The organism is Streptomyces sp. NPDC045470 (assembly GCF_040646595.1).
In the GTDB taxonomy this organism is placed as follows: Bacteria; Actinomycetota; Actinomycetes; order Streptomycetales; family Streptomycetaceae; genus Streptomyces.
Map to the genome: position 1 here is coordinate 1 of NZ_JBEZAN010000027.1, position 54691 is coordinate 54691.

At 71.0% G+C, this 54691-nt stretch carries 61 protein-coding genes (1 of these 61 cut by a window edge); 25 read left to right on the forward strand and 36 right to left on the reverse strand.

Annotated features, from left to right (window positions below; all coding sequences use genetic code 11):
• Positions 1-222: 222 nt before the first annotated feature.
• The 10 genes from AB0A97_RS37925 to AB0A97_RS37970 all read right to left on the reverse strand — a co-directional run bounded on the left by AB0A97_RS37925 (position 223) and on the right by AB0A97_RS37970 (position 8995).
• On the reverse strand, positions 223-549 hold the full coding sequence (locus AB0A97_RS37925) for a hypothetical protein (RefSeq protein ID WP_361159432.1): 327 nt from the start codon (positions 547-549) through the stop codon (positions 223-225).
• A gap of 99 nt (positions 550-648) precedes the next feature.
• Complete coding sequence (locus tag AB0A97_RS37930) at positions 649-1146, reverse strand: DUF6420 family protein (protein WP_361159435.1); 498 nt, start codon at positions 1144-1146, stop codon at positions 649-651.
• Positions 1146-1310 carry a hypothetical protein gene (locus AB0A97_RS37935; protein ID WP_361159438.1) on the reverse strand — a complete coding sequence of 55 codons (165 nt, stop codon included), beginning with the start codon at positions 1308-1310 and terminating at the stop codon, positions 1146-1148. Before AB0A97_RS37935 ends, AB0A97_RS37930 begins: the two co-directional genes overlap by 1 nt.
• Before the next feature lie 1323 nt (positions 1311-2633).
• Positions 2634-2921 carry a hypothetical protein gene (locus AB0A97_RS37940; RefSeq protein ID WP_361159441.1) on the reverse strand — a complete coding sequence of 96 codons (288 nt, stop codon included), beginning with the start codon at positions 2919-2921 and terminating at the stop codon, positions 2634-2636.
• A gap of 288 nt (positions 2922-3209) precedes the next feature.
• Positions 3210-4061: a helix-turn-helix transcriptional regulator gene (locus tag AB0A97_RS37945; RefSeq protein WP_361159444.1), complete on the reverse strand. Its 852-nt coding sequence runs from the start codon at positions 4059-4061 to the stop codon at positions 3210-3212.
• An 8-nt stretch (positions 4062-4069) separates the two neighbouring features.
• Complete coding sequence (locus tag AB0A97_RS37950; protein ID WP_361159446.1) at positions 4070-4327, reverse strand: hypothetical protein; 258 nt, start codon at positions 4325-4327, stop codon at positions 4070-4072.
• Positions 4328-5541: 1214 nt separating this feature from the next.
• Positions 5542-6801 (reverse strand): hypothetical protein, encoded by a 1260-nt coding sequence (locus AB0A97_RS37955; protein WP_361159665.1) that lies wholly within the window; start codon positions 6799-6801, stop codon positions 5542-5544.
• Between the two features lie 209 nt (positions 6802-7010).
• Complete coding sequence (locus AB0A97_RS37960) at positions 7011-7367, reverse strand: hypothetical protein (protein WP_361159449.1); 357 nt, start codon at positions 7365-7367, stop codon at positions 7011-7013.
• Positions 7364-8353 carry an AAA family ATPase gene (locus tag AB0A97_RS37965; RefSeq protein WP_361159451.1) on the reverse strand — a complete coding sequence of 330 codons (990 nt, stop codon included), beginning with the start codon at positions 8351-8353 and terminating at the stop codon, positions 7364-7366. Before AB0A97_RS37965 ends, AB0A97_RS37960 begins: the two co-directional genes overlap by 4 nt.
• A gap of 198 nt (positions 8354-8551) precedes the next feature.
• Positions 8552-8995 carry a hypothetical protein gene (locus tag AB0A97_RS37970; protein WP_361159454.1) on the reverse strand — a complete coding sequence of 148 codons (444 nt, stop codon included), beginning with the start codon at positions 8993-8995 and terminating at the stop codon, positions 8552-8554.
• 686 nt (positions 8996-9681) lie between these two features.
• Between AB0A97_RS37970 and AB0A97_RS37975 the strand changes: the two genes are divergently transcribed.
• Both AB0A97_RS37975 and AB0A97_RS37980 read left to right on the forward strand, forming a co-directional pair.
• Positions 9682-10452 carry a ParA family protein gene (locus tag AB0A97_RS37975; protein WP_361159456.1) on the forward strand — a complete coding sequence of 257 codons (771 nt, stop codon included), beginning with the start codon at positions 9682-9684 and terminating at the stop codon, positions 10450-10452.
• Entirely contained in the window at positions 10452-11342 is an 891-nt protein-coding gene (locus AB0A97_RS37980; RefSeq protein WP_361159459.1) for a hypothetical protein, read from the forward strand. Before AB0A97_RS37975 ends, AB0A97_RS37980 begins: the two co-directional genes overlap by 1 nt.
• Positions 11343-11493: 151 nt before the next feature.
• On the opposite strand, the gene AB0A97_RS37985 is transcribed toward AB0A97_RS37980, so the two are convergent.
• Both AB0A97_RS37985 and AB0A97_RS37990 read right to left on the reverse strand, forming a co-directional pair.
• Positions 11494-12222, reverse strand: coding sequence for a helix-turn-helix transcriptional regulator (locus tag AB0A97_RS37985; protein ID WP_361159462.1), 729 nt, complete (start codon positions 12220-12222; stop codon positions 11494-11496).
• 42 nt (positions 12223-12264) lie between these two features.
• The gene (locus AB0A97_RS37990; protein ID WP_361159465.1) at positions 12265-12540 is read right to left on the reverse strand and encodes a hypothetical protein; all 276 of its coding nucleotides are present in this window, start codon (positions 12538-12540) and stop codon (positions 12265-12267) included.
• 1208 nt (positions 12541-13748) lie between these two features.
• Here AB0A97_RS37990 and AB0A97_RS37995 point away from each other — a divergent pair.
• Positions 13749-15293, forward strand: coding sequence for a hypothetical protein (locus AB0A97_RS37995; protein WP_361159468.1), 1545 nt, complete (start codon positions 13749-13751; stop codon positions 15291-15293).
• 492 nt (positions 15294-15785) lie between these two features.
• The gene (locus AB0A97_RS38000; RefSeq protein WP_361159471.1) at positions 15786-17027 is read left to right on the forward strand and encodes a hypothetical protein; all 1242 of its coding nucleotides are present in this window, start codon (positions 15786-15788) and stop codon (positions 17025-17027) included.
• A gap of 155 nt (positions 17028-17182) precedes the next feature.
• Here AB0A97_RS38000 and AB0A97_RS38005 read toward each other — a convergent pair whose 3' ends face one another.
• Positions 17183-17677, reverse strand: a complete 495-nt coding sequence (locus AB0A97_RS38005; RefSeq protein ID WP_361159473.1) for a hypothetical protein — start codon at positions 17675-17677, stop codon at positions 17183-17185.
• 70 nt (positions 17678-17747) lie between these two features.
• Here AB0A97_RS38005 and AB0A97_RS38010 point away from each other — a divergent pair, with 70 nt between their 5' ends.
• Complete coding sequence (locus AB0A97_RS38010) at positions 17748-18299, forward strand: hypothetical protein (RefSeq protein WP_361159475.1); 552 nt, start codon at positions 17748-17750, stop codon at positions 18297-18299.
• Between the two features lie 234 nt (positions 18300-18533).
• On the opposite strand, the gene AB0A97_RS38015 is transcribed toward AB0A97_RS38010, so the two are convergent.
• Positions 18534-18743, reverse strand: a complete 210-nt coding sequence (locus tag AB0A97_RS38015; protein WP_361159478.1) for a hypothetical protein — start codon at positions 18741-18743, stop codon at positions 18534-18536.
• Between the two features lie 997 nt (positions 18744-19740).
• Between AB0A97_RS38015 and AB0A97_RS38020 the strand changes: the two genes are divergently transcribed.
• Both AB0A97_RS38020 and AB0A97_RS38025 read left to right on the forward strand, forming a co-directional pair.
• Complete coding sequence (locus AB0A97_RS38020) at positions 19741-20217, forward strand: sigma-70 family RNA polymerase sigma factor (RefSeq protein WP_361159481.1); 477 nt, start codon at positions 19741-19743, stop codon at positions 20215-20217.
• Entirely contained in the window at positions 20214-20891 is a 678-nt protein-coding gene (locus tag AB0A97_RS38025; protein WP_361159483.1) for a hypothetical protein, read from the forward strand. Before AB0A97_RS38020 ends, AB0A97_RS38025 begins: the two co-directional genes overlap by 4 nt.
• A gap of 43 nt (positions 20892-20934) precedes the next feature.
• Here AB0A97_RS38025 and AB0A97_RS38030 read toward each other — a convergent pair whose 3' ends face one another.
• From AB0A97_RS38030 to AB0A97_RS38040, 3 genes are all read right to left on the reverse strand, one after another.
• Positions 20935-22071, reverse strand: coding sequence for an endonuclease domain-containing protein (locus tag AB0A97_RS38030; protein ID WP_361159485.1), 1137 nt, complete (start codon positions 22069-22071; stop codon positions 20935-20937).
• Positions 22068-22907 carry a hypothetical protein gene (locus AB0A97_RS38035; RefSeq protein WP_361159487.1) on the reverse strand — a complete coding sequence of 280 codons (840 nt, stop codon included), beginning with the start codon at positions 22905-22907 and terminating at the stop codon, positions 22068-22070. Before AB0A97_RS38035 ends, AB0A97_RS38030 begins: the two co-directional genes overlap by 4 nt.
• Positions 22908-23179: 272 nt before the next feature.
• Positions 23180-23557: a hypothetical protein gene (locus AB0A97_RS38040; protein WP_361159489.1), complete on the reverse strand. Its 378-nt coding sequence runs from the start codon at positions 23555-23557 to the stop codon at positions 23180-23182.
• 120 nt (positions 23558-23677) lie between these two features.
• Between AB0A97_RS38040 and AB0A97_RS38045 the strand changes: the two genes are divergently transcribed.
• The 5 genes from AB0A97_RS38045 (at position 23678) to AB0A97_RS38065 (ending at position 27313) form a co-directional block, all read left to right on the forward strand.
• Positions 23678-24517: a helix-turn-helix transcriptional regulator gene (locus AB0A97_RS38045; protein WP_361159491.1), complete on the forward strand. Its 840-nt coding sequence runs from the start codon at positions 23678-23680 to the stop codon at positions 24515-24517.
• Positions 24514-25608 carry a tyrosine-type recombinase/integrase gene (locus AB0A97_RS38050; RefSeq protein ID WP_361159493.1) on the forward strand — a complete coding sequence of 365 codons (1095 nt, stop codon included), beginning with the start codon at positions 24514-24516 and terminating at the stop codon, positions 25606-25608. The genes AB0A97_RS38045 and AB0A97_RS38050 overlap by 4 nt, the downstream gene beginning before the upstream one ends.
• 399 nt (positions 25609-26007) lie before the next feature.
• Positions 26008-26343, forward strand: coding sequence for a hypothetical protein (locus AB0A97_RS38055; protein ID WP_361159496.1), 336 nt, complete (start codon positions 26008-26010; stop codon positions 26341-26343).
• Positions 26340-26834, forward strand: a complete 495-nt coding sequence (locus tag AB0A97_RS38060) for a hypothetical protein (RefSeq protein WP_361159498.1) — start codon at positions 26340-26342, stop codon at positions 26832-26834. Before AB0A97_RS38055 ends, AB0A97_RS38060 begins: the two co-directional genes overlap by 4 nt.
• A 293-nt stretch (positions 26835-27127) precedes the next feature.
• Positions 27128-27313 (forward strand): hypothetical protein, encoded by a 186-nt coding sequence (locus AB0A97_RS38065; protein WP_361159501.1) that lies wholly within the window; start codon positions 27128-27130, stop codon positions 27311-27313.
• Between the two features lie 43 nt (positions 27314-27356).
• On the opposite strand, the gene AB0A97_RS38070 is transcribed toward AB0A97_RS38065, so the two are convergent.
• Positions 27357-27683, reverse strand: coding sequence for a hypothetical protein (locus AB0A97_RS38070; protein ID WP_361159504.1), 327 nt, complete (start codon positions 27681-27683; stop codon positions 27357-27359).
• A 450-nt stretch (positions 27684-28133) separates the two neighbouring features.
• Between AB0A97_RS38070 and AB0A97_RS38075 the strand changes: the two genes are divergently transcribed.
• The 5 genes from AB0A97_RS38075 to AB0A97_RS38095 all read left to right on the forward strand — a co-directional run bounded on the left by AB0A97_RS38075 (position 28134) and on the right by AB0A97_RS38095 (position 32680).
• On the forward strand, positions 28134-28541 hold the full coding sequence (locus AB0A97_RS38075; RefSeq protein WP_361159507.1) for a hypothetical protein: 408 nt from the start codon (positions 28134-28136) through the stop codon (positions 28539-28541).
• Between the two features lie 41 nt (positions 28542-28582).
• Positions 28583-29923 (forward strand): VanZ family protein, encoded by a 1341-nt coding sequence (locus AB0A97_RS38080; RefSeq protein WP_361159509.1) that lies wholly within the window; start codon positions 28583-28585, stop codon positions 29921-29923.
• 422 nt (positions 29924-30345) lie between these two features.
• Positions 30346-31863, forward strand: a complete 1518-nt coding sequence (locus AB0A97_RS38085) for a UvrD-helicase domain-containing protein (RefSeq protein WP_361159511.1) — start codon at positions 30346-30348, stop codon at positions 31861-31863.
• A 167-nt stretch (positions 31864-32030) separates the two neighbouring features.
• Positions 32031-32321 carry a hypothetical protein gene (locus AB0A97_RS38090; RefSeq protein WP_361159514.1) on the forward strand — a complete coding sequence of 97 codons (291 nt, stop codon included), beginning with the start codon at positions 32031-32033 and terminating at the stop codon, positions 32319-32321.
• Positions 32318-32680, forward strand: a complete 363-nt coding sequence (locus AB0A97_RS38095; protein WP_361159517.1) for a hypothetical protein — start codon at positions 32318-32320, stop codon at positions 32678-32680. The genes AB0A97_RS38090 and AB0A97_RS38095 overlap by 4 nt, the downstream gene beginning before the upstream one ends.
• Before the next feature lie 28 nt (positions 32681-32708).
• Here AB0A97_RS38095 and AB0A97_RS38100 read toward each other — a convergent pair whose 3' ends face one another.
• Both AB0A97_RS38100 and AB0A97_RS38105 read right to left on the reverse strand, forming a co-directional pair.
• A complete protein-coding gene (locus AB0A97_RS38100; RefSeq protein WP_361159519.1) occupies positions 32709-33890 on the reverse strand; it encodes a DUF6083 domain-containing protein in 1182 nt (393 codons plus the stop codon).
• A gap of 231 nt (positions 33891-34121) precedes the next feature.
• Positions 34122-34814 (reverse strand): hypothetical protein, encoded by a 693-nt coding sequence (locus AB0A97_RS38105; protein ID WP_361159522.1) that lies wholly within the window; start codon positions 34812-34814, stop codon positions 34122-34124.
• 445 nt (positions 34815-35259) lie between these two features.
• Here AB0A97_RS38105 and AB0A97_RS38110 point away from each other — a divergent pair, with 445 nt between their 5' ends.
• A complete protein-coding gene (locus tag AB0A97_RS38110) occupies positions 35260-35772 on the forward strand; it encodes a 2'-5' RNA ligase family protein (RefSeq protein ID WP_361159525.1) in 513 nt (170 codons plus the stop codon).
• A 76-nt stretch (positions 35773-35848) separates the two neighbouring features.
• On the opposite strand, the gene AB0A97_RS38115 is transcribed toward AB0A97_RS38110, so the two are convergent.
• From AB0A97_RS38115 to AB0A97_RS38130, 4 genes are all read right to left on the reverse strand, one after another.
• Complete coding sequence (locus AB0A97_RS38115; protein WP_361159528.1) at positions 35849-36538, reverse strand: sigma-70 family RNA polymerase sigma factor; 690 nt, start codon at positions 36536-36538, stop codon at positions 35849-35851.
• Positions 36539-36695: 157 nt separating this feature from the next.
• Positions 36696-37547 carry a helix-turn-helix domain-containing protein gene (locus AB0A97_RS38120; RefSeq protein WP_361159531.1) on the reverse strand — a complete coding sequence of 284 codons (852 nt, stop codon included), beginning with the start codon at positions 37545-37547 and terminating at the stop codon, positions 36696-36698.
• Complete coding sequence (locus tag AB0A97_RS38125) at positions 37544-37804, reverse strand: hypothetical protein (protein WP_361159534.1); 261 nt, start codon at positions 37802-37804, stop codon at positions 37544-37546. Before AB0A97_RS38125 ends, AB0A97_RS38120 begins: the two co-directional genes overlap by 4 nt.
• A 922-nt stretch (positions 37805-38726) precedes the next feature.
• Complete coding sequence (locus tag AB0A97_RS38130) at positions 38727-38963, reverse strand: hypothetical protein (RefSeq protein WP_361159537.1); 237 nt, start codon at positions 38961-38963, stop codon at positions 38727-38729.
• Between the two features lie 394 nt (positions 38964-39357).
• On the opposite strand from AB0A97_RS38130, the gene AB0A97_RS38135 reads away from it, so the two are divergent.
• Entirely contained in the window at positions 39358-39573 is a 216-nt protein-coding gene (locus AB0A97_RS38135) for a hypothetical protein (protein WP_361159540.1), read from the forward strand.
• A 7-nt stretch (positions 39574-39580) separates the two neighbouring features.
• Here the strand turns inward: AB0A97_RS38135 and AB0A97_RS38140 are convergent, their stop codons facing one another.
• Entirely contained in the window at positions 39581-39865 is a 285-nt protein-coding gene (locus AB0A97_RS38140) for a hypothetical protein (RefSeq protein WP_361159543.1), read from the reverse strand.
• A 223-nt stretch (positions 39866-40088) separates the two neighbouring features.
• On the opposite strand from AB0A97_RS38140, the gene AB0A97_RS38145 reads away from it, so the two are divergent.
• From AB0A97_RS38145 to AB0A97_RS38155, 3 genes are all read left to right on the forward strand, one after another.
• Positions 40089-40217: a hypothetical protein gene (locus AB0A97_RS38145; RefSeq protein ID WP_361159546.1), complete on the forward strand. Its 129-nt coding sequence runs from the start codon at positions 40089-40091 to the stop codon at positions 40215-40217.
• Positions 40204-40395 carry a hypothetical protein gene (locus AB0A97_RS38150; RefSeq protein WP_361159549.1) on the forward strand — a complete coding sequence of 64 codons (192 nt, stop codon included), beginning with the start codon at positions 40204-40206 and terminating at the stop codon, positions 40393-40395. Before AB0A97_RS38145 ends, AB0A97_RS38150 begins: the two co-directional genes overlap by 14 nt.
• A gap of 260 nt (positions 40396-40655) precedes the next feature.
• Positions 40656-41048, forward strand: a complete 393-nt coding sequence (locus tag AB0A97_RS38155) for a hypothetical protein (RefSeq protein ID WP_361159551.1) — start codon at positions 40656-40658, stop codon at positions 41046-41048.
• Positions 41049-41077: 29 nt separating this feature from the next.
• Here AB0A97_RS38155 and AB0A97_RS38160 read toward each other — a convergent pair whose 3' ends face one another.
• Together AB0A97_RS38160 and AB0A97_RS38165 are read right to left on the reverse strand one after the other, a co-directional pair.
• The gene (locus AB0A97_RS38160; RefSeq protein WP_361159554.1) at positions 41078-41458 is read right to left on the reverse strand and encodes a DUF6415 family natural product biosynthesis protein; all 381 of its coding nucleotides are present in this window, start codon (positions 41456-41458) and stop codon (positions 41078-41080) included.
• The gene (locus AB0A97_RS38165) at positions 41458-41682 is read right to left on the reverse strand and encodes a hypothetical protein (RefSeq protein WP_361159556.1); all 225 of its coding nucleotides are present in this window, start codon (positions 41680-41682) and stop codon (positions 41458-41460) included. The genes AB0A97_RS38160 and AB0A97_RS38165 overlap by 1 nt, the downstream gene beginning before the upstream one ends.
• A gap of 259 nt (positions 41683-41941) precedes the next feature.
• Here AB0A97_RS38165 and AB0A97_RS38170 point away from each other — a divergent pair, with 259 nt between their 5' ends.
• From AB0A97_RS38170 to AB0A97_RS38180, 3 genes are all read left to right on the forward strand, one after another.
• The gene (locus AB0A97_RS38170; protein ID WP_361159559.1) at positions 41942-43429 is read left to right on the forward strand and encodes an XRE family transcriptional regulator; all 1488 of its coding nucleotides are present in this window, start codon (positions 41942-41944) and stop codon (positions 43427-43429) included.
• A 13-nt stretch (positions 43430-43442) separates the two neighbouring features.
• The gene (locus tag AB0A97_RS38175) at positions 43443-44135 is read left to right on the forward strand and encodes a 2'-5' RNA ligase family protein (protein ID WP_361159562.1); all 693 of its coding nucleotides are present in this window, start codon (positions 43443-43445) and stop codon (positions 44133-44135) included.
• A gap of 175 nt (positions 44136-44310) precedes the next feature.
• Positions 44311-44817, forward strand: a complete 507-nt coding sequence (locus AB0A97_RS38180; protein WP_361159565.1) for a hypothetical protein — start codon at positions 44311-44313, stop codon at positions 44815-44817.
• 124 nt (positions 44818-44941) lie between these two features.
• On the opposite strand, the gene mobF is transcribed toward AB0A97_RS38180, so the two are convergent.
• From mobF to AB0A97_RS38225, 9 genes are all read right to left on the reverse strand, one after another.
• Positions 44942-49174 (reverse strand): MobF family relaxase, encoded by a 4233-nt coding sequence (gene mobF / locus AB0A97_RS38185; protein ID WP_361159567.1) that lies wholly within the window; start codon positions 49172-49174, stop codon positions 44942-44944.
• Positions 49175-50234: 1060 nt separating this feature from the next.
• Positions 50235-50525 (reverse strand): hypothetical protein, encoded by a 291-nt coding sequence (locus AB0A97_RS38190; protein ID WP_361159569.1) that lies wholly within the window; start codon positions 50523-50525, stop codon positions 50235-50237.
• Positions 50522-50809, reverse strand: coding sequence for a hypothetical protein (locus AB0A97_RS38195; protein ID WP_361159572.1), 288 nt, complete (start codon positions 50807-50809; stop codon positions 50522-50524). Before AB0A97_RS38195 ends, AB0A97_RS38190 begins: the two co-directional genes overlap by 4 nt.
• 49 nt (positions 50810-50858) lie before the next feature.
• Entirely contained in the window at positions 50859-51212 is a 354-nt protein-coding gene (locus tag AB0A97_RS38200; protein WP_361159575.1) for a hypothetical protein, read from the reverse strand.
• 2 nt (positions 51213-51214) lie between these two features.
• Positions 51215-51826, reverse strand: a complete 612-nt coding sequence (locus AB0A97_RS38205) for a hypothetical protein (RefSeq protein WP_361159578.1) — start codon at positions 51824-51826, stop codon at positions 51215-51217.
• A gap of 233 nt (positions 51827-52059) precedes the next feature.
• Positions 52060-52461, reverse strand: coding sequence for a hypothetical protein (locus tag AB0A97_RS38210; RefSeq protein WP_361159581.1), 402 nt, complete (start codon positions 52459-52461; stop codon positions 52060-52062).
• A gap of 162 nt (positions 52462-52623) precedes the next feature.
• Positions 52624-53484: a nucleoside 2-deoxyribosyltransferase domain-containing protein gene (locus AB0A97_RS38215; protein ID WP_361159583.1), complete on the reverse strand. Its 861-nt coding sequence runs from the start codon at positions 53482-53484 to the stop codon at positions 52624-52626.
• Between the two features lie 504 nt (positions 53485-53988).
• Entirely contained in the window at positions 53989-54447 is a 459-nt protein-coding gene (locus AB0A97_RS38220; protein WP_361159586.1) for a hypothetical protein, read from the reverse strand.
• 92 nt (positions 54448-54539) lie between these two features.
• Positions 54540-54691 carry the 3' end of a hypothetical protein gene (locus tag AB0A97_RS38225; protein WP_361159589.1) on the reverse strand. The gene runs 346 nt beyond the window's last position, so only the last 152 of its 498 coding nucleotides appear in the window; the start codon falls outside the window, past its right edge; it ends in the stop codon at positions 54540-54542.

Genomic DNA, 54691 nt, shown 5'->3' on the forward strand with positions numbered 1-54691 from the left:
GCCCTCGCCGAGCGGCCGGCCGCACCACCAGCAGCACGGGCCCTCGGGACCACTGTCACCCATGAGCGGACCGTACGGCCGCCCTCGTGCGACGAACAGGGGAGCGGCAGGGCCTCCCGCCGCCCGGCCCGTGCCGTCCGAGCATTCGGCCAGGCCGCCGGGTTGGGCCTATTGGGTCCAACAGGGCTGACCGGGCGCGGGCCGGCCCCGTAACGGGCGGGGCTATTCGTAGAACTTGGCGATCACAATGATCCGCACCCGCCGCCCCTTGCCCGGGACACCGGTCTCGGTGATGGCCCGCAACACCGTCTGTCCGTCCCTGGACAGGTCCTCGATCTCGGCCTTCAGGTGCTCGGCCCACAGACGGAAGTCCTCACGGAAGTGGTCCTGCTTGCGGATCTCCGCCATCAGGACGCCGCCGTACGTCACGGTCCAGCTCACCGCGGGCAGGTTGCACTGGATGCCGTCGTGCAGCGCATCGAGCAGAGCCCGAGCGGCTTCGTCCTGCTGCCGGTGAGTGGTGGCGGACTCCACCATCGTGTCGGTCATGATCAGCTCTTCCGGTCCGGAAATGGGTGCCGCTCCCCTAACGAGCCGGGCCCCTGCGGCGTAGCGCCACCCTGGTCAGACCTGTTGGGTCCAATGCCCCTAACCGGCGTCGGCCTGCCCCTTCGTTCCGCTTGCCGTCCGTACGGGACCGGCCAGCGCCTCAGCCTCCTGCAGGAGCCGGTCCACGGGGCTGTAGTCGCCGAGTTCGACGGCGAGCGCGGCCCGCACGAAGACCGTGAGACCGATGCTGCCGGCGCGCAACTGGAAGGACCGGAACACTGCCCCGGCGTCGGCGGCGCGGTGTCGGCACCCGGCGTGCAGGCAGTGCCCCTCGGCGGCCAGGCCCAGCCGCCGGAAGACGGCGTTCTTCTCCTCGGTGAGCTGGGCCGGACAGCCGAGGTGGTCCAGGGTGATCTGGCGGTGCGCGCCAGCCTCCCGGACGGTGAGCCGCCCTCCCCCGGGCGTGACGTAGCGGCCGACGGCCGCGTCGGCGTACGGGTGCAGCAGCGGCAGGCGGGCCTCAGTGGCGTGCAGAGCGGGCAGGCCGTCGTACTCGGTGTACGGGCCGGCGAGGCCACGGTGCTCGTCGGTCGTCATCAGGTGCTCGTCTCCCTCTCGTGGTCGACGGCGGGCTCGCGCTCCTGGTCCTCGTCGTCCTGGTGGTCCTCGGCGGGCCGGACACCGAAGGGGCCGAGCAGCTCTGCACGGCTGACGCCGAGCTGAGCGGCGCCGCCCTTGAGTCGGTGGTGGGTTCGGATCACGGGCACGGTCTCCTGCGGTCGGCGGACGGTCCGGGCCCATGATGGCCCCGCCGGGGACCGTACGGGCGGAATCCGGCTCGCGCGCGCACGCGATGGGCGGTCTCATAGGTTCCACGGATGTTCCTTTTCGCAGGTCAGCGCGGTGCAGCCCGGTCTCACGGCGGGCCGCTACAGCGGCTGCCGATCTCGGCTCCGTCTCGTCCCGGCGTCGGGCCACACAGGACGCCCTGGCCGCTGTCGAGCGCCTGGCAGCGGGCGAGGAGCTGGCGGTGCACGGCGGGGACGGCGGTTACGCGCAGGGTGTAAGCCCTGGCCGCGCCGTCCGGTCATCCCCTGGTCGAGGGCGGCGCGCTCGGCGAGCACCAGGTCGGCCCGCGTCTGGCCCTTGCCCGATGAAGGCTTGCCCGACGCTACCGCTGTACGGCAGACTGCTGGCCGTCTCTGGCATGTCCGGATACAGACTGTCGAAAAGAATTCGGAGCAACGGGAACTCGGATGACTCGCCTAAAGAAAAGGCTGAGCTCTCTGCATTTTATTATGCAGTAGTATACTGAGGCTGCCCCGAATCCTCGGGATTTCGACTCGCGCGAATAGCCCTACTAGGGCTCACCAGGATAATCACCCGCCACAAAATATCCTGCCCCTTGAGAGTCGACCCCGATTGGCGGTCCCGGCTCCCGGTGACCCCTTAACCCCTCCTGCGTCAAGTCCGCTCGGGACTCGCTGCAGCATCTCCTGCCTCCGGCAGACACACCTCACCCCTCGCCCCCGGCCACAGCCGGCGCACCAGGACGGGGGGGGCGCTGTGCTGCTCCCTGCCGGAAAGGCACAACCGTGCGCATGAACCTGCCCACCATCCCGTCTTCCCTTGCCACAGGAGCCGGAGCCCTGCTCAGCGGGGCACCGTGGTGGGCGGTCCTGCTTGGTGCCGCAGTGATCATCATGACCCCTCCCATCCTGGCCCAGGCCCGAGCCTGGGCCCAGGACAGAAGCGGCCGAAAACTCCAGGAAGAATTCATAGCTGTAGTAAGAGAACTTCCTGACGCAGAAAAGAAAGTCCAAGCCATCATTGAATACCGAAAGGCGGACGCGCCAGGAACAGCAGAGTCCGGGACACAAGAGCCACCGTCAGAGCCTCAAAATTCCCCAGCAGCTCCTCAGGGGCCCTGAGGGCATGACTGCTCACCCACGGCGTACGGAGGGAGGGCCGCCCCTTTGCTTGGTCTTCTTACCTTGTTTTGTTTGCAGTCGGTTCCCCGCACCCATCGCTGGGCCTGATAGGGGTAATAGGGGCAACTGGCGCTCTGGCCGGGTGGCCGATGCCTAGCCGAGCAGGTCAGTAGTGGCAGCTAGCCGGTCGCACACCTGGCATACGCGACGTACGTGGCCACCGGGCGGATACCACGTATCGAAGGGATCAGCCGGAATGTCGAGAGGCACCCTGCGCAGGTCCTTGGTGTCCAGGCCGCACAGCGTCTCGTCCCCCGGTGCACCGTCGGCGGCGTCGGGCTCGGCGGCGTGCACCGTGCCGATTTGGTCGCCGGGCCTGGGGCCACCGAACGTCTGGACGGCCACGGTGTCGACTTCGTACAGCGCGAAGTAGCCGTTCATGCTCCGACGCTAGTCCGGTGGGACCACCGCCGCTCGGCGAAACCGTCGCGCTCGGACACCACCACCTTGGCCCGGCGCCGGCCGCCGAGCTTGGTTACAAGATTCCGCTGAGGCCCGCTGCGGGTCTGTTCGACGGGGCGGGGGCCGACGCGGGCTCGACCGGGAGATCGGAAGGTGGCGCATCTCAGTGCTATCCCGGCCGCCTTCCATAGTGCCGGGCGCGCCGCCGGCCCACCCGCCCGCCACGATGTCCGGGCCGTGCACCTCTCGGCGGCGATACCTTGACCGTCATCCAAGCGGCTCCTGATCACGCGCCAGCACCGAGTGGTAGCGACGGCAGGCCGGGCATCTGGACGTCCCCTCGATCACCTCGGAGAAAACGAAGCGGCTGAGCTTTCCGCACGGCCGGCACCGGGCGGCCCAGGGCGCCCCCGGCCCGGGAAAGGGGTCGACCGCCACGAGACCGGCTTCCAGCATCAGCGTCTCGGGCCTTCTCAGCAGGATCGTACGGTGCTCATCAATCGAGGTCAGTGCCCCAGGACGCCACGGCACCGGTTCTTTGGAGCGGATCGCCCGGTGCCACGCCCGGGCCCATGCCGGGAAGTCTTCCTCCGGGACTGCACAGCCGGTCAGGTAGGCGTAGAGCTGGTTGAGCGAGGTCACGGCCTGCTTCCGCTCCCGCAGGCGCCAGGCGGACATCCGGGAGAGCGGGGCGTACTCGCGCTCCTGGGCCCGCACCTCCGCCCGCGCCTCCATCGTCCTCAGCGACGGCTCACCGTTTTCCTCCCAGACCCGCCGCAACGCGGCCGCCAGGTCAGCGTTGGTGAGGATGAGGCTGACGCGGGGCGCCTCCGTAAGACGGGTGTGCCCCGGACGCCCCGCCTGCCGCCACATCCTCTCCACGGTGTCGAGGTCCATGTGGCAGGCCATGGCTATGTCCCGTGTCAGCGGCCAGGGCACCCGCACCTGGCCGGCCTCCGCCCGGTGAATCGTCGTGACCGAACGGCCGACCTTCACCGCGAGCTCCGGGCGGGAGAGGCCCACCCGGAGGCGGGCCTGGCGCAGTGCGTCCGCGAGCTGGCCGACCCGGCGGTCCAGGGTCTTGATCGGCGCCAGCGGGCGCCCCCGTCGGCGTGCCACCGCCCTGCCTACTCCTGGCCGCAGGAGACCAGCACCCGCCGCGCGCTGCGGAGCACCGCGCGGCGAAGGAGGCGTCCCCGCGCGAGGCGGACCACGGCCACGGCGAGCAGGACGGCACTGGCGAGCACAGCCGTCGTCTCGGACAGCGGTGTGCCCCGCAGGGTCATCAGGACCGCCATCATGATGACGACGATGATGATGGCCGTCTCCTCCCAATCGATACGCGGCCGGGCGGTACCGCATTCGGCGGCCGAGTTCTGAGACATGCGATCGTCACTCCCTTAATGCCAAGGCGCCGCCGTGCAGGCAGGCGCATTCCGAAGGCTGGCTCCAACCAGAAGAGGCCGCAGGCGGTTGGCTCCGCCGTGCCGCGGCGGACAGAATCGTGCCAGTGCTCAGCGCATCCCCGTGCCGCATTCGGACCGTTAGTTCACGTCTGTCACGTCGGCTGGCAAGAGGGCGACTTGGCAAGTTCCAAATGCGTTGGCCACAGCTGAAGGTGTGAGCGACAGAGGGCTGGTTCCTGACCAGCCGCAACGCCCGGAGCACCAACCGGAGCGGGCCGTTCCGGCGGTCGCCGGGCCCGGACATATTTCATCTTGGCCCACTTCGGTTGCCCCTGCCGGTGCCGCGCTGCGACCATCCAGCAACGCACTCGCGAGTGCGTTGCCCTGACGTGCCGCTGGCTCCAACCACCGCGACGACCAGGGACCGCGTGGGGCGTGTTGGCTCACCCCCATGCCGAAGGGCCGGACTCCTCGGGGTCCGGCCCTTACTTGTATCGGCAGGTTCGGCAGCAGCGCCTGCTCCCAGCCGACGGGAGTATCGAGGCCCGGCCGACGCCGCAGTCCTGCAGAGTGGTGCCGGTGGGCCAGTACACGGGCCCGGCCTGGCCGTCGACGCCGTGGTTGCCGCGTACCCTCATAGCCCGTCGTCCCACCGATGCCGACAGCTTCAGAACATCGCGTCCCAAAGCCGCGGGACACGGAGCGGCTCCAATTGGAGCCTGCATGCTCAACGCATCAACGATGGCGGTTCCCGCCCCGGGTCCGCTCCTGCCGCCAGGCCGAGCCCCCGCGCTTTCTCACCGAAATGGCCGTGCGCTCGGCCCTGCGTCGGTAGGTTGGGCGGTCAGAGCGCACTTCCCATAAGGAGGTCCGTGCACCATGTTGCACGCTCTGGCTCAGGTGGTTCCAACATTGCTGGGCTTGCTCAGCCTTGTGGCGCTCGGTTCCGACCCAGCTGCCCCTTGCGGGTCTGAGTCGGACAGCCGGGCGGAGACCCTCGGTGAACACTGCCGGGCCGTGGCCAACCACTGCCGGATGATCGCACGCTTGATCATCCGGAGGACGGGCGGCGGCACCTGAGCCAGAGCCACACAGAAAACCGAGGCCGGACTGCTCACAGTCCGGCCTCGGCCGGGTTCAAGAACCCTGTGCAGGCTCCCCCGGTAAGAGGCACATCCCGTCCGCCGGACGGCTCACAGCGGGGTGAGGCGTCCGGCGCGGTCGACAGCGCGCAGCAGTTCCGGCTCCCATCCGGCGCGCGGGAGGTCCAGGGCGAGCAGGCCGGCGTCGGCGAGCGCGGCGAGCTGTACCTGGTGTTCGATGCCCATGCGCCACGCCTCGCGCAGAACGTGACGGGCCTCGTCGCGGGCGGCCCGGCCGGTGGTCGCGGTGGCGCGGGCGTCGGGCAGCGCGGCCAGCCGGCGTCCAGCCTGTTCCAGGCGCTCCATGTACGCGGCTGCCTTCTCGGCGTCCGGGCGGGGCGGTACGAGGTAGAGCTCGGGGGCGGCGACGCCGCGGCGCAGCTGCTCCATCCGCTCGGGCAGCGGCGTCCAGCCGGGCTCGCCCGCCAGCTCGGTGTTCACCTTGTCGACCGCCGCGGCGTGGGCCCGGCCGGCGCCGCGGGGCTGCAGGGCGGCTCCGGGGGGCCGGCTGAGGGAGCCGGTCTTCTCGTCGCCGCCGTGGTTGGTGCGTACGGACACCCACAGCCAGTCCGCGCCGCCGGTGACGCTGATCATCAGCAGGCGGCGGACCAGCAGCCACCGCTGCAGGGCGGCGCGGGTGGCGCGGCGCAGCGGATAGACCTCGACGGAGGCCGGGGCGGTGCGGCTGGCGTTCTGCGGCCGGCGCACGATGCGGATCTCGGTCAGGGTGGGGGAGAGGTCCTCCAGGCGGACGGCGCACAGCTCACCGACGCGGGCTCCGGTGTCCAGGACGACGCTGCTCATGGCCAGCATCCGCACCCAGCGCGGGAAGCCCTGGGTGAGCAGGCCCCCCTCGACGGCCCATTTCGTCTGACGTCCGATGTAGTCGGCGACGGTCTGCAGACTGGCGCGCAGCCGCTCGCGGCGGGCGACGTCGACGGGCTCCTTGCGGGGCAATTGCTTGAGCACCCGCAGGTGATGGACCTCCAGGCCCAGCTCGCGCTGGAGCAGCACCATGACGCCGGAGCGCACCATGGCCGTCGCCTCGGCCGTCGGGCGGACGGCGCCGCGGTCGCGCAGTTCGCCGGCGAGCGCCAGGCGCTCGTACGTCCGCAGCGAAGGCAGGTCGAGGACGTCGGCCAGGTCGTCGGTGACCGTCAGCGGATGATCGGGGTGGTGCAGCGCACGGACGAGTTCGCGGGCGTGCGCGCGGATCTGGCGCCGACGGGCCTCGGACGGCGCCTGCTCGCATACGGCGTCGACCGCCTCCTTGAGCTCGGGCACCTCATCGAGCACGTCGCGTCGTGTCATCACGCCCCGCACGGTAGCCATTGTCCGGACGGTCGCACGGCCCGGACCCTGCGATTGGGCCTGTTAGCCCTAACACTCCTGGCAGCCTTCGGCCTGTTCGGGGGCCCGCTGTACACATCCCACGCGGTCTTTGGATTCGCGCCGTCGGCCAGCCCACGCCGCGGCGGCTTCCGGCCGGGCTGCTGCCGGGCCGCGCGCGTTCCTGGCCGTCAGCCGACGGGCGGGCCTGTCTTCAACTTCGCGTGCGGCCGGGGCGGGTAGGGGCGGCCGCCGTTGTGCTGTTCCTCCGCCTCTTCGACGGCGGCTTCGATCGCGGCCTCGACGAACGCGGACAACGAGAGCGGTGGCATCTGCACATCCGGGTCGCGCTGGAGCCCGACGATCGTGTTGCGCAACCGGTCCAGCAGCTCGTTGTTCACGTAGGCGGGCACCTTGGTCTTCCCGCCGGCGGCCTGCTGGCTGCCGATCAGCTTGCCGAGGATGCTGCTGCCGGCGGTGGCCTGCGCGCCGCCGCCGGACTGGCCGCTGGTGCCGTCGGCACCGCCGCCGAAGGGCTTGGGGCTCATGCTGCTGTTCCCTTCACGGGCAGGAGGAGACGGGCCAGCTGGTCGTAATCGCTGCTCGTCGTGGCCTTGGCATCGAGGGCGCGCACCGGCAGTCCGTAGTCGGCGGCCGCAGCGACCTGGACGTTACGGCGAGCCGGGGCAATGATCGCCTCGGGAAAGTCCCGGCGCAGTGAGGCACCGACGAGCCCGGCGTAATTGCTCTTGTCCCACGACGTCATCACTGCCGCGTCGACGACCAAGGCGGGGTTGGCATCGTCCTGCACCGTCCGGATCGTTTCCCGCAGATCGTTCAGCGCCTTCCGGTCGAGCGCGCCGACCTTGAGCGGCACGATGACCCGGTCCGCCGCCACCAACCCGTTGATGGACAGCTTCCCCAAGGAGGGGGGCGCGTCGATGACGGTGATGTCCACCGGCGCCTTGGACTTGCGGATCGCGACGCGCAGGCTGCCGTCCCGGCCAGCCTTCGGGTCGTACTCCACGGTGCTCAGGTGCGGACCGCTCGGCACGACGTACAGGTTCTGCACGGTCGTCTCGTACGTCGCCTCGTCCAGCGGCTGCCTGCCGAAGAGAACGTCGGTGAGGCTGTAGCGCTCATGCTCGGCGATGCCGTCGAAGCTGGGCAGCATCCACTCACCCGAAAGGGACGCGTCTTGGGGGTCGGCGTCGATGACGCGGACCGTGTACCCCATCGCTACCCAGGCTGCGGCCAGTTCCAGCGCGGTGGTCGTCTTGCCCGCGCCGCCCTTCTGGTTCACGCACACGTACGTGCGGTGCCGGCCGACGAAGGGGGCAGGCACATCGCCGAGCGCGGGCGGGACGAAGAGCTGGGCACGCAGATCGCTGTTGTAGTCGAGCGTGGCGAGCGCGGCCTCGACGACCTCCTTGTCCCGTCCCAGCACGTCGATCAGGTCGTCGATGCGCCACGTGCGGACGACGTCCAGCCGCTCGGCGGTCGCGGGCAAAGGGCTTAGGACGGTGATGGCCATGCGCTGCTCCTAGCCTGCTGGGCCTTCGTGGCCCTCGTGCTGGAAAGTGCAGCACCGACGGTATCGGACCTGTTGGGCCCAACACCTGCGTCGAGCGCTCTCGTCGTGAAACGAATGACCTGACAGCTGCCATGCCCCGTCGTGGCGCGGCCCGCATCTGCCCGCACTCAGCCAAGCCTGAGAAGGTTGTGTCCCGGCCTAGAAGGGCGGTTCGTCGTGGCCTGCCGCAGGGGAAGGCGGCCGGCCCCAGCCGGAGGGCGGGGCGGGGGAGAGGGGCGGAGCGTCCAGCGCCTCGTTCCACCGGTTCCGCAGGTTCTGCCGATGCGTGACCGGCTCCTCGGCGAAACCACCTGCCCAGCGTGGATGGTTCGGATCGATGCCGGCTCGTGCGCACAGCACTGTCAGAACGGCGTCGACCACTGCCCAGCTCACCGGGATGGTCTTGCCCCGCAACATCTTGCGGATGGTCTCTCGGCTGGCCGTGAAGGCGTCGAACTCGGGATCTTCGGCGATGTCGTCGGCGATGCTCCGCAACGTGGGACGCCCAGCTTCCCTGTAGTAGGCGAACAACTCCTCGACGAATTGCCGTTGCGGGCTCTCTGGCAACTCCCACTCGCTCGGCATTCGCAAGACCTGCGCCATCGCACCCTCCCCTGGTCTCTGACCACAAGAGTCTATCGATGACAACTCTTGGCCCGCAGAAACCTGGCTGTGACCAGCTTGGGCAATCAAAGAAATGGCGCTGACCAGCGCAAACCCGGGTGACCAACAGGTCGAATGAGCCCACAGACTGGAACGAGAAAGCCGGACTCACCCAGCGCCTCGCGGGGTTCGGCTGCGGCGACGGCCGCTGCCCCAGAGAGGGCGGCGGCCCCCTGTTGGCGCAGGGAGCCGCCTCATCGAACCGACCGACAGCTCCACACCGGGGAGGAACCATCAGCATCACATTTGACCCTACGGGCCATCCGAAGGAACCGTCGCACCCAGGCCGCCGGGGCTTAGCGGGGCCCCGGGCCTCCTGCCTTCGCGCGCACCGACGTGACCGCCTTCTGCGGTCCCTCGCCCGTACCGCCGGCCACGGCTTCGTGCGCGGGATGACGACGGCTGCGGGCGGCGCACTAGTCACCAGCATCCTCTGGTGGCTCCGTCACCGGTGAGACGGGAGTGTCCTGTCCCACGGGGCGGGACACCCGCCTGGGCCGCTCCCTGAGCGGCCCAGGCTCCGGAGCCTGGCGGCGGCACGGTGGTCACGAGCACCGCTTTCACTCTGGCAACATTTGTTCCGTCCGAGTACCCAACTAGGGGAAGCCCACGGAGGAGAGTGCCCTATGGCCCCCGATAAGCACGCCGCGGCCGAGGCCGGCCGCCGCCGCGCCAAAGTCATCACCTTCTTCCAGCAGAAGGGCGGCGCCGGGAAGTCCACCGACGCCGTCAACGTCGCCGCCGTGATGGGCGAGAACAACCCGCCTCCCACCCCGGAGGGACCGTGCCCGGTCGTCGCGGCCGGCATCGACCTGCAGGGCTCACTGGAGAAGTGGGCGCGCAAGGTTCCCGAGGACCGGCTCCCGTTCGACTACGTCGTCACCCGCGGCAAGGTGGGCGAGCTCACCCAGCTCGCCGCAGATCCCGACGTGCTGCGGATCGTCGTCGACACCCCCGGCTTCGCCGACATCGATCCGGACGCCGAGATCGACGCCGTCGATCCGCTCGGCACCGGCCCGGCCGCCGAGGCGATGCGCGAGGTCCTGGAGCTCACCGACCTCGCCCTGGTGCCGATCGTGCCCGTGGAGACCCTCACCCACGACCCGGCGGAGTACACCGTCGAGCGGCTGCTGCGGCCCCGGGGCATCCCGTTCCGCATGGTCATCAACAACTGGGACTCCGGCACGGACCGCACCAAGGCGGACCTGCGGGAGATGCAGGAGTGGTGCGAGAAGCGGGGCTACCCGTACATGTCCCAGCCCGTCCGCCGCTACAAGCTGCACGCGCAGGCGCCGGAGCGCGGGCTGACGGTCATCCAGTACCCGGAGAGCGGGACCGCGCTGCGGGCCCGCGAAGATTTCTACAAGCTCGCCCTGGGCGTGGAAGGACTGATCTGATGGGCCGGCAGCGGGGCGCCTCCGCGCAGGAGCGGTTCGAGTACAAGAGCGCCGTGGACATGGCCAAGGCGCTCAAGCCGCTGCGCCGGCCGCTGTCCGAGCAGCCGACGACCCTGACCTCGGACGAGCAGGGGCTGCTGGCCCAGTGCAAGGCCGCGGTCGACACCCTGCAGTGGGCGTTCTGGCTGGCGGGCAAGGCGCTGGAGAACATCCGGGAGGGCCGGCTCTACCGGGCCGAGGCCGAGTCCTTCGACGAGTTCGTCTGGAAGCACTGGCGGATGCGCAAGGCGTACGCCAACAAGCTGATCCGGACCTGGAAGATCGCCGAAGCCGTCTTCGAGCAGCTCTCGGGCGAGGTGGCTCCAATTGGAGCCACCTCGCGGCAGGCGCCCCCGCTGGGGGCCAAGGCCGAGAAAGCGCTGCGGGCCCTGAACCAGGCCCAGGTGTGGGAGCTGGTGCCGGTCGCCGACGCCTGGGACGTCGACGCGGCGGTGCTGGTGTACCGGACCCTGGTCGAGGTCGACGGGGTCGAGGTGACCGCGAAGGTCCTCAAGGGAGCGGTCGAAGCCCTGCCGGAGGGTGGCTTCGACGCGAAACAGGTCGTCAGCCACGTGCGGGCATACCTGGAATCCCTCGACGAGAACGAACGGGAGGACGACGAACCGGTCGACTTCGCCGCCCAGGCGGAAAAGGCCGTGCCGTCGCGCTGGGTGCGGCGCCTGGCCAAGAAGGACGCCGCGGCCGCCCACCGCTACCTCGACGAACTGCAGGCGCACATCGACAAGGTGCGGGCCGAGCTGACGCCCCGTGGGCCGGCGGCCGCGGCCGTACCCGAGGCACGCAACAGCGAGAACGCTGCGAGCGCGGGCTCTGCGGAGGCCGCAGCCTGACGCACCCGAACGCGGAACGCGGCCCCGTCCTCGCGTGGGACGGGGCCGCGTCCTGTCGCAGGCGTCTCACCTCTCACGCCGTCGACGCGGGCCAGACGGTGCGGGCAGCACTCCCGGAGATCGGCCGCACCGGCATCCGGCAGGTCCTCGGTCAGGCAGCGGTTCCCGTACGGGAGGCGCCGGTACGTGACCACACCACGCAGGGCTCCTCCCGCCTCACCCGCACTTCGCCGCGGAGTGGGCTGCCGAGCGATGCGGCCGGAGCGAAGACGTCCAGCCATTCGATGAACAACCGCTCGGCGGCCGTCGGGTGAGTCGAGCGAAGGACCCGGTAGCGGTCGAAGCGGGGGTTGTCGCGGACTCTGAGCCAGGCAGCGAACCATGGAAGAAACGCCAGGTCGTTAATGCCGCACGCACCCAGAAACGCAAGGTACTGCCGGATGTCCGTCGGCAGGGCCCGGCCATTGACGATGGCATGGGCGGAGCTGCGCGGAAGCAGCCCTTCGCGGGCGCGGGCTTCCATCATGCGCAGCGGGGGACGTCCTGCTTGCCGGTAGGCGTCGCGCAGGGCGCCGCTAAGGTCGGCGGGATCGCGGGCGAACTGCGGTGCGGGCCTCACCGTGGTCCGGCGGCCTTCCCAGAAGCGTTCGGCCAGGACCCGCTCGGCACGGTGGTGGAGGTCGGCGGTTTCGTCGGCCGGACCTTCACAGGCCACCGCGTAGGCGAGGGCGGTGTGGTACGCGGGCAGGGTCTTACCGGCGGCGGCCCGCTTGAGGGTCGCCGCCGAGTAGTTGGTGATCTCAGCGAGTGCGGCGTACGTCAGTCCCACTGCAGCGCGCAGGACCCGCAGGTACGCGGCGAGATCGCCGAGCTCGGGCACGGTGTAGTCGACCGGGGCTTCGGGGCGGCCCATGGCGCGGCCTCAGCGGTCGGTGCCGGGGGCCAGGATGGCGTTGAGCAGCCGCTGCAGCAGCCTCCGGCCGCCGCGCCGCCCGCCGCGGGTGTTCGCGGCCAGCAGGACAGCCACGCCGACGCCGCCGGCGGCCGCGAGAAGCAAGGTGACGTCGCGCACCGTCATGCTGGCGGCGAGGTGAAGGATGACGGCTGCGGCGAGGAACGCCACGATGACGAGGGCGTGCGCCATGCCGAAGCGGGGCGCCGCGGGGGCCGAGGGCAAAGCATCGTCGAATGTGCGCATAAGGGTCTCCCCTGGTCTGGCCAGGCGGCGACCGTGGCCTGGGTCGCCGCCTGGCTGCTGCTGACTCCAACGAACCCTGACCGCCAGGCGCATGGCGTCGCCTGCAGCGCGGTCGGAGGATCGTGCGGGACGAGGTCGTCGGGGGTGTTGGCGTCACCCGTGCCTACACCTGCGGCCCGCGTGCATAAGCGTCCCAGGAGCGGCCCGCCGTAGGGAGCCCGCCAAGGATTGGCTCACGTCCCGTCTCAGTTACCAAAGTTGGGACGTATCGAGATCCTGTCGCCTACAGATCATCCTGACCTGCGGTGATGCGGGGCCGAGAAAAGTTGGCTCGACTTCCGTCCAGACCTGTCGCCTGGAAGATTACGGAAGCCCTCCCCATCATTGAGCCCACGGCGCGAACTCAGCTCAGAGTCGGGCCACCCCGGTATTGCTGCTGACTCCAACCAAAGCGGTGAAGGGGAAACGGCGGTCGCGATGGCGCGTGACCGCCACCAGGTGAGGCATCGGTGACCGCCAGCACGGCCCGGCGGTCACCGAGTCTCCCGTCTCACGCTTCTTGCGTCCACCTCAAGCGTGGCCACCGGGCATGTTGTCGCCCGGCTGCCTTGGGCTTGTTATCAGCGAGTGCGCTCTGGCCGCGAAGGCGAAGCGCATGCTGCGGGGCTGGTCGTGCCGCCGGGCGGAGGCCGCGCGGGCCCCGTCGGCGGCGCGGATCCAATCAGATCCGATGGTGATTGCCGACAGCGTCACACCTGCCTCACCAGCCACTCTTTGGCCGTCTTTTGGTAGCCGCTGCCTTCGGGTGACACCTGGCGCGTTCTCGGGACTGGTGACGACTCCGGACGACGCGGGCGAGCTGCTGGTGGTCGCGAAGTGAGTTTCCAGTGCCGGGCCTGCCGCTACGGCCGGCGCATGGAGTCACTCAAGCTCACCCGGCCCGCTGCCCCTCGCCGTCACCAGCGGCCCCGCGGACAGGTCCGCGGGGCCGCTCTGGTTTTCTGGCGCCCTGTCACCGGCGGGCGCTACCGTTCTCGTACGGCTAGACGCGTACTGCCGTCCACCGCCGTCCCGGCGCCCACGCCGCCCGGGACACCGTCGGTCAAGGTCTCTCGGGGCCCGCGAGGTCAGCACTGCTCTGTCCTGGATCGGCCCCGACGTACACACGGCCGGCGGGAGCGTGGGAGTCCGCTGGGTCTGGAGTACGCATGTCGCCGAAGAAGCAGAGCACCGCGGCCCGCAAGGCCCGCGCCGCCGCCCGCGAGGGCGCGAAGTACACCGAGGCGCTGCGCAGCGCCTCCCCCGACCCCGCCGCCCCGGACTGGGACGACCTGATGGTCTCCGCGCTGTCCGCCGTCGTCGCCGAGCGCGGCGTCGTACCGGTGACGGTGCTCTGGGATGAGGACGCCCGGCACTCGATGGTCCAGCGTGAGGGCGGCGTGCGGTGGGGCGTCGCCGAGCCGGCCGCCGACGGCGTCGTCATCCGCGAGGTACGAGGCGACGTCGGGGTAGTGGCCAAGGGCACGCGGGTGCCCGTGCCGCACCGCCTGGACGACGGCCGGGTGGAGGTCGCCGCCCTGTGGCCGCTCGTCTGGTGCTCGAACGACCAGCCGTTCTGGCGCTACGCCCACAACGGCTGGTCGGTGGAGAAGCCCGGCGACTTCCCCCACGCCCTCGATCCGGTGTGCCCCAGCCCGGACCTGCCGTACGAGGTGCGGGTCTACAACGTGCCGGACGGCATCGTGGGCGAGGACCACACCGGCACCGCACCGAGCTGGTGGACGCGGGCCTGGAGCGACCGCCTCGACAAGGCCGTCCTCCTGGCCGACACGGCGGTCGCCCACCGGCTGGGCGCCCCCGCCCGCCCGGCGGGCGGGGACTGCGGCGACCTGCGCGCCGAGGTCTGGCAGCACTCCACCACCGACCTGGGCACCCTGCCCGCCCGCGTCCACCGGGCCGACGCCGATCCGGACCGGCCCGAGGTGCCGCGCCTGCCGTTCGACACCTGGCCGAAGGGGCGTCCGGCCTCGACCGAGCCGACGCCGGAGCCGACCTGGTTCCAGGGCGAGAAGCACCCGCCGATCTACGACCTGCGGGTCTGGTCCGAGACAGGCGGCTGGATGATGCTCGGCTGGATCGTCGGCGGCCGCGGCTCGGCAGGCATCGCCGCCACCCTGCTGCGCGTCGGCACCGGCGGCCCGTTCCCGTTCGCCGAGACGTGGGGGCCGCGCCACCCGGACGCCTGGAACTACGACTGGACGCAGGAGGGCCGCGAGCTGATGGACCGCCACCCCGACGAGCCGTACGCCGAGAGCACCCTCCGCTACGACGAGAAGCGCCGCCAGGAGACGGCCGACCTGGCCATCGCGCTCGCCGCGCGCAGCGGCGGCGCGCTCACCACCGAGCAGGCCGGCGCCCGCATCGAGGCCGGCGGGCAGAAGTACCGCGACTTCCTGCGCGTCGGGCAGATCTGCGTCATGGACGCCCTCAACGCGAAGCGCCTGGCCGCCGAGGGAGACGAACGGCTGCGGATGCGCAAGGCACTGGACGCCTTGGAGAAGCACCACCAGGTCGACGACTGGGTCATCGGCCTCACCCTCACCCACATGGCCACCAACCGCCGCGACGCGTCCTTCACGGACGGCGCGCGGCGGTGGCGGGACCGGGCCCTGAAGGAGTACCTATCACCCGGCGAGGACATCGACGGGATCGACGGTCTGACTCCTGCGGTACCGGTCCGGCCCGCTACCTGACCGGTCTCCTCCTTCCCTCCGGCGGGCCCACGGCGGTGCGCCGGAGGGCATGTCCCCGGTGTTCTGCAGCGCGGACGGCGCCCCGCCAAGGCGATACCGGTTCGCGCTGCAGGGCATCGGGGCCAGCGGGGGCCTGGGGGCCGGCGAAGGCCACCAGCGGCCACCGGCGCGGCAGTCCCAGCAGATACGGGCGGTACCGGGCGACGACGCCAGTCCGTCCGTCGGTCGTCTTCGCAAGTGTCCGGGCGTTTCCCGGCCCGCTGCCGGGCAACGCCACTACGCTGCTTCGCAGCGGCAGAGTTCCCGGCCCGCCCGGGGGCTGCGCACCTGCCCGTGCCCGTTCCGCCGCCGTGCCACGCCACGGCGAGCCGCCGGGGCCAAGGTTCGCGGAATCGTGCGGAACCCCCCAGCACTGGCATGTCCTTTCCGCGGCCGACGGCCGCCTTCCTCCTGCTGGCGGGGTGCGTGGACCCCGCCAAGACAGGACTTGTGATGACACGCGACCGCGCTCGCAAGCAAAAGGCCCGGGCCGTTCAGGACCAGAATCCCAGCCGCGCGTACACCGACGCCGCCCGCGAACTGGAGATGCCCAAAGCCTCCCAGCACCCGCCGGCCGAGGTGCCCGCCACCGTCGCGGTGATGATGGCCCGCCAGTTGCACGCGGCATGGATGCACCTGATCGCCTTCGAGAACCTCGCCAAGGAGTACGGCAAGGTGATCCCGGAATGGCCCAAGCTCGGGGAGACGCCGCGCAACCCGGTCCACAAGGCCGCCGACCAGGCAACGTCGCTGCTGTACGAGCTGCGCGAGTGGGCCGGGCGGACCGCGCACGCCTCCGGCGCCGTCGAGGCGGTACCGAACGGCTTCGGCGGGGCGGGCGACACGTCTGCGGAGCGCCGTGCGGAGACGGCCCTGTTCCCGCCCGGGGAGTGGTGCCGGGTGGCGGGCCAGACGATGCCCCAGCCCGGAGAGGAGCGCCCGGACCCGGCGCAGGCCCCGCTGGAGCGCCCGGTGACGGCGAACCTGCTGGGGCCGGTGCCGGAAAAGCGGTTCAGTGCCCGCGCCTCCGGGCGCGACCTCCAGCCCGCGTTCCCGGCCGTCGACAAGACGCCTGCGGCCGCCGTGTGGCAGGCGGAGCGGACCCTGTACAACGCCGTCTGCCAGCACTGGGAGGCCCCCGGGGACACGCCCGCCGACCTCGCGGCCTCCCTCGACGGCCTGGAGGACCTCGCCGACACCTTCACCAGTGCCTGCACCCACACGCTGGGCGAGGTGCGGCGCCGCATCGACGAAAGGCTCCTGGTCGGCGTCGACGAGGCGGCCTTCGACCAGGCCGCCGACACCGTGCGGGCGCAGCTGGGCATCGAGGAGGGGTACGTCCCCAAGCTCGCGTACGCGCTGTCCCAAGCGCGTACGGCGATGACCGGCGCCGCGGCCGCGCTGCCCGGCGCGCTCGGCCAGGTGCCGGTCGCGCTCACCCGCACCGGCCGGGCGCTGGACGGCAAGCCCCTGGCCCACGTCCGCGACCAGCTGGGCAGCGAACGGCATCTGCAGCGCCTGCGGTCCAAGACCCGGATGCCGGAGTACGACAAGGCGGACGCGATCCGGCGGGTACTTCACTGGATGCACGCCGCCGACGCCAACACGTACGACCACGCCCGGCACCTGGCCGACGAACAGCAGCCCACACGCTCCGGCTTGCCGATCAGCGAGCCGTCACCGAGGAAGCGCTGACCGCCGCCTACGGAAAACGCATCTCATCCCCGGTTGGACCCGTTGGACCCAATACCTCCAACCGGGGCCCGATCAACGACCTGTGCAGTACGGGGGACGCGGGCGAGCAGGCTGCGTCCGCATCCCCGCGCCCCTAAGACCAAGGGCCGGACGGGTCAGTCCCCCAGGGACCGGGCCGAGACCCACCGCGAACCCCGACGGAGACGCGCGATCTGGCGGTCGGTCTCGTCATCGTCGTAGCTGGCGACGGCGGACCACAGGGGCGCGACACCCGGCATCCGCAGGCTGTAGACGACGACCTCGGTGTCCCCGTCGTCGGGAAGGGGCCAGGCCGGGAGGACACCCAGACGCAAGCTGCGCAGGTACAGCTCCGGGTCCATCCCAGGGCGCTCGCGCAGCGCGGCCCGCAGCCCGCCGGCGTGGGTGACGACGGCTGCGAGGCCGACTCGGTGCATGAGCGCGATGGCGGCGGGGTCGCCGCACTTCGGGCTGCGCTGCCGGGACCGCCAGTCGCTGCTCCACTGGTGAGCGATCAGGTACCCGTGGCGGATGAGCCGTTCCGCGTCGCCGGGCTGGCGGTCGCCCGCCACGATGGCGCGGGTGAGGTCGATGGTGTCGTGGATGAGCTGGTCGCTGATCTCGGTGCTCATGCTTCAGTCTCCTCATCACGATTGCCTCCCCTCGACTCGCTGAGGAGGTCGGCTGCCGTACGGTCCGGGCATGGAGTCCTACGAACCCGGCGACGGTTCCAGCACCCGCCCGCCACCGGATGCATGGGAGCTGCGCCGGCGGGCCGCGTACGACGCGGTGGACGCGGCGCGATGGACGCGGATGGGGTCGATCAAGCCGCCGACCCCGGCCGAGCGCCGGATAGCCGGCGACCTGGCCCGCGCCGTCGATGCCATGCAGGCGGCCTGGTATGCCACGGACGCCCGGCTGCCCCCGCTCGCCCACCGGATGCAGATGCTGACTCACGTCGGCCAGCTCGTGCGCGCCCTGACCGAGACGGCCCCCGCCGCCGAGGTGGACGCGGACCTACGCCAGGCCCTGGACCGGGTCACCGAGATGTGCACTCCGCTCGAAACTGCGCTGGAACACCTGGAGACCTACCTCCAGCAGCACGGTCGCCGAGACGAGCTGGACGCTGCCGAGCAGCGAGTACACCCGATCCTGGGCGAGCCGGACGACATGTGGAACATCGTCCAGAGGATGGAGTCAGTGCTCTCGGTGATGCGCCGGGGAGTGATCGCCCGGATCGTCGCCCACCCATAGACCCGCCGTGCGCACAACTGCCCGATTATGAGCGTTTTGAGCTCCCTCTACGCGTACGCGCGCGAAGGAGGAGCAGCCTGACCCCGGAACGGACAAACCCGGGCGTAAGAACCAGTTGTTGCGCAACTTGCGCAGGTCCACGCGCACGCGCGCGTAAGGAAGCGGCCAAGCCGAAGGGGCAGCCACCATGGATGACTGCCCCGAGCTCGCGCAGTGTTCGGATCAGGAGCGCGGCTAACGGCGAATGTGAATGCTGATGCGGATGCCGCCGGCGGCGCTCAGGGCGCCTCCGATGACTCCGACGGTCGCCGCTTCCTGGGTGTGCCCGGTCAGCGCCAGGACGACGACAGCCACGACGGACACCAAAACGGTGATCGTCGTGAGCCAACCGAGTGCGCGCCTGGGGCGATGTCCGAGGCTTGGGGTACCTTCGGTCTGGGTCAAGGGTTCTCCTCTCTACACAGCGGGCGGGCCCGACGACAGACGAAGGGGAGGCCCGGGGGCGCGGCAGCCGCCAAGCAAAGACCGCGCAGCCCCAGGTCTCCCTTCTCGTCGTGTGAAGGGCGTCTTGCGACGCACAACAGGCTACGGCCCCCGACTGACAACCCGCGTTCCTCGACACCACACTCACTGGGCGGACGACCGGCCAGGGGTGCGACGCTGACCAGGGCCGACGGTGACGGACGCGCCAAGCGCCTCACGGCAAACAGGTTTCGGCGAACACGTCGCTCGCGATGCGCATACGAACGCCCGCGTGGAGGAATACCGGCCCGACCTGGTGTTTGGCGTGGTCCAGCGCCACCATCACCCTCGCCGAAATTGTCGAGGCAGGTGAACTTGATGCGGCCCTCGAACTCCTTCATCTCGGCGGCGAGCTGTGCGCACCGTCGCCCGCGAACGGCGGATTCCCCAGGAAGCGGCTGCGGTCCGCGCCGCCGCGGAGCCCCTGACCGCAGGCCGAGTGACACACGCCACATCCCTCAGATGTCACGTACGGACCCACCCGCTGCACTTACTGACATCCGCGGCGCATTCGCACCGCGCGGCAGCGAGGAGGATGTCTTGCCGGAGACGGCTATCGGCTGTGGGAGCCTCGGGCTCCTGTTGGTCGCGCAACTGCTGTACCGGTGGATCAGCAGCCGCACCCAGGTCCAGCTGGTCCGCCTGCGTCAGCAGGGCACCAGTGAGCGTGTCCGCGCGTTGCCAGCGGGGAGCGTACTCACCGAACGGCGGGCCGGGGAAGAACTGAGGATCGAGCTGGGTGCAAGCGAAGGTGGGGGCCATGGCTGACCGTGAGCCTCCTGCTCGCCCGCTGGGCACAGCGCAACGGACCATGCGCGAGGCGTCGCGTACGGTTCCACCCCCGCGGGCAGAGGTGGCCTCCCGTCCGGAAGGAGGCTTCTCGGCATCGGACCCGAGCGGACATGGCACCGTCACGTGCGTGGACTTCGCCCTCTACTACGAGCAGCACCTGACCCGGTTGATCCGGCACCTGATGCGGCAGGGCGCCAGCGTCCACGAGGCGGCGGAGGCGGTCCAGGCCGCCTTCACAGAGGCGCTGCCGTGTTGGGAGCAGATCACGCATCCGGCAGCATGGCTGCGTCGCGTCGCCTTCCGCCTGTATCTGCGTCAGCCGGTCCGCCGCGAGGAGCTCACCGGTGAGCCACCGGATTCACCGGGAGGGGTATGTCCGTTGCAGGCCGTGGAACTTCAAGAAGAAGAACAGCGGGTCTACGCAGCGCTGAGTGCGCTGCCACCGGCTCAGCGTCAGGTGCTGGCCTGGAGCCTGGACGGCTTCACGGACAGCGAGATCGCCGCTGAGCTGGGCATGACCGACGAGGCTGTACGAAAGAACCGGAGCCGGGCCAGGGCACGGCTCAAGACTCTTCTGGGGCTGACCGACGGAGGTGGACGGTGAGCTACTCCGACAGCGACAACGCGCTCGATGCGCTGCTTCAGGCGGCGGACGATGCCGTCCTGTCCCGGCTGGACGATGCCGTGGTCTTCGATGGCGGGCGCGCGATCCTCTCTGCGCTCGATCCCGACGAACCGTCGGACACCGAAGGGTTGGTTCTTGATTCCTGGCCGCGCAGCCCGAGGACGTCTGGGAACGCCGACGTTCGATCAGCGGAACTCGCCGCCACCACCCTGCAGGTCTTGGCCAAGGCGGCAAAGTGGACCGTGCGGAGCGAACCCACCCCTCAGGTGGCACGGGTTTTGGAGAAGCTGACCGAACTGAAGATCGGCCTGTCCACCTTGACTCGCCGAGTGAGTCCGATGCTCATTGACGCCACCGTGCAAGGGGCCGTGGCGCGCGCCCGGGCCTTCACCGATGCCCTGCTGTGGGCATGCGCGGAACGAGCGTCGGACCGGACCACTGCGCTTATGACGCTTTCCGCAGTGCGCAACGAACTGCGGTTTGCTGAAGGTGCTGTGCAACGTCGCGCTAAGGACCGCGATGTCCGACACCCTACGGATTTCACCGCCGAGGCCGCCAATCTCCACGAGTTGCTGACTCGGGCGGAACCGCTGGTGGCGAAGTTGTTTGCCGACGACGACGACCGACACCACGCGTCCACTCCGCTCCGGTGAGGCCAGGTACCGGCCATCGCCGCATTAACACGCCGCCTCGGGGCTAGGTGAGGCCGGCGGAGGCGTTGTCGTCCCAGCCGTCGGTCCTGGGCGGGGCGGGCGTCGCGGGCCGACCGGTGAGCGGATCGCGGTAGCGGATCGTCAGGCCGAGGATCGCCGTGGGCGGGCGCTGGCGGTACAGGGCGTAGACACTGCCCGGACCGACAGCGGTGCCCTCGCGGGTGTTGCAGGAGTTGCAGAGCCAGCCGCGGACAAGGCCCGTGGCGTGGTCGTGGTCGAGGACGAGGCGGTGCCCGGTCTGCCCGCAGACGGCGCAGCGGTCGGCCTGCCACGTCGTCAGGGCCGCGCGGTCGGCATCCAGGGCGCCCGCTGCCTCCTGCAGGAGTTCCAGGACCTTCTCGTTGTAGCCGGTGGTGTCGATGCCGTCCCAGAACCGGCGGGCAACGTCGCCCTCGTTGGGCCGCACGGGGGGCCAGGACCAGCAGGCGGGCATGCCAGTGCGGATACGGCTGGGGCCTTCGACGGTGTCGGCGTCGGCTGCCGCGGCGGCGGGCGCCTCCATGCTGGTCTTCGGCGGGGCCTGGTGCGGGACGGGTCGCAACTGCGGCGGCCGGCCGCCGGAGGGGGCCTGCTCGGCGGCGAGCAGGGCGCGGGCCATGTCGTACTCGCTGACGGTCCGCCGTCCGGTGGCCGGGTGCGTCCGGGTGCCGGCCGCGAGCAGCTGTCCGATGTGCTCCTCGTCCTCGGGGGCGCCGGCCCGGTCCGGGGAGGCGGTGGTGCGGCACAGTTCCTCGATGTGCCGCAGCAGGGCGTAGTGCTCGTGGGTCTCGTCGGGGTCCTGGCGCCCGAGGCGGGGCAGCCGCACGCCCAGGGCGCGGTCGCCGGCGGCGCCGTCGGCAACGGCCGCGGCGAGGGTGCCCTCCCGGCGGGAGGCGACCGCCCGGGCGGCCCAGGCCCGGCGGGAGTGGGACCGCGCGCACTCGATCGTCCGGTCGCGCATCTCGGCGTAGCGGTGCCCGGCGAGCGCGGCGGTGAGGTGGGCCCGCATCTGCTCGGCCAGGGGGCCGTCCGTCCAGCTCAGGATCCAGTGGGCCCCGGTGTCATGGACCAGTTCCACGCGCACGCCGGTGGTCTCGGCGAGGTGCGCGGCGAGGCGGGCGGCCTGGCGGCTGCGGCTCACTGCCCGCCCTCTTCAACTGTCCGGGGGCCGGGGGCTTCCACGGCGTCCCAGGGGGTACCGTGGCCGGGGGTGTTGCGCAGGGCGGTGGCGCGGGCGCGGTCCTTGGCGATCCACTGGTGGGCCTCGGGCGGGGCGTCGCCCTCGCGGACCAGGCGTTCGTGCAGCGCCGCCCGGCGCTCGGCGAGGTCGGCCTGCGCCTGGGGGCCGGGCACCAGCTGGTCCTCGTAGAGGCGGAAGGAGCTGCGGTCGGCGAGCAGCAGCATGGCGGTGGTCGAGTGCCGGGGCAGGCCGCCGGTGACCGGGTGCTCCTGGTCGGACCAGATGTCGGTGGGGTGGGTGCGCGCGCGCAGCCATGTCTCCAGCTCGCGGGCGGTCTCCTCGGCGGTGCCGCCGCTGCACTCGGGGGCGGCGGCATAGCGCACGCCGTGCGGGATGCGCTCGTCGTCGGGAGTGCCGTCGGGGCGCAGCCGCTCGGGCTGGTCGAACGGCGCGCGCCAGCGCTCGACGTCGGCGGCGAACTTCTTGTGGGCGGACTGCTTGGCGATGCCCAGGGCCGCGCCGATCTCCTCCCAGCTGGTGCCGCGCTCGCGTTCGTAGACGACGGCCCGCCGTAGGACGCTCTCGGCGCCGGCGACCAGGGCGGCGGCCTCCTCGACGTAGCTGCCGCCGCCGGCGATGGACGATCCGTCGTACCCGGTGGTGACCCCGTGCAGGGCGAGATCGGCGACCTGCCGGTAGGCGTCGGAGAGCATCAGGCGGGCGAGCGCCTCTTCGGTGTAGGGGTGCGGCGGGTCCTGCCCGGCCGCGGCGGTCGGTGGTGCGTCCGTCTCCGTCATGATGTCAGCCTAGAGCTGACGAACTTCCATTGTCAGCCGGAAGCTGACAACGGGCAGCGCGGTCGACCGAGTTCCCCCGGACGGGTGGCGGAACGGAAGGCACAGGATAATCACGGTTATCCTGTCGGTATGCTGACGCCGGATCAGGATGTCCCGCCATCGGGTGAATCGCCCGGCATGCCGGAGGGGAAGGTGGCGCCTGTGCCGTGCGGCGTGCCGCGCGCCGCCACGTCCACGGCCGGGCACCGCCGACGCGTCCGGCGGTCGGGCGGTCAGCCCACCAGGTTGGCCACGACGCCGAAGACGGCCGTCGCCATGCTGAAAGCGCCGGCGCAGATGCACCACCGCCGGCCGCGGCTGACGGCGCTGCCGTCGGTGAGCCCGTACGCCACGACGGCGACGGCGACCGCGCACAGCACACCGATCACGGTCGCGCCGATCCGCGCCGGGCTGGGCCCGCCCCTCAAAAGTTCCAAAGCGCTGCACAGCACCCCCAGGTCGACGACCGCGGCCGCCGCGCTCAGGCCAGCCCAGCCCAGGGCCGCTTCCGCCGGGAGCCCGTCGGCGACGGCCAGCCGGTGCCCGACGAAAGCAGCAATGAAGGCAGCGACCAGGATGAACGCCAGCACCTGGACCTGGAGCAGAGACATCGGTTCCCCTTCGCGGACACACCTGCGGGGGCAGCGAGTCCCCAGCTCCTCACGCTGTCCCAGATTCTACGCAACAATGCAACAACGGGACAGTGAAGACAGTGAAGGAGGCCAGCGCTGATGGCACGCCCCGAAACCCCCCTGCCCATAGACGCCTCTCGGCCGCTGCTAGAACTCGCCCAGGGCCTGCGGGACTTGAGGGCCGCCTCGAACCTCAGCTACCAGGCCATGAGCGAGACCGTGTCCCTCAGCGCCGCCTCCCTCTCCCGCACCGCGTCCGGCCAGCAGATCCCCACGCCAGAGGCGCTGACCGCGTTCCTGACGGCCTGCGCGGTCCCCCCGGACGACATCGACCACTGGCAGAAGCTGCGGGACGACGCGGTCCGGGCCGCGTTGGAGCCCAGGCCCTGGACCCGCGGAGCGCGGATCACGCATCTGGCCAGGTCGGGTCTCCTCCGGGAACTGCATCGCGCCGCGGGCAGCCCGTCACTGCGTTCCCTGCACGAGGAACTCGGCGTCAGCAAGAGCACCCTTCACCGCGTGCTGACGGCCCACGTCGACATCCACGGCAAGCCCCCGCCGCCTCCGCACCAGATTCTTGCCGTCGCCGACATCCTGCTGCGCCACCTGCCGCACAGCCAGTACACGAGAGGCGGCCCGTTCGCGGACGTGTACCAGCTCGTCCGCCCCTACAGGACGGCCCAGCGCGCGTCCGGCAGGAACCAGGACAGCCGACGGCGGACCCGGCTGCCCGACGGGCCGTCCCATAAGCCGGCTCCGGCCGACGACGGGGACGCGGGCCTACTCGGCCTGGCCCGCCGGACAGCGGCGGTCCAGCGGCGGATCGCCGCCGGCGAACTCACGGCCGACGACGACGTCGTACGGCTGCTCGCCGAGGTCCAGCAGGTGCTGGAGTCCAGGGCGAAACCCGCCCCCGGCCAGGACGGAGCCACAGCGTGACCGCGGCAGAGCTGTCCCCCACCACCCGGGGCGGGCTCCCCGCGGTCCGGCGCGATCCGCGCGACCTGTGGCCCGAGCACGCCCGCAGGCTCCACGACCACCTCGCCGGGCTGTACGGGGAGGGCGACGCGCTGCCCACCCTCGCCGCGGCCTGGATCGCGCACCAGCGCTCGGTCCACACCCAACGCGCGTACGCGCGCGGCTTCCGCATCTTCGAGGAGTTCGCCCGCGAGCACGGCACCCACCCGATGGCGGTGAAGTACGCGCTGGCCGACACCTTCCGGCTGCACCTGGAGACCGCCCCGACCTGGGTCCGGGTCAAGGGCGGCCGGCGCGGCGAGATGACCCGCACCGGCCAGCCGTACTCCGACGCCTCGCGCGCCAACGCCCTGTCGGCGGCGTCCTCCTTCTTCGCCTACCTGGACAAGGTCAGCGACGAAGGGGTCAAGAACCCGTTCGACGCGGTGCAGCGGCCGGTGCTCGACCCGCTGTACTCGCCCACCCCCGGCTACACCGAGCAGGAGTGGACGACGCTGCTGGTCACCGCCCGCGACCACCACCGGGCGGCGGCGTACCGCAAGCGCGCCTACGCCCTGCTGCTCGTGCTGTACACCTGCTGCCTGCGCATCGACTCCCTGCTCAACGCCCGGGTCGAGGATCTCGGCTACGACCGGGGCCACCGGGTGCTGCACCTGGAGAAGGTCAAGGGCGGCGGCCGGAAGAAGAAGCCGATCCCGCCGGCGGCCTGGGACGCGCTGCAGGACTACCTCGGCGACCGCACGGAGGGCTGGCTGTTCTGCACCGCCAGCGGCGGCCGGCTCGACGAACCCGCGGCGTGGCGGCTGCTGCAGGCCCTCGCCAAGCGCGCCGGGCTGCCGCTGCGCGGCCCGCACGGCACCAAGGGCGACGCCATCACCCACGCCCTGGCCCGGCCCGACGCCCGTATCGACAAGGTCCAGCAGTGGGCCGACCACAAGGACTCCCGCACCACCCAGCGCTACAACAAACGCCGCAGCCTCCTGGAGGACAGCCCCGGCTACGGCCTCGCCGCCGACCTCGTCGGCGCCCTGGAACACGGGGACGGTCGGTGACCGGCGTGCGGCTCACTCTGCTGCAGTCGGAGTCGGTATCGCCCAACTACGACCGGGCGCAGCAGGACCGGGGCGGGCGCCGCGGGGTAGTGGCTCTACCCCCGGAGCCGCTCTCCCGCGCGGCGCGTTACGAAACCTATTGTCTGCGTACGCTGCGGAGTAGCCACGAAGGACCTGCAGAAATAGGCGAGTTGACGCGGTTATCGAATTGTGCCAAGCTCGCTCCAGAGCGGCACCCGTGTGCCCCTAGATGAGCAACAAAAAACTCCCGGCCCTGCAGGGCCGGGAGTTTTTTGTTGCTCATCTTCCCTGCGCCCTGACCCCCGGTCGGGGCTTTTCTGCGTTCCGGAGGTTCTTGTGCCCGACCGGCCGTCACCCGGCTCCCTCGTCAGTTCTGCGATGCCTGCGCCCTTCTGGGGCCTGGGCCTGGCCTGCGTGGTGCTCACGGCAGTGGCTCTGCTCGTTGCTCTGGCCCTGGTGATCACACGCCTGGCTGTTCGTAAGGCCCGGCCCGAAGATCTTCCGGAGGCGCTGCTGGCCCTCGGGCACGTCTTCGTGAGCCTGTCGTCCTTCCTGCCCTGGGGCAGGAAGGACACCACCGACCCTCCCGCGCCGGCGCCCGCACCGGAGATTATGGAGGTCACCGTCCGGCCGCCCACGATCGACATCACGGCCGCCCGGACGGTCCTGATACAGCGCCCCCTGGCCCCCACCGCAGAAGAGGAGCGGCGGTGAAGCGACGCCGGACCTACCGCGACACCACCCCGGAACGGGCCAGCCTGAGCAACTTCGGCACGGTCTTGAACACGATCACTGACCGCCGCGAGATCGCCGTCGCCGTGCTCATCGTGGAAGTGGGTCTGTCCCTCCCTGAGGCCGCCCGGCGTCTGCGGCTGACCGAACCAGATGCCCAGCGCCTGTTCAGCGCGGCGTTTGCCCGACTGCGGCACCCCTCTCGCTCACAGCTCATCGCAGGCGAACTGGACGGCGACTTTGTGACGCGGTCGGCGGAGCTGCGCCGATGGGTCGAGTCCGCGGCGGAGACGCTGCTCGTCGTTTGCCCGTCCTGCCTCCGTCGGTTCCTGCCGGAGAGCATCCTCCTGGTCACGGGGGGACGCCCACAGCGCTACTGCTCCAACGCCTGCAGGCAGAGGGCCTACCGACGGCGCAGGAAGGAGCCCTCGGCGCGCATGGAATCGGGGGGAACGCCCAAGTCTTCCGGATAACGAGAGCTTATCCGACGCCATGCCGTCGGCGGGCACGGAATTGCCGCACTGCAGGGCCTTCCGCCCTTACCCGGAGGAAACACCAAACCTCCCCGGATGCCGACGGCTGACGGCACACTGGCCACCGGAGCAGACGATCGCGCGCAGGTCCGGGTCGAGCAGGCCGGGCGGCGTCCGCGACGTACCGTTCCTGCTCTTCATCCCCAGGGGTCCGGGGGCACCACAGGTACACGTCGACACCGCGGACGGAGCGCGGCACGCCAGGGCCTCCGCCGTGGCGTGCCCGCATCCGGATGACCGACCTCATGCACGCCGCGCTGCCCGAGTTCCTCGGCAGCCTCGGCGCCGCCCTCACCGTGGCCCTCGGCGCCTGGAGCGCCCGCGCCCTGCGCGCCCGCCGGTCCCGCCCGGGCGCCGCCCCGCCCGCGTCCCGTCCCGAGGAGCACGGAGGCGCGGGAGACGGCCAGCAGTCCGCCTAGCCAGTTCTCCGCACACCGGGGCCGCCCGTCGGTGACGCCTGCATCAATGCGCCTCAAGCTGGGGCAAGTTCATGGTGAAGCAGAGCCGGGACAAACCGGTGACCATGTCCTGCAGCGCCATGATGCGCTCGCGCACGGATACCGGCAGGCGAGCCCGCTCCCACAGCGCGACACTGGTGTCCCGGCGCTCCCACGGGGCCTCCAACGGCGGCACCGGTCTGCCCCCAGGGCCACTGAGGCGCTGGGGGCAGACCCGAAAGGGCGGCGCCGGATGGCCGGCGAGCTCGCCGGCACCCACGTGGTGGTCCCGGACCGTACAGATCGCGGTGTCCAGATGGGTCAGGCGGACCGCCCGCTGGATCCACGTCACCTCGTACGCCGACGGACAGCCCGTGCCCGCGGAGAGCACATCGGCCGGCCGCCTCGATGACGGAGGAGCAGTTCCGGGCACGCCCGAGCCCTGCTCGCGCAGCCGGACAGCACCATCACCTCGATCGCGAAGCTGCTCGGTGTCTCCGGACCACGACCTACACCACAGGGCCAGCCGTGGAACCGCGGTGCTCTCTATACCCGCGCCCGCACGCCTGGTCCTGCATAAGTTTCGTAGCGCCATCGGGCGGCGGTATGCCCTGCGTGGGCAACGTGCCTAGATCGTTCTGAGGAGAGGAAAAGAGGTGGATGCCGTGATCGGCTTGGGATAAATTCAAATCGAACGCTCGTCCGAAGGCGGCGAGTGACGGAGCAGGGGTTTCCGGTCATCATTAGGGCTGGCCGAAAGCCGCCTTCCTGCGCCGACCGCACATTTCAAGGGGGTTGAAACGTGAACATTATCCCGCAGAAGGTAGCGCGGATCGTTGCCGTCGGGGGGGTTGCGCTCGCGGCTATGGGCTCCACGGTTGCGTACGCTGGCACGACATCCACGCTTCTGTCGAACGGGACGCTCAGCTTCACCGCGATCAATGGGCGTTACCTCGGCACGACCGGTACCAAATTCTTCTCTTCGGCCAGCTACCACAAGACGGGCGGAAGCGCGGTTTCGGTCACGCTCGGCCTCGACACCCAGACGGCAGAATACAACTCCCCCGCCAAGACGGTGAAGGCGGGGCAGACGGTGAGTCACAACTTCGGCGGAAAGTCGGTCAGCACCGTGCCGCAGTGCTACGCCATCGGCTTCATGAGGTCGGGCGGGAAGCTGTACGAGACGCCTTCCGTCAGGGACCTTTGCTGATCCAGCGCTACCCAGTTCCCGCTCTCTGAAAGACGTATTCGGTGATTGAAGCATCGGTCGGTGCGCTGCCCGGCCTCATTCCGGCCTTCTTGATTGCCGCCGCTCTCCTGGGCATGCCTGCATTCTTGATAGCCAAACTCAAGAGGAGGCCTGTCGGCCTGCCGCTGCTGCTGGCCACGTTCCTGGCCGGCGTGATCGCCGTGACGATGATGCCGGGAGTCGCCGGGACCGGGCAGGCTAAATCGTGTGACACCGGCCTGCCCGGTCTCGACTTCCTGACATCGGAGTCGGCCCAGCTGAACATCCTGTTGTTCGTTCCAGTGAGCTTCCTCGCCGTGCTCTTGTTCCGCCGCCCGGTCCTGGTGCTGGCAGCGACACTAACGCTGACCTGCGGGATCGAGCTGGTGCAGGGCTGGACGGAACTGGGACGTTCGTGCAGCTACGACGACATCAAGGCCAATGCCCTCGGCGGGGCCCTCGGACTCCTCCTCGGCTGCCTGTACCTGTGGGGCCGCCAGCGCCGGCTTCCCTTCACCCGCAAAGACGCACTATGGGGAGTCGGTGCGGTAGTCGCGGTAACGGCTTTCGGCGCAGTGCTTTTTCAGTCCACTCTCACGCGCGTCAACTACGAAGAACTGCATGCCCGAGCGAAAGCTGATTTCGGTGACCCTGTCGAGAAGCAGGAGTGGCTGGCCAAGACCGTCAAGGAACTCTACGGATCCCACGCCGAAGTCGGGGAGACGGAAATCGCGAAACTCGCCCACGACCGCTGGCGTATGCGGGCTACAACAGACCGCGGCGCCTTCGTAGCCACCTGGCCGGATCGCAAACTGGTGGAGATGACCACGGAGGGCAAGCCCGACGAAGGCGGCAATCTTACCGCGGCGGACATGCAGAAGGCGGCCGAGCGCTTCGCCCGTAAATGGTTCCCGGGTGAAATAACAGGCGCCGACATCGAGTTCCGCCCTGTCGTGAAAAAGCATGAAGGGGGTATGCGCCTCCTGAGCTACCGCCGCTACAGCCGTGATGTCATGATGCCAATGCGATTGGACATCATCGTCACTCCGGCCGGGCGGGTCGTCAGCCTGACTGCCCGAAGCATTACAGACCCTGACTTGCCCGATGTCACCGTCGGCAAGACGGCCGCGAAGCGGCAGGCCGAACATGTTGCTCCAGGAACGCAGGCCAAACCGGTATCCCTCATGGCCCAACGCGTCAACGGGGTTTGGCGGCCTGTGTGGCTGATCGGCCTCAGGCCGAAGAACGACCCGAATAATGTGGACAAGGAAACCAGCGTCTTCCTCGACGCCGTGACCGGAGAACAGGTTACGCCCGAAAAACTTGACGAGGACGATTCCTCCCCCAGCCCGAGCTCGTCCTGACGATCTGTGCCCTGCGTTTTCCTTCCGCCGAAGGAGACGGTGTTTCCGGGGGCGTGAAGCGGTCCTGTTCCATGCCGGACAGGGCCGCGTTCCGTTGGGCCTGACACTGGATTCGCAGTCGGTCAAGGGAGGGGAGGCGGTGGGCCAGGGGCTGCCCGCGGCGACCGATCGGCGGCGCCGTCGAAGGCCGCCGGTCGCCGGTGCGTCCGGACCTCGCCGGACGCACCCACCTCATCGGCGTTGGAGTTGTTCGAGTCAATCAACGCAAAATGACTCTATATATCACCTAATCTCGCACTCTTGTCTCTCTGTGCGATTTCGTCGTCACGAATTGTCAGTGGAACCTGGCACGCTCCGGTCAGCCCGGCGTCTGCCGTGGCTGCGGCTGATGCCGCCAGGTCACCCCTGAAGGAGATAGGGCATTGACGACTCTGGAGCCGACGAAGGAGCAAGCGGCAGCGAGCCGCGAATTTGCCGCCGGCCGGAACCTCGTGCTGCAGGCCGGCGCAGGCACCGGCAAGACCACCACGCTGGAGTTGATGGCGGCGGCGGACACGGGCCGGCGCGGCGTCTACATCGCCTTCAACCGGGCCGTGAAGGAGCAGGCCGCCCGCAAGTTCCCGCCGCGGGTCAAGTGCAGCACCGGCCATGGCCTGGCCTTCGGCACCGTCGGTTTCCGCTACAAGCACCGTTTCGGAGGCGCCCGCGTGCCTGCCTGGAAGACCGCCGAACTGCTCGGGCTGCGGCACACCCTGACCGTAGGGCAGATGCTCTTCGAAGCGCGGAACCTGGCCTACATCACCAAGGAGACCGTGCTGCGGTTCTGCCAGTCCGCCGACCGGCACCTGGCTGAGCACCACGTCCCCCGGCAGCGCGGAGCAGAGGACCCGCAGGTGCACAGGGTCTTGGCCGGTGCCGTGCTGCCGTACGCCGAGCGCGCCTGGCAGGACGTGCGCGACCCGCGCGGGGACAAGCTGCGCGTCGACCACGATCACTACCTGAAGGTCTGGCAGCTCAGCGACCCCTACATCCCCGGTGACTACATCCTCCTGGACGAGGCCCAGGACACCAACCCGGCCCTGGAGTACGTCCTGATGCTGCAGCGCGGCCACGCTCAGCTCGTCCTGGTCGGCGACTCCGCTCAGCAGATCTACTCGTGGCGCGGCGCTCGCGACATCATGACCGGCTTCGACGGCACCCAGCTCACGCTCACCCAGTCCTTCCGCTTCGGCCACGCCCTCGCCGAAGAGGCCAACCAGTGGCTCGCCTTCACCGGTTCCCCTCTTCGGCTGACGGGGCACCAGAACACCACCACCCGCATCGCGCCGGCCGACAAGCCGGAAGCCGTCTTGTGCCGTACGAACGGCGGAGCGATGGCCGAGGTGCTGCACCAGATGGACTCCGGACGCCAGGTGGCGATGGCTGGCGGCGGCGCCACGCTGCGCAGCCTGGCGATCGCCGCCCGCGACCTGAAGGCGGGCCGGGGCACACGCCACCCCGAACTGTTCCTGTTCAAGTCCTGGGGCGAACTCCAGGACTACGCCGAGAATGATCCGGCCGGCGCCGACCTCCTGCCCTGGGTGGACCTCATCGACGACCTCGGGACCGAGGCCGTGCTGGAGGCGGTCGACCGGCTGGGATCCGAGAGTGCCTGCGAGGTGACGGTCTCCACGGTGCACAAGGCCAAGGGCCGCGAGTGGTCCTCCGTACGGATCGGCGAGGACTTCACCGAGCCCGAGCCCGATGCCCTCGGTCGCCCCGGGCCCATCCCCCGCGGCGAAGCGCGCCTGGCCTACGTCGCTGTCACCCGGGCTCGCCACCACCTCGACAACGGCGCCCTGTCCTGGTTCAAGTCCCACCCGCAGACGCCGCCCGCCCCGAAGACGCCGGAGCGGTCCAGCCCGTGGGACAGCCTCGACGAGCCTCCGCCCAGCGGCTGACATACGTCGCCCGCTGGCCCAGTAGGTGCCGGACCGCCGGCCGCTTCGATCCGACCGGCCAGCCCTGGCGCCCGTCTCCACGACGGCCCCGTACGACGCCAGTGACGGACGAACGCGGCATTTCGTTATGTCAGGGCGGATTGTCGATACAAGGGACGGGACCCGATTTGATCTCTCAGGCCGATCTCTCCGTGATGCGCGCCCAGCTCGCGACCATCAACGACCTGGCCTTCGACCTGAACACCGCTGCGACGGGGCCCCAGGTCGCCGAGCTGCACGCCGCGCTTCGCTCGGCAGTAGAGACCACAGGGGCGCTGCTGCGTCCCGGCGCCGCGCGGGCCGGCTGCCGTCGCCACCCCCACGGCCCGATCGACCCGGTCGCCCCGGCGGGGTGGGGGCCGTGCCTGCTGTGCAATACGGCCCGGCGCCGGGCGGGGCACGCATCGCAGCCACGGTGATCTCGCAGCAACCCGGCTGGGGCATCAGGCCGGGGCACGCGGATGTCGAGAACTATTCCATGAGCCGTTCCCGCTACCGCCCCGACCCCGCGTCCGCCTGGCCGAAGTTTGCCCATCCCCACGAGCGGGGGCATCGCGCGCATGACTGCCAGTTCTGCGGCTCTCCGCGCCTGTTCGTGGTCGGCTGGGTGCGGAAATGCGCCTCGTGCGGTTACGAGCAGCAGCCATCCGGACAGTGCCTGGACTGCCGTACGCAACTCAACGAGCGCAGCCGGGAGCTGCAGCTGGGGCTGTGCCACTCGTGTCAGCGCAAGGGGGAGGACGACGATCCTGCGGCCGAGCGCCGGGACTGGCGCTGACCGGATCAGCCGAGCGCCAGACGCCGGGTCAAGACGGTGGCGTGCGGTCGGGGGCGTGAGGCTCGTCCCGTCCGGACAGCAGTGCACGGGCCTTCTGCGCTACCTCGGCGGGGGCCTCCCCGGCAGGTGGGGTGCCGACGGCGCCCTTCTCGCGGGCCTGCAGCCGACGGTGGATCCGGCTACGGCGCTGGTGCTTACGCTCGCACTCCCAGCACAGCCAGCCCGGCTCCACCGTGCGTACCGTGCCGTTGCGGCAGGATTCGCCGGCGCACTGTGTGGTGGGGTGGGCGTCAGCTAGACGCGCCAGCAAGGGATGAGCTGGCCCCACCGGTTCCCACTCCCACCGGGGCCGCTCGTGCAGGACGAATTCCGGGTGGCGCCAGACGTCGAAGCGCACCCATTGCGGAGCGATCGCATCCGGCGTCGAGGTCTGCCCCGGGGCGTGCTGGGGGCAGCGCTGCTTCATCCATCGCTTGATCTCCTCCGGCCCCAGGACGTGCAGCTGGTACACCCACATCAGCCCCCCGCCGAGGGTCCGTCCGGCGCGCCCTTGCTGGGCGGGGACTTCCGCTTGTTCCCAGCTGCCCTCCCGAAGATCGGCGTCGAACACCGTGTTCCGGCAGCGTTGTCCGGTGGAATTGGCCCGCGCTACGCACTGGATCTCGTCGATCGCGTCCGGGCCCAGCCACAGCCAGCTGGCATAACGCATGATGTGCCGGACGCATCCAGCGTCAACCTGCTGCTCGGCGACGTCGGCCTCCACCGCAGCCTCCCGCGGCTGCGGCGTGAACTCCCCCGCGTCGATCCACTTGCGGGTGCGTCTCCCGTGGGCCGTACGCGCGGCCTCCAGCTCGGGATCGTCGTCATCGTGCTCGACCCCGGGGCAGACCGCGGGGTGCGGCACCCGGCACAGAGCCTGTCCGCTGTCCCCGAGGTAGGCGAGCCCGCCGTTGACGCTCCAGCGCAGGCGCGCGGGGATGGCAGTCGACCGGAACTGGTGCGGCATCAGGGGGATGCGGCCGCCGTCGAAACGGTCGAAGAACTCGATGAGGTGATTGCAGTGGCGGCAGCGGGTGACGCTGTCGGCTCGCAGGGCCGTGGACGGACTCGTCCGGTGCACCCGCAGCGTACTGCGCCGCCGCCGGACCTCAGACTGCGCATCGGGGTCCTTGCGGGATCCGTCCCAGTGGTAGCCAGCAGACTGCTCCATGGACGACTACGTAGCGCGAAATTCCCCTCGATCCGGCCTTTCGTCCCCCGACCGTAGGCGTGTCGTCAGACCACGTGGGGCCAGTGCCACAAACTGCGGTGACCGACGCTGCAGTCCTACGGATAGGGCGTCCGAAGGCTGAAGGACCTCGCGGAGGTGATGGTGGGCTCAGCGGTTGGGGAACCTTGGCGTCGGATCGCACGTCTGCACGCTCCGTGAACGGCGTCACCGTCAGAACAGGGCGTCCTGGTCCGGTTCCTCGCGGGGCACCGAACCGACATCCTCGCCCCTCCACTTCGCCTCCAGGTGCTTGCGCCAGCCCGTCGGCGGAGGCCAGGGAACATCCCACTCCGCGAGCTGCTTTCTCGACCAGCCACCGTTGGGGGTCCGCGCGGCGGCCACCTCGTCAGGGGAGGGCACGTAGTTGACCATGAGGTGATGCTGCCCCAGCACGCAAGGAGATGCCAGAGCACGCAGGACACCGGACAGAGGGCGGGTGCCCTCGGGCCAGACGCTCTCTCCTAATGACGTACCGCGTCGTGCCGGGTGCCCGCCACGCGGCAGCAGCCCAATGTCCTGAGCAACGCCGTCGATCCAGCGGCCGTCCGGGCCGGGACGACCCTGCAGCTGGCGCAGGACCGATTCGGTGCCCACGCACACGACCGCGCACCCGGCCTGCTGGTAGGCCTGCAGGATCGTGCTGAGCGCGCTCCGGGGCTTGAGCGTGAGCTCGACGGCGACCAGGCGCCCGGTGAGCGCCACCAGGACCAGGTCCGGCCAGTGCACCGCGCGGGCGGCGGCCATCACGCCGAGCAGCTCGCCGCGCTCAGCGCCTGCGGGTACCCCGGGTACCCGCAGGTCCGCCAGGAGCTCTGCGGCCCGGCCGGGCGCCTGGGCGGTGCGCACCTCGCGTTCGGTGAGCACGGTGTACCCGTCAGCGAGCGGCTCGCCACATGCCCGTCGGCGCCATCATCCAACACGGATCTTTTGGAGCAAGCACGGAGGAAACGGCGAAGCATTCCCCCGTCCCGCAGCGACCGGACACACTGAAGCCTGGGATAGGCCGCGTGGTGGGCTGGAGAGTGGAAAAAGGGGCCCGGGCCACGCGGCTGAAGACCGTCCTCACCAACCGCACCCAGAGGCCCGGGTGCATTCACACCTCGGACCGCGAACGGAGCACGGCGCGCCAGGGCCTCCGCTGTGGCGTGCCCGCTTCGAATGTCCGACCTCCTGCACGCCGCGCTGCCCGAATTTCTCGGCAGCCTCGGCGCCGCTCTGATCCTGGCCGTCGGCGCCTGGAGCACCCGTGCCGTGCGCACCCGCCGGGAACGCCCGAGCGCCGCCTCGCCAGCGCCGCGCTCCGGAGCAGATGAGGACGCGGGAGGCGAGGGACAGTCCGCCTGACGTTCACCTTGAGCATCAGGTCCGGCAGGTCCCCCGCCAGCACCGCCCCGCCCAGGGGCTCGGCTTCGCCGACGCCGTCCCCGGCGACGAGGTCCGGGCCGTCCTCGCCGCGGCCGCCGACCGGCTCGCCGCGCTGCCGCCGTTCGTCCTGGCCCTGGACCGCCCCGAGATCACCCCCGAGGCCGTCCGGTGGGAAGCCGCCCCCGCCGGCCCTCCGACGGCCGTACGGACGGCGCTGCACGACGCCATCCGCACCGTCTGCGGCACCGTCGACGAGGCCGACACCGGCTTCGCCCCGCACATCTCCATCGCCTACAACAACGCCGCCGGCCCCGCCGCCCTCGACGCCGTGGACGCCGCGCCCGCCACCGCGCGCATCGACCGCGTCGAGCTGATCGTGCTCCACCGCGACCGGCGCATGTACGAGTGGGACACCCACACCCGACTCCCGCTCGGCCAGCAGACGCCACCTGGCTGAAGCTGCACCGGTTGCCCCCATTGGGCCCAATAGGTCTTACCGGCCCCTGGACAGCCCTCCACGCCCCTGCGCCTTGTCAGTCAATGATCAACTGGCGGATGAGCTCCAAGAGCACTGCGAGGAAGCGCAGGTAGTCGAAGGCCGGACGCATCGTGTCCAGGCCGCGGCGAGCGCTCTGCGTCACCGTTCCCTTGGAAACGCCGTAGTCAGCCGCCACCGACTCTGCGGTCTCGCCGAGCGCTTTGTGGTCATAGAGGTACTGACGCGTCTTCTCCGGGAGCTTGTCGAGCTCCTCCTCCAGGAGGATCCGGTCGACCAAGGCGTCGATCGGATCCTGCGCGTCCTCCTCGGTCTCCAACAGGTCAGTGGGAATCTCCTTAGGATCGAGGGGGAAGCGCCTCCTGGCCATCCGCTTGGCCATGGCGTACATCGCGCGCTCCGGCGTCTTCAGCGTCTCGCGCTGCCTCCACAAGGCCTCCATGGCCTCCGCCATGACCTCGTCCACGGCCGCCTCACGCTGGCTGGACGGAAGGTAGCTGAGCTTCCTACACGTGTAGTTCCGCAGGCGTCGGCCGTACAGGAGATGAAACCGTTCGAGCGGATCCCGGTAGACCCAGCAGGGTTGGCACCACCAGCTGCGCTCGGTGTACAGCCCGGTCGGCGACTCCGTACGGGTGTCACCGATCGGGTCGTTCGGGAACACCACCGCCTGCCGGTGCGACTCGTCAGAGCAGCCCAGGCAGTCAGGCGACTGGTACTCGTCCACGTGCAGCCCCTCGGAACGGGGCCGATCCTTCGACGATCGGCCGATTCACCATGCTCGTGCACGACGGACAGCCTTTGGACGACAGCGAGTTCCGACTTTTCTACCCGCTCACCATTCCTGTACCTCACCCCAAGTACAGATCGCCGCCTTCTGGACTTCAGCGATCGTCAGGTGGGCCCTGTTCGCTGGCCGCCACCGCATGGAAGTGGAGGCAGACCGGACAGCTGGCCCCTTCCAGCACCCGGGCGAACGTATAACGGCTGAGCTTCCCGCACGGCCGGCACCGAGCAGCCCAGGGCACATGCATCCCGGGGAAGGGGTCGGCCGTCGCAAGACCGGCCTCCAGCATGAGCGCCGCCGCCCTTCTCGGCGTGTTCTCGCCCGGGGCGCCCAGCGGCGCCGGAGGCGACCGGCGCTTCAGCGCCGGTTCCTCGTGACGTCCTGCCCGGTGCCACGCCTGGGCCCACGCAGGGAATTCGCTCTGCGGGACTCCGCAGGCAGCCAGGTAGGCGTAGAGCTGCCCGAGCGAGGAAGTCGTCTGCTTCCGCTCCCGAATTCGCCAGGCGGCCATCCGCGAGAGCGGAGCGTACTGTCTGGCGAGCGTCTCCGCCCTCGCCTCCATGCACCGCAGCGAGGGAGCGCCGTTTCCTTCCCAGGCCCGCCGCAGGGCAGCCGCCAGGTCGGCGGGGGTACGGATCAGGTTCACGCGCGGGGCTTCCGTGAGGCGAGGGCGTCCCGGCCGGCCCGCGTTACGCCACAGGCGTTCCGCCAGGTCGATGTCCACGCCGCACACTGCGGCGAGACGTCGGGTCACCGGCCATGTCGGTCGCACCCGGCCGGCTTCCGCCCGTTGCACCGTTGCCACTGAGCTGCCGGCCTTCTCCGCGAGTCGCAACCGTGACAGACCGCGCCGCAAGCGAGCCCGGCGCAGTTCCTGCGCAAGCCGACCGATGGGATCGGTGTACCGGTCGGCGCCGTCGAGCGCCGACGGGCCGTAACTGCGGATCACGTTTGACCGGAGGTCAGCAGCATCCGCCCCGCACAGCGAAGTGCGGCGCTTTCCCAGAAGCGTCCTTGCCTGAGCCGGACCACGGCAACGGCGAACAGGCCAGCGCCAGCGAGCACCGTGGAAGCCTCGGGCAACGGTGTGCCGCGCTGGGGCACGAGCCCGGCCAGTACAAGGATCACCACGATGACAGCCGCCCCCGGTAAACCGAAGAAGGGACGGGCGGTGCCGCACGCGGCGACAGGGTGATGGACAGTCACTGTGACTCCCTGAGTTCGCTCCGGCGCGTTCGCGCGGCCGGAGGCGTACATGAACTGGCTCCCCTTGGATGCCGCAGGCGGTTGGCTCCGCCGGGCTGCGGCGGAGCAAATCGTGCCAGTGCTCAGCGTGTCTCTGCGCCCACCACGTTCACGGCTGTCCCGCCGGTCCCGAGAGGTGGTTAGCCGGACACGTGCCAGATGCGTTGGCCACAGCCGAAGACTGGTGTGCGACCGGCTGTCACCTGACCTGCCGCGATGCCCTTGACACCAACCGGATCAGGATGTTCCGCAAAAGGCCAGAGCCTTTTTCGCCCAGCCTTGACCCACTTCGTTTTGCCGGACCGGTGCCGTACTTGCGACCATCCAGCAACGCACTCGCGAGTGCGTTGCCCTGACGTACCGCTGGCTCCCATCACCGCGACGACCAGGGACCTGTGAGGCGTGTTGGCTCACCCTCACGAAGAAGGCCGGCCCCTCGGGATTCCGGCCTTTCTTCGTATCGGCAGGAGCGGTGCCCTCCCTAACAGAGACGGAAACGTCACGCCGAGCCGCGGTGACGCTCCGCCTGGGCGACGACGCCCGGGTCGGCGGCGGCGAAGCGGGCCCGCCGCGCGGCAGCAGCCCGACGTCCTGAGCGACGCCGTCGATCCAGCGGCCGTCCGGGCCGGGGCCGCCCTGCAGCCGGCGCAGGACCGGTTCGGTGCCCACGTACACGACCGCGCGCCCGGCCTGATGGTAGGCCCGCAAGATCGCCCGCAGCGCGCTCGCGGTCTTCGGCGTGAGCGCGACCTCGACGGCGAGCAGGCGCCCGTCGGCGCGCACCAGGACCAGGTCCGGCCAGTGCACGGCGCGGGCGCCGGCCACTGTGCCGAGCAGCTCGCCACGCCGGGCAGCGGTGGGTACCCGCAGGTCCGCCAGGAGCTCAGCGGCCCGGCGCGGCTTCGGCGGTGCGCACCTCCCGCTCGGTGAGCACGGTGTGCCCGTCGGCCTCCAGGGAGAGCCCGACGTCCGCGAGGGCCAGGCGGTGCAGCAGCCGCTCACCCGGTGGGCGCGGAGCAGCCAGGCCGACCCCGTCGATCCGGGCACCACGCTCGCTAGTTGGCCCCAACCGCACGATGCGGCGGTAAGAGAAGCGCAGGGTGACCTGCGTAGCGGACACCCCACGTTCTCCGCCCGGCGGCGCACCGGATGCACGAGTTCGCGGAGAAGCCGGTGGAAGACGTCGAGGCGGTCAACAGGCGGCCCGCCCTGGCAGGGGCGGCAACGCCGCGGTGCAGGCGCGGCAGGGGCCGCGACGCCGGCTCCGGCGCGAGGTCGTCGGCGACCTGCGCTTCGGGATAGCGCACCGGGCCTTCTACTCCCTCAGACCTTCCTTCGGGGTGACAGCCGCCCTGACGACAAGCAGGAGGATGTTCGTGGACGAGTGGTTAGTGGACTTACTGCTGGGCTTCGTACGGCAACTCGTGCTGCCGGGCCTGGTGAGGGCGGCCTGGAGAGCCTGGCGCCGTGTCCGCCGGCGTGCGGCCGCAGGCGTGCGGGCTCAGGGTGGAAGCATGGCCGCGCCGATCACCGTGCACCGGCCGTCGGACTCCGGCGGCCGCCGGGTCTGCGTCCGTACGGCCGGTATCGACCGCGATCTGGGCATCGCGTTCTCGGACGTCGATGTCGAGGAGTTTCTGCGGCGGGCCGGGCTGCCGGAGGGCGCCGCGATTCTCGATGACCCGGGCTGGGTGGAGTGGCGCGGCGGCCGGGAGTGGGGAACCGGCTGACGTACGGCTACTCCGCCGGTACGGCGTGCTGCAGGGCGGCGCGCAGCAGCTTGACGGTGGCGGCCGCGGCCGCCAGGGCCTCGGGGTCGGCGGCCGTACGGGCGGGGTCGTCCAGGAGCGCGACGGCGGCCTGCAGCACCCCGGCCTGGACGGGCACGGTACGCAGCGCGGCGAGAGCGGCTGCGGCCTGCCCGGCCGGAGTGTCGGTAACGGGGCCGGCGGGCTGGGGGATGAGGGAGCTGACGCCGCGTCCGAGGGGCGTACGGGACGGCTGAGCCGGTGCTGTGGTCACCGCGTCAGTGTGCCGCCTGGCCCGCAGCCGGGCCGTCAGCGGGGCTGACCGCGCCGCCGCACGCCTCTTGTTGGGCCCGTTGGGTCCAATGGGGGCAATTGCACGCGCGGCCTGCCTTGTGGGGCGGCGCATCCGCGTCGGGTGCGGGGGCCACCGGTCCTTGACGGTCCTGGCCGGGGGCCGGACGCTGGCTGGGACGCCGCGCGGGAAGGGGACGACGGTGATGGCCCAAGGACCGGGCATACTCGAGGAGGTCAACGGCTACCCGCTGCTGGATGCCGAGACCGTCGCCGAGCCACAGGACGACGTCGGCGACGACGAGGCGAACAGTGACGACGATGGAGCGGGATGAGTCGGGGCGGCGCTGGGCCGAGGCGTATCTGCTGCGGCCCCCGGCACAGCGCCTGCCGATGACCACCGACGATCCGTTCTGCTCCGTGCACCCGGACACCGAGCCGGTGCGCGTGCTGCGACGGGTGCCCCTGTGCCCGGCCTGCCTGCGCCAGCCCCGCTACGGAGCACCGGAGTGAGCACATCTGCGGCCCCGGTCGGCACCCGCCGCGCAGAGTGCGGCGGGTGCCGACCGGAAACCTCTCGTTTCCCGGTCGGCGTGCACCGCTGAACCGCGGGCCTGGCGACCGGAGAAAGGGGGAGGGCGATGGCGGGCGGGTGGCGGACCTGCGACGGGCCGGGGTGCGGCAAGACGGTGCCGGCGACGAGCGGCACGGGGCGTCCGCGGCGGTACTGCTCCGAAGCGTGCCGGTCCCGCTGGAGGCGCATCGCCGCCAGGATGCGTCGGCGACAGGCGCTGCGGGAGGAACGTACGGAGGCCCTGGGCGAGCCGCGGCACGAGCTGCGGACCGCGGCCTACCGGGCGGCGGCTGCCGCCCGGGCCCTGGCCGCCCTCGTCGACGCCGAGGAGGTGCGCGGCGAAGGCGAGATGGAAGACCGCCACTGGCGTCCCGAGCGGGCCGCCGCGCTCTACACCCGCGCCGCCCGCACACTCGCCGAGGCGGCCGAGGACGTCCTCACGGCCGCGGTGCGCGCCGACCGGACGGCCGGGGACAGCTGGACGGCCGTCGGCCGCGCCCTGGACGTCAGCGCGGACACCGCCGCCCGCCGTCACGGGAGCACCGCCTCACCCGTTGGACCTGTTGGGACCAACACCCCCGACCCCTCTTGACCTGGCGTCCCGCAACAGGATCGCTGCTTTCAGCGGGTGTGGGCGGTGAGGCGGTCCAGACGTTCGTACAGGGCGCGGACCATGCGGGCGCGGCCCTGGGCGCAGCGCACGGTGCCCTGCAGCGGCGGGGTCAGGCGCCGATCGGCTTCGCCGAGGACGACCTCGGCCAGCGCCCGCGGGCCGCTGTCCTTCGGGAGGCGGGCGGCGTGCTGCTGGACGTCGGCAGCGACCGCGCGGGCGTGCCCGGTGAGCTGGAGTGCGATCTGAACGTAGTCGCGATCGTGCAGAGTGGGTTCCTCGGGCCAGGCGAGCACGATGGCGACCAGCGACTCGTAGGGGACGCGGTCGAGGGGGGCGTGCGCCTGGATCAGGTTCGCGGGGTCGTACAGGGCCGTGTAATGACTGCTCATCAGGGCCTCGCGGTGGCGTCGCAGACCGCCTGGTTCGGGGGCGCCGGGTGGTGCGTCTGTTCGTGCAGGATGACGCGTACGAGGATGTCGGCGGCGTTGGCGCCGGGCTGCCGGGCCTCGTCGCTCAGCGCGCGGCAACCGGGGCAGTCACGGTCATCCGCACCGCCTTGGGTACGGACAGGCGGGGTGCCGGCGGACGGCTCGTGGTAGTGCGCGGTGGGCATGGCGCGGCCTCTCGGAGTGGTCTGCGCCCGGTGGTGAAGGGGGCGGGCGCGCGCTACCACGCTGTCAATCCCGACGAAGCCTGTCGCGGGCAGCGGCGTCCAAAATTCCTGGACACGGGTGAGGCGCCGCCGTCTGCACCGATGCCGTCGGCGGTGCTCGGTCCTGGGCACCGGGGCGGGTGGGGGAAGCGGCGATTCGGGTCCGGCGGGGCGGCTGCGGCCCTACCGTGGCCCCAGCACCAGCACGAAAGGGGGCGTCGTGGGCCCCAGTCCCGGCTCGATGGCAGGCGCGAAACACGCACGCGACCGGCTGCGCCAGCAGATGACCGACCACGGCTGTACCCGGCGGGACATCGCGGCGGAGATGCGCGTGCGGTTCGGGGCCCGTCCGCGTGAGGCGTGGCGGCACGCGTACGGACTGACGCTGCAGCAGGCCGCCGACCGCCTCAACGACCTGGCAGCCTCCCGCCCGGAGTCGGCGGTCGCGGCGGACGCCTCGCTGCTGGGCAAGTGGGAGAAATGGCCCGCCTCACGGCGCAAGCCGGCGCCGGGGCTGGTGTCGCTGCTCGCCGAGCTGTACGGCTGCACGGCCGGGGACCTGCTGGACATCGCAGACCGCCAGGCCCTGCCCGACGGTGATCCGCTGCTCCTGCTGTCCGCGGCCGCCGCCCCCGCCAGTACCGCCCCGCCGGATCCGGTGGAGCCGTACGCGTCCGTACCGGCGGCCGCGGACCCGGGCCCTGCCGAGCTGGTGGAGCTTGCGTCCGAGGAGGCGGTCGCGTGGGCGCAGTGGGCGGAGTCCTCCAACGTGGGCGAGATCGCCCTGGAGCAGCTGCTGGCCGACACTCAGACCCTCGCCGCCCGCTATCTGTGCGAGAAGCCCGCTGCGGTCTTCCGTGAGACCCGCGCGCTGCGCAACCGCGTCTTCGCGCTGCTGGAGGGCCATCAGCACCCGCGGCAGTCCGCCGACCTGTACCTGGTCGCCGGCTACCTGTGCGGGCTGCTGGCGTGGATGTCCTGCGATCTCGGCCAGCCGCGGCGGGCCGACACCCAGGGCCGCACCGCGTGGCTGTGCGCCGAGCTCGCCGGCCACGACACGCTGCGCGCCTGGGTCCTGTCCACCCGTTCGAAGGTGGCGTTCTGGGACGGGCGGCTCAAGGAGGCCGTCACCCTCGCCCGCCGCGGGGCCGAGCTGAGCCCGCACGGCACCGCCGGCGTGCTGCTGGCCTGTCAGGAGGCCGACGCCTGGTCGCGCCTCGGCGCCGCCGAGGAGGCCCGCGCCGCACTCGGCCGGGCTGCCCAGGCCCAGGAGAGCGTCCGCGGCCGCGACGACGTCGACGGGCTCTTCTCATGCGGCGACTTCCGCCGCGTCAACTACGCCGCCGCCGCCCACCTGCGTACCGGCGCCCCCGAGGCCGCCCTGCGCGAGGGCACCGGGGCGCTGTCGGACCCGGCGCCGCACGCGTACGGGACGGCCGCGCAGCTGCACATCACCGTCGCCGCCGCCCACCTGGCGCTCGGCGAGCCGGAGGGCGCCGCCGAGGCCCTGGGCCCGGTCCTCGCCCTGCCGTCCGAGCAGCGCCTCGCTCCCATCGCCACCCGGCTGCACGACCTGGCCGCCGACGTCGCCCGCTCCCCGGTCGCCTCCGGCCGGACCGCCAGCACCCTGCAGAGCGCCGTCGAAGCCTGGTATCTCGACTCCGCCCCGCGACGCCTTGCCCTCTCGCCAGGCTCCCTGGGCGACTGATGAGATGCGGCCCATGACCCGACACCCCGACGCGCACCCGCAGATGGCCGACCACTGGTGGTGGCGCCCCGGCTGGCAGCCCGGTCGCCGTTTCCTGACCTTCCACTTCACCTTCCAGGACGCCCCCGAGGTCCACCGCCTGGCCGCCGCGTACCGTACGGCGCTCGCCGGCGCCGGCGGGCTCGATCTCGTGCCCGACCGCTGGCTGCACCTGACCACCCAGGGGCTCGGCTTCGCCGACGCCGTCCCCGACGACGAGGTCCAGGTCGTCCTCGCCGCGGCCGCCGACCGGCTCACCCTCATCCCGCCGTTCGACCTGACGCTGCACCGCCCCGAGATCACCCCCGAGGCCATCCGGTGGGAAGCCGCCCCCGCCGGCCCTCCGACGGCCGTACGGACGGCGCTGCGCGACGCCATCCGCAGTGTCCGCGGCACCGTCGAGGAGTCCGACGCCGGCTTCGCCCCGCACATCTCCATCGCCTACAGCAACGCCACCGGTCCCGCCGCCCCCGTCCAGGCCGCCCTCGACGCCGTGGACGCCGCGCCCGCCACCGCGCACATCGACCGCGTCGAGCTGATCGTGCTCCACCGCGACCGGCGCATGTACGAGTGGGACACCCACACCCGGCTCCCGCTCGGTTCGCAGACGCCACCTGAACAGCCCTGGGGTCCTAGCTCGGGTACCAGCCGCAAACTAGCTGGATGATCACGTGCCCGCCGCTGCGGGGGCCTGTTCTCGTGCTCGCGCTCACGCCCGGCGTTATCACCCGTATGCGTCAAGGCGGGGAGCGTGAGACGGAACAGGACTCCATCCTGGATGCGACTCCGCTTCGGCGGAATGCCGAGTTCCGCCGAAAGCTCACGGCCTTCGGGAGGCTGACATGTCCGGCATACATGACTTGCAGCAGAGTGGCCCGGATCCCATTCCCGGCAAGGACCCGAACCAGGGCCTGACGCCGCAGGACGCCATCGCGCCCGATACGTCGGGAATGGTGGGCGACATCGAAGCCAAGCACGTGGGGTTGTGGACCAGCGTGCTCGTGGGCTTCCTGGGAATCAGCTGGTCCGGGTGGTGCTACGTCGTGCAGGACAGGAAGGACGCACCGAAGTGGCAGTTCGGCCCCTACGAGAAGGGCGGTGACTGGTATCTCCGCGTCTGGAACGGCTCGTACTGGTGGCACGCGACCCCCAACCTCACCGGCGACGAGTACGCACTGGGCGGGTTCGCCCGGCAATGGGCCCAGCCGCTGGTCAGGGTCGAAGGAAAGTCCGGCTATGTTCCCAAGAACCGCCAGGAACAGCCCCACGAAAAGGAGGGAGAAGAAAAGCGGTGGCTCTACTGCAAGGGAGGCGGCCAGTTCAAGGCGCCCCTGGCCCTCTGGCCCTGAGCTGAAGCCGGTGTAACGACCGGATGAAGCGACATTCCGCCGACGCGACTGGCGACGTTCCTACCGTCGCCCCATCGGGGAGCGACGCTCCGCACCTACTTACCCCCGTTGGGTCCAATAGGTCTTACCGGCCCATGGACGGCCCTCCACGCCCCTGGGAGGGCGGTGTGTGCCGGTAGGCGGCAGCCGACTGCTCGGCGGCCGTCCTGGCCCGCTCGGCGGCCGTCCTGGCCCGCTCGGCGGCCGCGCGCTGTTGCTTGGCGGCGTACGACCGGCGGGCCCTGGCCTCCTTGTCGTGCAGCTCGGGGTACTTCGCGGCGATGGTCTTGCGCAGGGCCTGCTCGGCCTGGCCGGCCGCCACGGTCTTCCGGCTCTTGGCAGCCGCGTCGGTGTACTGGGTGACCTCGCCCTGCAGGCGGGTCAGCGTCTGGGCATCGCGCCGATCGAGACGGATCTCGATGCCGGGCAGTTGCTCGCGCATCTTCGCCAGCCGTTCGGTGACGGTGGCGACGTCGTCCGGCGCGGGCTTCTGTGCGTCGACATCGCGGAACTGCCCGGCGAACTGGCTGGTGCGGATCGTCTCCCACGCCTGTGCCCGGGCGGTGTTCGCCGCGCTGCGGGCCTCGCTCTCCGCCATGCGCCAGGCCGCCCGCTCAGCGGTGACCTCGGTGATGTCCGCCGCGATCTGCTTCTTGGTAACGCCTTCCCGCAGCCGCGCCAGGCGGCCCAGATCCTTCTTCGGCTCCAGGTCGTCGCGCAGGCGCCGCTCCCGTTCGTCCGCTTCCTTGCGCGCGTTGGCCGCCCGGGCGAGCTGCTGGGCCGCCTCCTGGGCCTTCGCCTCCGCCTGGTCCAGCAGGGTCTCCGCCGAGGCGACGAACGCCTGCCCGCGGGTCTGCCCGGACGCCTTCTCCTGGGCCAGGCGTTCTTCGAGGAGGCGGGCCTCCTGTGCCGTCTGCGCGGCACCGCGCTCGGCGATCCCGGCCCGCTCGTAGGCCAGCCCGATCACCCGGGCCAGGTCGGCGTCCGACCGCGTGCCGTACGGCCGGGCCTTCCAGGACTGCACCGACGCCACCTCCCGCTGACGCTGGGACTGCGCCAGCCGCTTCTCGCTGGCGGCCCGCTCCCGGGCGTCGTCCTCGTTGTCGGGCTGAAGCTGCACGGCGGCGGGCTCGACGGCGGCCGGGACCTGCTGCCGCTCCTCGGCGGCGAGCCGCTGCGCCTGCTCGTACGCCTCGTGCGCCCGGCCGGAGGAGACGGCTGTCGCCGCCTGGGCCCGTCGCCGGGCGGCCTCGGACTCCTCGCGGACCAGCTCGTGCTCGCGTACGGCTGCCTGCTCCGGTACGCGTACGGCCGGGGCCGGCGGTTCGCGCAGCAGGTCCGAGACCATGTAGTCGCCCCGGTCCTGGCCGAGGAATCTCGCGAAGGCATTGACGGCGCGGTGCAGGCGTTCGGTCTCGGTGCGGGCCTTGCCGAGGCGGGCCTGCGTCTCGTCGTCCTCGATGGCGGCCAGCGGCAGCCACAGATGGTTCTCGGCGCGGCCGCGCGTGATGCCCGGATAAGTCGCGAACGCGTTGCTGCCGTGCCCGTACAGCAGGCTGACCTCGCTGGTGAGGCCCTGGCTCGCGGCGACGGTCATCGCGTAGCCGAGGGAGAGGGCGCCGGAACTGATGGCCTTCGGCCCGTACCAGGCAGAGACGTAGTCGCCCGTCTTCTTGTCGCGCCAGGTGATCTCGACGCGGTGGTTCTCGTCGATCGCGGTGACCACGGCGCGGTAGCCGTTGAGGACGTCGGGGCCCTCGCCGCGCCTGCTGCGGTAGTCGTTCTGGCGCACGCGGACCAGGTCCCCCACGGCCAGATTCAGTTCCGCGCCGCCGGACAGGGCGTAGCGGTGCTCGGCTCCGAGTTCGCCGCGCTGCCGGCGGATCTGCTGCGCGCCGAGGTTGAGCAGCTCGACGTCGCTGTTGCGGGCGGCCAGCACGGTCAGGGAGTCGATCAAGTCGTGCGGATCGCTCCAGCGGCCGCGGGCCTCGTCCCAGGTGGTGAGGATCTGCTCGTGGGCCTCGATGGCGCTCTCGGTGGCATGGACGCGGCCGGTGTCGGCGAGGATGCGCAGGGCCTGCTCGTGGTCGCCGGTGCGCCACACCTCCAGGGCGGCGCGTTCGGCGTCGTTGCGCTGGCGCCGGTTCTCGGTGAGGACCAGGCCGTTGACGATGCGGTGGACTTCCTTGAACCAGCCGCCCGGGCCGATCGCCTGCAGCTGCTTCGGGTCGCCGATCGCCACCACCTTCGTGCCGGTGCGGGCGGCCTCGGTGAACAGGGCGGCGGCCTGCCGGTCGTTCGACATGGTGGCCTCATCGACGACCAGGACGTCGATGTCCGTGAGCCCGTTGCCGTCGCGGATCTGCTGCAACCAGGAGGCGATCGAGCGGGCCGGGATGCCGGAGGCGTCGTCCAGCGACTTGGCCGCGACGGCGGACACGGTGGCACCGGCATAGGTGTGGCCGGTGGCGTCCCACGCGATGCGGCACGCCTCCATGAGCGTGGACTTGCCGGTGCCGGCCGCGCCGATGTGCGCGTCGATGCCGAGTCCGGCGGTCAGCGTCCGTTCGATGGCGGCGCGCTGCTCGTCGGACAGCGCGAATCCATTGGCCACCTCGAAGACGGACATGGCGGCCGCGGCCTGCTCGACGGTGAGCTGCACCGCGCCCTCGTCGACGCGCGCCCGGGCCTGCTCGATGACGGTCTTCTCGGCGTCGAGGATGTCGCGGGTGGTGTAGCGGGCGGTGGACGACATGAGGACGGGTCCGCTGTCGGGCAGCCGCACCGCGTAGCCCTCGACGGCGAGGACCTGGTCGGCGAGCTCGTCCAGGAGGCCCGGCTCGGCGCCGAGGCCGAACTCCGTCGCGTCCGCCACGGCGCCGAGCAGCTGCGCGCGGGGGAACGACTTCTGCGACGCGGTCAGTCCGGTCTCGGGGTCGAAGACGATGCGCGCGAGGTCGTCCGGGCCGGGAAGCCGCGGGCCTCCGCCGGGGCCGTCGATGCCCGCGCCGCCGCCGTCGGGAGGTCCGGGTGCGGCGGCCGCCACCATCGCGTCGACGTCGCCGACGACCGCCGCGGCGCGCGTGCGCCAGCTGGTGCGCATCCCCGACGCGTCGGCGTCGACCTTCGCGCGGCGGGTCTCGTCCGCGACGCGCTGCCGTTCCTCACGTGAGGCGTCCTCGGCAACCTGCTCGTTGACGGCGGCGTGGCGGCGGGAGAACGCGTCGCGCAGCTCCTCGGGCATCCCCCGGATCTCCCACGCGCGGGTCTCGGGGTTGTACTCGCGGCGCACGCCGAACGTCTCGTACGTCAGCTCGCGTACGCGCCCCTTGAAGTAGCCGTCGAGGGCCTTGGCGTGCCGGTGGAAGTCCTGCCCGCTGTTCGCAACCGCCCTCCACTCGCCGTCCTCGCACAACGCCATGTTGGCGATCGTGACGTGGACGTGCAGGTGCGGGTCGCCCGGCTCCCCGGCCGTCACCGGACGTGCGGCGAGGTGCTCCACCGACCAGCCGAGCAGACCGCCGGTCGCGATGCGCACCTTCTCCCCGTCCTCGCCAGCCACGGCGTAGCCGATCCACTGCTCGGCCTGGCGCACCGTGTCGTCCTTCGCCCGCTGCACCAGCTCGCGGAACGTGCGCTCGTCGAGGTCGCCCATGAGTCCGGAGAGCGCGCTGTCACTCTTCGGCAGATCGAGCACGAGGTCCCATCCGCGCACCCGGGTGTCGAGCCGCTTGTCCGCACTCGCGCGTGCCCGCTCGACCGTCTCGGCGCCGTAAATGTCGTCCAGGTCGAGGCCGACCGCGCGCGCCAGCTTGTGCAGTTCGGTGACCTTCAGGCGCTGCGCTTCACCGAACCGGTTGACCATCCGCAGCTGCGTGGCGAGCTGGCGCTGCTGCTTCGGCTTGCCCGCGAAGAGGTCGGCCGGCTCGACGCCCTTCTCGGCGGCGAGTGCTTCGATCGCCTCGGTCAGCCGGGCGACGGTCAGCTGCGCGTCGGGGTGGGCGCGCACCGACGCGGTGGAGGCGAGCAGCCGGGCACCGGTGGCGGGGTGGCAGCCGTTCATGATCCGGCGCGCGGCGTCCTTGGCGTCGTCGTCCAGACGGTCGCCCGCGGCGTACCCGAAGACGGTCATGCCGCTGCCGACCCACACCAGGTGGCCATCGCCTTCGGGTCGCAGCCGGTAGTCGAGAGCGGCGTCGACCGTGTCGTCGACGACGAGGGTCTCCGCCGCGTCGGCCTCCACCACGCCGCACCCGGCCTGCTCGCGCAGCCGGTACTCGACCTGTGCGTCCGCCTTGATCTTCGTCAGCCAGGCCATCCGGCCGCCCTCCCGCTTGTGCGCTTGTGCGCCGTTCGGCCCGGCCGTGCCGGAGCTCCCCCGACGGGGGGAGCTCCCTTTGTGCCTAGGTCTTGTCTGATCTTGGATCTGCAGATGGGCAGTCAGCTCATCTGCAGGGATCTTTGACGGTAGCTCCAGATCAGCGGTTGCAGAAATAGTGTTTGGCTTGGTGGGGCGACTATCTCGTTGGAGGACCCGGTGGGTGGGGTCCGCCGACAGCACGTCACAGGTCTACCGAGTGCGGAAGGCAGTCAGCAGGGCGTCCGCGAATCGCGGACGCTTCCGCGCGGTCATTACGGACGGTGACCGGTGGGCGGACAGCCCGGCATGGTCTGCGGGGGCCGGATCGGCCCCCGGAAGGGGGTCGCCGGCGTCGACGGCGGGGCGGTTCACGACCCCTAGGAGGCGCCCCCGCGCATCCCGCGACACTCCCGCGCTTTGCCTGTGCTTAACGTTCTTCGGGGGCCGCGATCCGCGCGCGCTTTACCCTTGCATTACCCGATGGTCGGCACGGTTCCGCGGCCGTACGGTCCCCGTCTGAGCGGCAGGGGACGGTCCCCGTGACAGCTCGTCAGCGGCACGGTCCCCTTCTCGCGCGAGACGATTCCGGAGCGCGGGGACCGGTCCCCAAACGACAATGCCCCCGACTGCGGGGAGCGCAGGCGGGGGCATCGGGAAGCGTTCGGGCGGTGGCACGGTCGCCGGTTTCCGGGGCCGGAGCAGGGGCGGCCGCGGCACCTTTTCGGGTCGAGCCGGGGCCTCACCGGGGCCGGGGGAGGTACATCCCGCACGTGGAACCGCCTGAGCGCGGACATGCGAAAAGGCCCTGCCGGGCTCCTCACCCGGCAGGGCCTTTTCGGTATGCGGTGCGAGCGGGTTCGCCCCAGCAGTGCGTCGCGTCGGGGCGGGGCCGTCCGCGCCCGGTTCGGTGTCACCGACGTGGTACTCGGCGGCCAGCTCGGCGCCGGCCACTACACTCGGCACACGACGAGACCCCCGGCACTTTGCCTGCCGGGGGTCTCTGTCATGAGGCGGTTGGTCAGTGGAACCAGACCAGGACGGGGATCCGGATCTCCCTGGTGTCGGGGAAGACGGTGTACTCGAAGACGACCGGCTCGCCCTCGATGGCGAGCGAGTAGCGCACGCCGAGGTCGTCCATCGGGTCGCCGGGCAGCGGCTGCTCCTGGTCGTACGCGAAGCCGACTTCCAGCGCGAGTGCGACGAGGAAGCTGACCACCTTCTTGCTCAGCTCCGGCGGCATGTCGAGCATCACGCCCGCCGGGGTCTCCTCGGTCCAGACCGTCCAGCCGCGGCGCGGCGGCTCGCTCATCCGGCGTCCCTCTCCTCCAGGCGCTCGCTGATCTCGCTCAGCGATACGAGGTTGCGGCCGGCCGCCGCGTTGGCCCGGCTGGCGTCGGCACCGCGCGCGCGGTCGAGCATCGCCGTGTACCACCAGCGGCGCATCACGGCCGCCACGTCGTTCTCCTCGGCCGCCAGGACCTCGGAGAAAAAGGCGAGACGCTTGGCGCCGGTGAGGGCGTCGCCGATCGCTTGGATGGTGTGCGCGATGGCCGGGGTTCGGCGGTCCGCCGGGTGTTCGGGTTGGGCGCTCACTGCACGCTCCCTTCGGTGGGGTTTCGAGTGTCCTATGCTCGCCGGGCCGTCAGTCCTTGAACGGCCCGGGAACCTCGTATCCGTTGCCCTCCAGCCACGCCAGGACGGCCGCGCGCTCCGCCTTGGCCTGCTGGTACTGCCCTCGCCTGACTTTGCCGTTGATCTCGTCGGACGCGATGCACGTGGCACGCTCGGTGACCCAGGAGGCCAGGGCCCAGCCCTGTTTCATCGCCCCGACCGCCGGGGGCAGCTCCTGCCGCTCGGTGAAGGCCGCGGCGTCCTCCTGGGCCTGTGCCAGTTTCGCGTTCGCCTTCTCCGCCTCGGCGCGGGCTTTCTCCAGCCGCTCGGCGAAGTAGGCGTTGATGACCGCCACGGCATCGGTGCCGGTGTCCGTGTTGCCCATGCTCAGCACTTCTCCCCGAGGAGCTGCGCAGCCATCGGCCCGGCCTCCTCGTTGACCCGGCGGGCGACTTCGCGAACAACCTGCTTGGCCTCCTCGACCAGGCCGCGGCCCTCGGTGTGCTTCGGGGTCGGAAGATCCCAGCCGACCGCAGGGACCATCACGTTCGAGACGGTAAGGACGGCAGGGCGGCCCGGCTTGAGGGTGGGCTCCCAAGGGTGGCGGTACGTGTCGTCACGGGTCGAGAGGTCGTACTGGGTCGTCCAGTCCTGCCATGGGTGGCGGGGTCGGCGCTCGGACAGGAAGGCGTCGAACCGCACCGGCACGGAGACCTTGAAGGCGAGCGAGCCGGTGCCGTCCTCGTTCTCGGCCCAGACCGCTTCGATGCCCTGGAGGTCGGGGCGGAACGTCACGTAGTCGAGCAGCACGGGCGGTGTGGCCACCCGCCAGGCCGCCGCGGCGAACTCTTCGAGCGGCAGCGGGGTGCCGTCCTCGTCGTGGAATTCCTCCAGGCGCTGGCTGAGGTAGACGCCGTAGCGGCTGTGGCCGTCGCTGGCGCCGGAGCGGTCGCCGGGTTCGTCCACGGACACGAGGGTCGTGGAGGTCCAGTCGGTCATGGGTCCGGTTCCTTTCTGGAACGGCGCGGGGCCACCACATCGGCGGCCCCGGTCCATCTTGGTGGGTCGGTCCGGCCGTCCGGGAGCGGACCGGAGAAGTCAGCGGCGCGCACGGAGACGCCGGCGTGAGGCGCTGGCAGATGCGATCCAGCGCCTGACCGGCGAGCGCGGGTGGATCCGCCCGGACTTCACCATTAGACCTGTTAGGTCTAACGTGTCCGATACGTGCGGACCTAGAACGGCGGCCCGATGCTGGCGTGCGCCGGGTCGGCGTAGCTCGCAGCACGGATACGCAGCTGGTAGTCGCAGGCGACGGGCGCCCCGGGGGCGGTGTCGAGCTCGTCGAGCATCACGATCAGCGCGTCCTCGTCGGGAATTTCCGCGTACAGATACGTGCCGCAGGCGCAGGGCGCGATCAAGGTGAGGACGTGCTGCGCCTCGCCGACCTGGTCGCGGCGTTGGGTGGTGTGCAGCCACCAGCTGTGGTTGCCGTCGGCGGATCCGAGGGGGGTGACCGCGCACGCCGCGTACGGCGAATCGTCGACCGGCGGGTAGCCGGTCCAGGACATGGGCGTGACGGTGGCACCGAGGGTGTCGGGGAACGAGCCGATCATGGCGGCTTCGGCGGCCAGCAAGCCGACGTCAGATGAGGTGCTGCCGCCCGCCCGGGGCAGCCGAGGTGGGTGCCCCGGACCGGACACGCGGTCACCGGTTCCGGCGGAACGGGTCGGCGATGTCACCGCTGAGCACAGGGCGGGCAGGCCGGTCACCAGTGACCGCCCCGCTCACCTCGGAAGTCAGGGACGCTCGGGGTTGGTGACAAGTGCGAGGGCCTCTTGAACGGTCGCCTGCAGGCTTTCGCGGACCGGGACACCGTGGCGTTTCGCGACATAGATCAGGTAGCGGTTGCGCTCCGGGTTGCGGCAGTCCGGCGGGCAGCCCAGAACCGCCCGGCCGGTGCCGACGTCCAGACCGAATTCCACGTTCGTGGTGAAGCCCGGCATGGTCCGTAGATCGCGCGGAATCCAGAACAGGATTGCGTCGGCCTGCTGGCGGGCGGCCGTCTCCCAGCCGACCTGGTCGTCATAGTGCTCGGCACGCTCGCCGTCGCGTGACTCGGGAGACACCACGATCAGTGGCACGGAGCCGGTCCACTGCGTGGCGAGCTCGTCGATGGCCGCCGGACGCCAGGATTTGACGTCGCCTCCGGCCCGCGGAGTGGGCCCGGCGAGGAACACCGCGGGTCCCGTCTCCGGGATGTCCTCACGGGCATAGAAGACCTTGATCCTCTTCGCCTGCGCCGTGGCGGCTTCATGCTGAGGCGTCCAGGGCAGCGGCAGGCCGTCGGCCGTGCTGCGGGGCACGACGTGGATGTGCAGGTGGAACTGGGTCTGAGTTCCGTGGACGCCCTTCGAGGTGATGATGTTCGCGTCCGGCAGTTCGGCCATCAGCTCGCAGGCGTGCGCCATCGTGCGGGCGGAGACCTGCGGGTTGACGCCGGCGTCGGCGACGTGGGTGCGCGGGATGACCAGGACGTGTCCCGTGCTCACGCCGCTGCGCGGGCGGATGGCAAGGGCGTCGTCCCATTCCCGTACGACGGTGGCGGGTGCCTTGCCTGCCACGATGGCACAGAACGTGCAGGTGGTCGGGGCCTTCATCGGCTCTCCTCAGAAAGCGGGGGCCTTGCTGCCGGACCATCCGGCCACCGCACCCGCACGGCAGAGCCGCGCGGGACGGAAACAGGCAGGTCAGGTAGGACTGAGCGAATGTTGATGTTCGTCCCGTCTGCTCGATGTACGGCTGCGCCCCCCGGGGGGCGCAGCGGGCCGCAGCCAGGGGTGTCAGCGGGACGCCGACGCATCAGGACGGCCGAGGTGGGTGATCTGGACCGATATCCCGAGCGCGCGTAGCTGCTCGGCGATCTCCTCGGCGACGGCGGGCCAGCGCCTGGCCGACGATGAGCCGCCCTTCAGGGCTGCGGGTGAGGGCGCGGCGTACGGCCGGGGCGCGGCCGCCGAGCCGCTGCCCCGACCTCGAGGTGGCGGCCGGGCGGGGCAGCGGCGCGGCGTCGACGATGACGGGCCGCAGCGCCGGCGGGGCGTCGTGGTGCGCGGTTCCGTACGAGACGATGACCACGGTGCTCAGCGGCGCCGCCACGGCGCTCAGCGCGGCGACCGGACGATGTCGACCCAGACCGGCAGGCCCCGCTGGGAGCGGGCGAGGCGGCCGCGGCCGAGACCGACATGCAGATAGCGCAGGACCCGGCGCCCCTCTTTGGCGAGCGGCACCAGGTCCGTACGGGAGGTGACCGCGCGCAGCTGCTGGACGGCACCCTTCAGGAGCGCCACCTCCTCGATGAGCACCGGGATCGTGGCGGGCTTCCTGCCCTCGGCGACCTGCGCGGCCCCCAGGCGCTGGAGGAGGGCCTCCAGGAACTCCTCGGTCAGCTGACGGTCGGCCCGCTCGCTCATCAGGGAGACGGCGGCCTCCAGGATCCGCTCTACGACGTGCAGGTCCTCGACCCCCAGCGGAGCGGCGGCCCGCTCAGAGGCCGCGTCGGACGGCGTCCGCGGGACGGGGACGGGCAGGCAGTTGGCACGACGGGCGATCTCGATCTCCATCGTTCGTCCTTTCGGGCCGCCGGTACAGCGGCCGTTGTGGTGTAGGGCCTGACGGGCTGTGAACTGGGGAAAGAAAAAGATCGATCTGCGGGTCAGCCGCGCAGTTCGTTGCGGCTGCGGGCGACGAGTCCGCGGGTCTGGCTGGTGACGCTGCGGTGGTCCTGCAGGACGTGGGCGCCGCTGTAGTGGTTGTGGATCTCGGGCGGCGCCGCGACGGCCTCCTTGCCGCGCCGGAGCAGGCGGG

What these genes read in the sequence shown, in the direction of transcription:
- AB0A97_RS38150 (WP_361159549.1), top strand. Translation starts at nt 40,204, where the DNA reads ATGGAGCGGGATGAGTCGGGGCGGCGCTGGGCCGAGGCGTATCTGCTG.
- AB0A97_RS37980 (WP_361159459.1), top strand. Translation starts at nt 10,452, where the DNA reads ATGGGCCGGCAGCGGGGCGCCTCCGCGCAGGAGCGGTTCGAGTACAAG.
- AB0A97_RS38145 (WP_361159546.1), top strand. Translation starts at nt 40,089, where the DNA reads ATGGCCCAAGGACCGGGCATACTCGAGGAGGTCAACGGCTACCCGCTG.
- AB0A97_RS38200 (WP_361159575.1), bottom strand. Translation starts at nt 51,212, where the DNA reads ATGGGCAACACGGACACCGGCACCGATGCCGTGGCGGTCATCAACGCC.
- AB0A97_RS38220 (WP_361159586.1), bottom strand. Translation starts at nt 54,447, where the DNA reads ATGGAGATCGAGATCGCCCGTCGTGCCAACTGCCTGCCCGTCCCCGTC.
- mobF (WP_361159567.1), bottom strand. Translation starts at nt 49,174, where the DNA reads ATGGCCTGGCTGACGAAGATCAAGGCGGACGCACAGGTCGAGTACCGG.
- AB0A97_RS38135 (WP_361159540.1), top strand. Translation starts at nt 39,358, where the DNA reads ATGGCCGCGCCGATCACCGTGCACCGGCCGTCGGACTCCGGCGGCCGC.
- AB0A97_RS38155 (WP_361159551.1), top strand. Translation starts at nt 40,656, where the DNA reads ATGCGTCGGCGACAGGCGCTGCGGGAGGAACGTACGGAGGCCCTGGGC.
- AB0A97_RS38055 (WP_361159496.1), top strand. Translation starts at nt 26,008, where the DNA reads ATGCCTGCGCCCTTCTGGGGCCTGGGCCTGGCCTGCGTGGTGCTCACG.
- AB0A97_RS38160 (WP_361159554.1), bottom strand. Translation starts at nt 41,458, where the DNA reads ATGAGCAGTCATTACACGGCCCTGTACGACCCCGCGAACCTGATCCAG.
- AB0A97_RS38175 (WP_361159562.1), top strand. Translation starts at nt 43,443, where the DNA reads ATGACCCGACACCCCGACGCGCACCCGCAGATGGCCGACCACTGGTGG.
- AB0A97_RS38100 (WP_361159519.1), bottom strand. Translation starts at nt 33,890, where the DNA reads ATGGAGCAGTCTGCTGGCTACCACTGGGACGGATCCCGCAAGGACCCC.
- AB0A97_RS38005 (WP_361159473.1), bottom strand. Translation starts at nt 17,677, where the DNA reads ATGAGCACCGAGATCAGCGACCAGCTCATCCACGACACCATCGACCTC.
- AB0A97_RS38010 (WP_361159475.1), top strand. Translation starts at nt 17,748, where the DNA reads ATGGAGTCCTACGAACCCGGCGACGGTTCCAGCACCCGCCCGCCACCG.
- AB0A97_RS38000 (WP_361159471.1), top strand. Translation starts at nt 15,786, where the DNA reads ATGACACGCGACCGCGCTCGCAAGCAAAAGGCCCGGGCCGTTCAGGAC.
- AB0A97_RS38035 (WP_361159487.1), bottom strand. Translation starts at nt 22,907, where the DNA reads ATGACGGAGACGGACGCACCACCGACCGCCGCGGCCGGGCAGGACCCG.
- AB0A97_RS37950 (WP_361159446.1), bottom strand. Translation starts at nt 4,327, where the DNA reads ATGTCTCAGAACTCGGCCGCCGAATGCGGTACCGCCCGGCCGCGTATC.
- AB0A97_RS38205 (WP_361159578.1), bottom strand. Translation starts at nt 51,826, where the DNA reads ATGACCGACTGGACCTCCACGACCCTCGTGTCCGTGGACGAACCCGGC.
- AB0A97_RS37995 (WP_361159468.1), top strand. Translation starts at nt 13,749, where the DNA reads ATGTCGCCGAAGAAGCAGAGCACCGCGGCCCGCAAGGCCCGCGCCGCC.
- AB0A97_RS37965 (WP_361159451.1), bottom strand. Translation starts at nt 8,353, where the DNA reads ATGGCCATCACCGTCCTAAGCCCTTTGCCCGCGACCGCCGAGCGGCTG.
- AB0A97_RS37925 (WP_361159432.1), bottom strand. Translation starts at nt 549, where the DNA reads ATGACCGACACGATGGTGGAGTCCGCCACCACTCACCGGCAGCAGGAC.
- AB0A97_RS38165 (WP_361159556.1), bottom strand. Translation starts at nt 41,682, where the DNA reads ATGCCCACCGCGCACTACCACGAGCCGTCCGCCGGCACCCCGCCTGTC.
- AB0A97_RS37970 (WP_361159454.1), bottom strand. Translation starts at nt 8,995, where the DNA reads ATGGCGCAGGTCTTGCGAATGCCGAGCGAGTGGGAGTTGCCAGAGAGC.
- AB0A97_RS37955 (WP_361159665.1), bottom strand. Translation starts at nt 6,801, where the DNA reads ATGACACGACGCGACGTGCTCGATGAGGTGCCCGAGCTCAAGGAGGCG.
- AB0A97_RS37930 (WP_361159435.1), bottom strand. Translation starts at nt 1,146, where the DNA reads ATGACGACCGACGAGCACCGTGGCCTCGCCGGCCCGTACACCGAGTAC.
- AB0A97_RS38045 (WP_361159491.1), top strand. Translation starts at nt 23,678, where the DNA reads ATGGCACGCCCCGAAACCCCCCTGCCCATAGACGCCTCTCGGCCGCTG.
- AB0A97_RS38215 (WP_361159583.1), bottom strand. Translation starts at nt 53,484, where the DNA reads ATGAAGGCCCCGACCACCTGCACGTTCTGTGCCATCGTGGCAGGCAAG.
- AB0A97_RS37940 (WP_361159441.1), bottom strand. Translation starts at nt 2,921, where the DNA reads ATGAACGGCTACTTCGCGCTGTACGAAGTCGACACCGTGGCCGTCCAG.
- AB0A97_RS38180 (WP_361159565.1), top strand. Translation starts at nt 44,311, where the DNA reads ATGTCCGGCATACATGACTTGCAGCAGAGTGGCCCGGATCCCATTCCC.
- AB0A97_RS38190 (WP_361159569.1), bottom strand. Translation starts at nt 50,525, where the DNA reads ATGAGCGAGCCGCCGCGCCGCGGCTGGACGGTCTGGACCGAGGAGACC.
- AB0A97_RS37990 (WP_361159465.1), bottom strand. Translation starts at nt 12,540, where the DNA reads ATGCGCACATTCGACGATGCTTTGCCCTCGGCCCCCGCGGCGCCCCGC.
- AB0A97_RS38065 (WP_361159501.1), top strand. Translation starts at nt 27,128, where the DNA reads ATGACCGACCTCATGCACGCCGCGCTGCCCGAGTTCCTCGGCAGCCTC.
- AB0A97_RS38040 (WP_361159489.1), bottom strand. Translation starts at nt 23,557, where the DNA reads ATGTCTCTGCTCCAGGTCCAGGTGCTGGCGTTCATCCTGGTCGCTGCC.
- AB0A97_RS38110 (WP_361159525.1), top strand. Translation starts at nt 35,260, where the DNA reads ATGAGGACGCGGGAGGCGAGGGACAGTCCGCCTGACGTTCACCTTGAG.
- AB0A97_RS37960 (WP_361159449.1), bottom strand. Translation starts at nt 7,367, where the DNA reads ATGAGCCCCAAGCCCTTCGGCGGCGGTGCCGACGGCACCAGCGGCCAG.
- AB0A97_RS37975 (WP_361159456.1), top strand. Translation starts at nt 9,682, where the DNA reads ATGGCCCCCGATAAGCACGCCGCGGCCGAGGCCGGCCGCCGCCGCGCC.